Origin of the sequence: Halomonas sp. 328, from assembly GCF_015645095.1 — a bacterium.
Lineage (GTDB): Bacteria > Pseudomonadota > Gammaproteobacteria > Pseudomonadales > Halomonadaceae > Bisbaumannia.
Window position 1 is genome coordinate 1 of record NZ_JADOTW010000023.1, and the last position, 54,281, is coordinate 54,281.

Below are 54,281 nucleotides of genomic sequence, written 5' to 3' on the forward strand. Positions count from 1 at the left end.
CCCCATGCGAGAGTAGGTCATCGTCAGGCACTTATTCAGAAACCCCAGCTTCGAAAGAGGCTGGGGTTTCGTCGTTTAGGGGTCTCCCCATGGAGCGTAGCGGAGCGCCGCCCGGGCCTTCGTCAGGCACTTATTCAGAAGCCCCAGCCTATGGATGGGGCTTCGTCGTTTAGGGGTCTCCCCATGGAGCGTAGCGGAACGCCGCCCGGGCCCTCGTCAGGCACTTATTGAGAGAAAACCCCGGACACCCAGTGTTCGGGGTTTTTTCATGGGCATGGGGAGACCCGCTCTTTACCTCGTGGGGCCGCTTCGCGGTCCAGCCCCTCGCCGGCTCGGGGCGTTCGACCGCCCTCGTGGCGTTGCCACGAAGGGCCGGGCGGTCTCACCCCCATGCGAGAGTCCCGGAGCCCGGCGCCCGGAGCGCCGGCCGGATCATCGTCAGGCACTTATTCAGAAAAGCCCCGATCATCATGAGATGGTCGGGGTTTTTCGTATTTGGCTGTGAGGCAGGCCAGGGGTCTCCCCATGGATCCCGCCTGTCGGGAACAGGCGGAAACCGCGTCAGCGGGCCCGAAGGGCGAGTCTCAGGAGGAGACGAGTCGAGTCCCGGAGCGCCGGCCACCGGAGCCCGGCGCCCGGAGCGCCGGCCGGATCATCGTCAGGCACTTCTTCAGCAACCCCAGCCTTTGGCTGGGGTTTTTTTGTATTCAGTGCCTCGGTCTCGAGGTATGGGGTGGGGTGATAAGCGGAATGGGGCGGGGAGTGCGACTACAAGGGCTGCCACTTTGGTCGGCATGATTCACGGGGTCGGGCGCCTTCCGCTAGAATGAGCCTTTTGCCGCAGGGGCCTTAAGATGACCATTGGTGACCTGATTCGCCTGATGAGCGATGGGGACTTCCATTCCGGCGAGCAGCTGGGGGAGCGCCTTGGGGTGTCGCGGACCGCGGTCTGGAAGCAGTTGAAGAAGCTGGAGGCCCTGGGGATCCCCCTGGAGGCGGTCAAGGGGCTCGGCTACCGGCTAGGAGAGCCGGTGGAGCTCCTCGATGGTGGCGAGATCGTCTCGCGGCTCGGCGCCGGGAGTCGTCCCGCCCTGCGGCGTCTCTTCATCGAGGAGTCCCTGGCGTCGACCAATGCCTTCCTACGCGATCGCTTTACCCAGGGTGCCGGCCATGGAGAGGTCTGCCTGGCAGAGAGCCAGGGGGCCGGTCGTGGGCGGCGAGGGCGAAGCTGGGTCAGCCCCTGGGGACGAGGCCTGCTGCTCTCCCTGGGGTGGCGCTTCGAGAATGGTGTGGCGGCCCTCGAAGGGCTGAGCCTGGCCGTGGGGGTGGTGCTCGCCGAGGTGCTGGAGCAGGAGGGGGCGAGGGTCGCCCTGAAGTGGCCCAATGATGTGCTGCTCGATGGCGAGCAGGGGTGGCAGAAGCTGGCCGGTATCCTGCTGGAGGTGCAGGGGGACCTGGAGGGGCCCTGTGAGGTGGTGATCGGCATCGGCCTCAATGTCTTCCTGCCCGAGGCGCTGCGTGACGTCATCGACCAGCCGGCGGCGGCGGTGGCCGACCAGGTGCCGGGGGTCTCCCGCAATGCGCTGGCCGCCGGGCTGATCGGAGGGCTGCTGGAGCTGATGCAGCGCTTCGAAGGCGAGGGCTTCGGTGCCTGGCAGGCTGCCTGGAACGCGCGTCACGCCCACGCCGAGCAAGAGGTGGAGGTGATCCAGGGCAGTAGCAGCTATCGAGGGGTCGCCCTGGGGGTCGATGGCGCCGGCCACCTGGAAGTCCGCTGTGGGGATGAGCTGCGCCGGCTGGCAGGCGGTGAAATCAGCGTGCGTGGCCGCCGATGATTCTCGACCTCGATATCGGTAATACCCTATCCAAGTGGCGGCTCAAGGATGCCCTGAGCAGCGAGATTCGCTCCCGCGGAGCGCTCTGGACGCGAGAGGAGTGGCGTCCCGGGTCCGATATCCCCGATCTGGACGTGGTGCAGGCGGTGCGCATCTCCAGCGTGGCCCGCAAGGCCGTCCTGGAGGAGACGGTGGCGTTGCTGCGGCGTCGGGTGGTGTCGGTGCATGTGGCGCGCTCCACCGCCGAGGCCTTGGGGGTAACCAATGGCTATGAGGAGCCGGGGCGCCTGGGGGTGGATCGCTGGCTGGGCACCCTGGCGGGCTATCAGCTGGCCGGAGGGTGCTGTGCGGTGGATTGCGGTAGCGCCATCACCGTGGACTTCGTGTTGCCGGGTGGGCGCCATCTCGGTGGCTATATTCTCCCCGGACTGCGCCTGATGAAGGAGAGCCTCAAGCTGGGAACGCGGAACGTGGCCATCGATCCGGACAGCGAGGCGGATGAGCTGCTGGCCCCGGGCAAGAATACCGTGGAAGCGGTCAACCACGGGATCTACATGGCCGCGGTGAGCGCCGTCAATCGTATCTATGCCGAGGTGTGTGACCGGGAGGGAGTGGCGCTGCCGCTACTGCTGACCGGCGGTGATGCTCGGGTGGTCTCCCGGGGGCTGCGGGTGCCCCATGCGGTCTGGCCCGATATGGTCTACGGTGGCCTGGAGGCCTGTTTTCCGTTGACCGCGGCGGAGCGAGCGGGGCGCCTGTCCGGGGCGCCCAGGGTGCCGGCGCCGGCGGCATTGGAAAAAATTCGTGCAGGGCTTGCATTCTCTACCCTGCTTTGACACAATGCGCCGCGTTCCAGGGCAACACATCCCCCTCGCCGAGTGCTGATGGATGATGCCAAGCCACTGAAAGATAAGGCTTGACAGCGTTGCTGAGGCGGGTAAAATGCTTCGCCAGCTGGAGGGGTTCCCGAGTGGCCAAAGGGAGCAGACTGTAAATCTGCCGCGAAAGCTTCGAAGGTTCGAATCCTTCCCCCTCCACCAGATTTGATCGCCTCGTCAAGGCGGGGCGGTAGCAAGAGTGGGTAGGCGGGCATAGTTCAATGGTAGAACCTCAGCCTTCCAAGCTGATGGTGCGGGTTCGATTCCCGCTGCCCGCTCCAGGTAAGGTTTGCGCTCATGTAGCTCAGGGGTAGAGCACACCCTTGGTAAGGGTGAGGTCGACGGTTCAAATCCGTCCATGAGCTCCACTTTGAAAAGGCGAGTCGAATGGCTCGCCTTTTCTCTTTGTGTCGGGGTCTTCTCGGCATCGTGAGGATGGGGTTGCCAGGCGGTGGTTTTTCCGCTACCATGGCGCCCGCTGTGTCCTGAGCGTCCCGCAAAGGGTGGCGAAGGCGCAGGGTGTTGATACAGGCCAGTAGCTCAATTGGCAGAGCAGCGGTCTCCAAAACCGCAGGTTGGGGGTTCGATTCCCTCCTGGCCTGCCAGTCTTCCCCAGGCTGGCTTACCTCTAGACAGATTTCACGTTACGATCGCTGCACCCTGAGGAGTCACGTTTTTATGAAACATAACGCCGAGGTGCAGGAGTCGCGCCACGACGGGCTCAAGTGGGCGGCTGTCGTCGCGCTGTTGGTCGTTGCCGTCGTTGGTAATTCCTACTTTGCCGATCAGGCCCTGCTTTATCGCGTCCTTGGCGTGGTGGTGCTGGGTGCTGCCGCTGCGGCAATCGCCCTGCTGACCACCAAGGGTCGCGAGCTCGCCGAGCTGGCCAAGAACGCGAAGAAAGAGATTCAGCGCGTCGTCTGGCCGACCCGTCCCGAAACCGTACAGACCACCGCCATCGTGCTGGTGGCCGTGCTGGTGGTGGGTCTGATGCTGTGGCTGATCGATACCCTTCTTGGCTGGGCAATGTCCGGCGTTATCGGTTAGGAGTTTCCATGTCCAAGCGTTGGTATGTCGTTCACGCCTATTCCGGCTTCGAGAAGCATGTCATGCGCTCCCTCAAGGAGCGCGTGAAGCTGTATGGCATGGAGGAGGGGTTCGGCGAGATCCTCGTGCCTACCGAAGAAGTCGTCGAGATGCGTGACGGCAAGCGCCGCAAGAGCGAGCGCAAGTTCTATCCCGGCTATGTGCTGGTCGAGATGGAAATGAATGACGCGACATGGCACCTGGTCAACGAGACACCGCGGGTCATGGGCTTTATCGGCGGCACCAAAGAGAAGCCGGCGCCGATCACCCAGCGAGAAGCGGATGCCATCCTGCGCCGCGTCCAGGACGGCACCGACAAGCCGCGCCCCAAGACCATGTTCGAGCCGGGGCAATCCGTGCGCGTCATCGATGGCCCCTTCGCCGACTTCAATGGCGTGGTCGAAGAGGTCAACTACGACAAGAGTCGCCTCCAGGTCAGCGTGCTGATCTTCGGGCGCGCCACGCCTGTCGAGCTCGAGTTTTCCCAGGTCGAGAAAGAGTAACGCTCGGCCTGAAGTCGTATTGAGTCGCATCGCGAGCCGCTTGGCGGCTCTTTAACCGGGGAGCCGCAAGGCGCTACTACCCAACTGGAGTCTACACATGGCCAAGAAAGTACAGGCTTACATCAAGCTGCAGGTCGCAGCTGGTAAGGCCAACCCGAGTCCCCCCGTCGGCCCGGCCCTGGGTCAGCACGGCGTGAACATCATGGAGTTCTGTAAGGCGTTCAACGCCGCGACCCAGGAGATCGAGCCGGGTCTGCCCACTCCCGTGGTGATCACCGTTTACTCCGACCGCAGCTTCACCTTCGTCACCAAGACCCCGCCCGCCGCGGTCCTGCTGAAGAAGGCCGCTGGCATCAAGTCCGGCTCTGGCGAGCCGAACAAGAAGAAGGTCGGCACCGTGACCCGCGAGCAGCTGGAAGAGATCGCCAAGACCAAGGAGCCGGATCTGACGGCTGCCGATCTCGACGCCGCTGTGCGTACCATTGCCGGTAGCGCCCGTAGCATGGGCCTGAACGTGGAGGGTCTCTGATCATGGCTAAACTGTCCAAGCGCGCCCAGCTGATCAACGAGAAGGTCGACTCCACCAAGGTCTACTCTCTGGAAGAGGCCGTGGCCCTGCTCGCCGAGCTGTCCACCGTCAAGTTCAAGGAGTCCCTGGACGTCGCCATCAACCTGGGCGTCGATCCGCGGAAATCCGACCAGGTCGTGCGTGGCGCCACCGTCATGCCCAATGGTACCGGCAAGGACGTGCGCGTTGCCGTCTTTACCCAGGGTGCCAACGCCGATGCCGCCAAGGAAGCCGGTGCCGATATCGTCGGCATGGACGAGCTGGCCGAGCAGGTCAAGAAGGGCCAGCTCGACTTCGACGTGGTCATCGCCTCGCCGGACGCCATGCGCGTCGTCGGTCAGCTGGGCCAGATCCTCGGTCCGCGCGGCCTGATGCCGAACCCCAAGGTCGGTACCGTGACCCCGGACGTGGCCACCGCCGTCAAGAACGCCAAGGCCGGTCAGGTGCGTTTCCGTACCGACAAGAACGGTATCATCCACACCACCCTGGGCAAGGTCGACTTCGACGCGACCGCCATCAAGGGCAACCTGGAAGCGCTGGTCGCTGACCTGAAGAAGCTCAAGCCGAGCACTTCCAAGGGTGTGTATTTCAAGAAGATGACCCTGTCCACCACCATGGGCCCGGGCATCACCGTCGATCACTCCGCGCTGGTGTGATCGCCGACAGGCAAGAACTTTGCGGTCCCCGTGCGCGGATTCAAGACGCCGGGCGGGGCACCGTCAAAGACCGCAGGCGCCGTCCACTCCGGTGGGCGGCTTAATCTTCCCCCAGGGATGCCTGCGCAGATGGTGTGGCCGCCAGTCCGCTGGTGTGCACCATCGCCCAAGACCCCCTCGCCAGCAGGCGTGGGGGAGATGGTAACCCCCGGGACGCGATGCTCGCATCGCAGAGTCCCGGCACGAAGGAGTGAACACAGTGGCACTAGCTCTCGAAGGCAAGAAGGCAATTGTTGCCGAGGTCAGTGAAGCCGCCAAGGATGCTCTCTCCGTCGTCGTTGCCGATTCTCGTGGCGTTGCGGTCAGCAAGATGACCGACCTGCGCAAGCAGGCCCGCGAGAATGGCGTGCAGATCCGTGTTGTGCGCAACACCCTGGCACGTCGCGCCCTGAACGGCACTCCCTGGGAGTGCCTGAACGACAGCTTCGTGGGTCCGACCCTGCTGGCTTTCTCCACCGAGCACCCGGGCGCCGCCGCCCGTCTGTTCAAGGAGTTCGCCAAAGAGGAGAAGAACTTCGAAGTCAAGGCGCTGGCCTACGAAGGCGAGCTGATCCCGGCTGGCGACATCGACCGTCTGGCGACCCTGCCGACGTACGATGAAGCGATCGCCAAGCTGATGTCGGTGATGAAGGAAGCTTCCGCTGGCAAGCTGGTCCGTACCCTGGCTGCACTGCGCGACCAGAAGCAGGAAGCGGCCGCCTAAGGCGACCCTTCCGGCCGATACGCGACTGATACTGAACCCTCGAGTCCTCGGACCTTTTGGTACGGGATTCCCGCAAAGTCTAGGAATTTGACAATGGCACTGACCAAAGAAGACATCATCAACGCCGTCGCCGACATGTCCGTGATGGAAGTCGTCGAGCTGATCGAAGCGATGGAAGAGAAGTTCGGCGTGTCCGCCGCTGCCGCCGTCGTGGCCGGCCCGGCCGGTGGCGAAGCCGCCGCCGCCGAAGAGCAGACCGAGTTCGACCTGGTGCTGACCAGCGCCGGCGAGAAGAAGGTCAACGTGATCAAGGTCGTTCGCGAGATCACTGGCCTGGGCCTGAAGGAAGCCAAGGGTGCCGTCGACGGCGCGCCGGCGACCATCAAGGAAGCCATGTCCAAGGACGACGCCGAAGCGGCCAAGGCGAAGCTGGAAGAAGCCGGCGCCTCCGTGGAACTCAAGTAACCTCTTGATTTCCATGGCTTCGCGCGCTGCGTAAGCTTCCACGGCTGGTGGCGGGTCACCCGCTGCCGGCCTTTTTCTGTTGTCACTAGCCGGCCGCCGCTCTGCCGCCGCCGCTAGCCGAATTCCGACGGCGAGCCCTCATCCGGGGGGCTTGCCGTCAGCGCCTGACGGAGCCGCTACCGTCGGGTGGCGCCGATTCGCATCGGTCACCCATGGTGAACAAGCTGGGGAATACAGATGGCTTACTCATACACTGAGAAAAAACGCATCCGCAAGGATTTCGGCAAACTGCCCCAAGTGATGGATGTGCCCTACCTGCTGGCCATCCAGCTTGATTCCTACTACGACTTTCTCCAGCAGGACCGTTCGCCCGAAGAGCGGATGGAAGTCGGCCTGCATGCCGCCTTCAAGTCCGTCTTCCCGATCGAGAGCTTCTCCGGCAACGCCGCCCTCGAGTACGTCAGCTACCGTTTCGGCACTCCGGCCTTCGACGTCAAGGAGTGTCAGCTGCGCGGCGTCACCTACTCGGCGCCGCTGCGGGTCAAGGTTCGCCTGATCATCTACGACAAGGAGTCGGCGAACAAGGCCATCAAGGACATCAAGGAGCAGGAAGTCTACATGGGGGAGATCCCCCTGATGACCGAGAACGGTACCTTCGTCGTCAATGGTACCGAGCGGGTCATCGTCTCCCAGCTGCACCGCTCCCCGGGTGTCTTCTTCGACCATGACAAGGGCAAGAGCCACTCCTCCGGCAAGCTGCTCTACTCGGCTCGGGTGATTCCCTACCGTGGCTCCTGGCTCGACTTCGAGTTCGATCCCAAGGACAACGTCTATGTGCGTATCGACCGTCGCCGCAAGCTGCCGGCCTCGGTGCTGCTGCGCGCACTGGGCATGAGCGCCGAGGAGATCCTCGATACCTTCTTCGACACCAGCACCTTCCATATCGAGAAGTCCGGCTTCTCCGTGGAGCTGGTGCCGTCGCGCCTGCGCGGCGAGACCGCCACCTTCGATATCAAGGACGCCGATGGCAGCCTGATCGTCGAGGAAGGGCGTCGTATCACCCAGAAGCATATCCGCCAGATGGAGAAGGCCGGCCTCGAGCGCCTCGACGTGCCGATGGACTACCTCTTCGGCAAGACCCTGGCCAAGGATCAGATCGATCCCAATACCGGTGAGCTGATCTGCGAGTGCAACAGCGAGATCACCCCGGACCTGCTCGAGAAGCTGGGCCAGGCCGGCATCACCCGCCTCGAGACCCTCTACACCAACGACCTCGACTGCGGGCCCTTCGTCTCCGACACCCTCAAGCTGGACACCACCCGGACCCAGCTCGAGGCCCTGGTCGAGATCTACCGCATGATGCGTCCCGGCGAGCCGCCCACCAAGGAAGCCGCCGAGACCCTGTTCCACAACCTCTTCTTCACCGAGGACCGCTACGACCTGTCCGGCGTCGGGCGCATGAAGTTCAATCGCCGCCTGCGTCGCGACAGCGACACCGGCTCCGGCGTACTGGACCGTGACGACATCCTCGATGTGCTGAAGGAGCTGATCAATATCCGTAACGGCTTCGGTGAGGTGGACGATATCGACCACCTGGGCAACCGTCGTATCCGTTGCGTGGGCGAGATGGCCGAGAACCAGTTCCGGGTCGGCCTGGTGCGCGTCGAGCGCGCGGTCAAGGAGCGTCTCTCCATGGCCGAGAGCGAGGGCCTGATGCCCCAGGACCTGATCAACGCCAAGCCCGTCGCCGCGGCGGTCAAGGAGTTCTTCGGTTCCAGCCAGCTCTCCCAGTTCATGGACCAGAACAACCCGCTTTCCGAGGTCACCCACAAGCGCCGCGTCTCCGCGCTCGGCCCGGGCGGCCTGACCCGCGAGCGGGCCGGCTTCGAGGTGCGTGACGTACACGCCACCCACTACGGCCGCCTGTGTCCGATCGAGACCCCGGAAGGCCCGAACATCGGCCTGATCAACTCCCTGGCCACCTACAGCCACACCAACAGCTACGGTTTCCTCGAGACCCCGTACCGCAAGGTGGTGGACGCCCAGGTGACCGACGACGTGGTGCACCTCTCCGCCATCGAGGAGGGCGATTTCGTTATCGCCCAGGCCTCCGCCACCGTGAACGAGGCGGGCAAGCTTGTCGATGACCTGGTGCAGGTGCGTCACAAGGGTGAGACCACCTTCATGCGCCCCGAGCAGGTGACGCTGATGGACGTCTCGCCGCGTCAGGTGGTCTCCGTGGCCGCGGCGCTGATCCCCTTCCTGGAGCACGATGACGCCAACCGCGCCCTGATGGGGGCCAACATGCAGCGTCAGGCGGTGCCGACCCTGCGTGCCGACAAGCCGCTGGTCGGCACCGGCATGGAGCGCTTCGTGGCCCGCGACTCCGGCGTCTGCGCCGTGGCACGGCGTGGCGGGGTGATCGATTCCGTCGATGCCAAGCGCATCGTGGTGCGCATCAACGAGGACGAGATCATCGGCGGCGAGGCCGGCGTCGATATCTACAACCTCACCAAGTACGTGCGCTCCAACCAGAACACCTGCATGAACCAGCGCCCCATCGTGCGCCCCGGTGATCAGGTGGCGCGTGGCGATATCCTCGCCGACGGTCCCTCCGTGGACATGGGTGACCTGGCCCTGGGCCAGAACATGCGTATCGCCTTCATGCCCTGGAACGGCTACAACTTCGAGGACTCCATCCTGGTCTCGGAGCGGGTGGTGCAGGAAGATCGCTTCACCACCATCCATATCCAGGAGCTGACCTGCGTCTCCCGCGACACCAAGCTGGGTGCCGAGGAGATCACCTCCGATATCCCCAACGTGGGCGAGTCGGCGCTGGCCAAGCTGGACGAGGCGGGCGTGGTCTATATCGGTGCCGAGGTCGGCCCGGGCGATATCCTGGTCGGCAAGGTCACCCCCAAGGGCGAGACCCAGCTGACCCCGGAAGAGAAGCTGCTGCGCGCCATCTTCGGCGAGAAGGCCAGCGATGTGAAGGACACCTCCCTGCGTGCCCCCACCGGCATGAAGGGCACCGTCATCGACGTCCAGGTGTTCACCCGCGATGGCGTGGAGAAGGACTCCCGGGCGCTCTCCATCGAGCAGATGCAGCTCGATGAGGTGCGCAAGGACCTCCAGGAGACCTACCGCATCGCCGAGGACGCCACCTTCGAGCGTCTCAAGCGCACCCTGACTGGCCAAGCCGTCAATGGTGGGCCCAAACTGAAGAAGGGTGATGTGCTCTCCGAGGAGTATCTCGAGGAGCTGCCCCGTCAGCAGTGGTTCAAGCTGCGCCTGCAGGACGAGGCCCTCAACGAGCTGCTGGCCCAGGCCGACGAGCAGCTGGAGAACCGTCGCAAGGAGATGGACGAGCGTTTCGAGGACAAGAAGCGCAAGCTGACCCAGGGCGACGACCTGGCGCCGGGCGTGCTGAAGATCGTCAAGGTCTACCTGGCGGTCAAGCGTCGCATCCAGCCGGGTGACAAGATGGCCGGTCGCCACGGTAACAAGGGTGTCATCTCGGCGATCATGCCCATCGAGGACATGCCCTTCGACACCAACGGCGAGCCGGTGGACGTGGTCCTCAACCCGCTGGGCGTACCGTCGCGGATGAACGTCGGTCAGATCCTCGAGACCCACCTAGGCATGGCCGCCCATGGCCTGGGCATGAAGATCGACGCCCTGCTGCGCGACGCCCGCGATCAGCAGCTGGCCGAGATCCGCGACTTCCTGGGCAAGGTCTACAACTCCACCCCGGGAACTCGTGAGGAGGACATCGCCGAGCTCAGCGACGAGGAGGTGATCACCCTGGCCCAGAACCTGCGCCGTGGTGTGCCCATGGCCTCGCCGGTGTTCGATGGCGCCGAGGAGACCGAGATCAAGCACCTGCTGAAGCTGGCCGACCTGCCGGATTCCGGTCAGATGACGCTCTATGATGGCCGTACCGGCGACGCCTTCGACCGTCCGGTGACCGTCGGCTACATGTACATGCTGAAGCTCAACCACCTGGTGGACGACAAGATGCACGCCCGTTCCACCGGCTCCTACTCCCTGGTCACCCAGCAGCCGCTGGGCGGCAAGGCGCAGTTCGGTGGTCAGCGCTTCGGTGAGATGGAGGTCTGGGCCCTGGAAGCCTATGGCGCCGCCTACACCCTCCAGGAGATGCTCACGGTCAAGTCCGACGACGTGGAAGGCCGCACCAAGATGTACAAGAACATCGTGGATGGCGACCACACCATGCAGGCGGGCATGCCGGAATCCTTCAACGTGCTGGTGAAGGAGATCCGCTCCCTGGGTATCGATATCGAGCTGGAGAGCTAGGCGGCCTCGCCGCTGGTCAAGCGCTTCACAGAATGACGGTCCGCGGGGGCTTCGGCCCCCGCCCATGACAACTCCGCAACGGAGCCGACCCATGAAAGATTTGGTGAAAGTCCTCAAATCGCAGTCACAGTCCGACGAGTTCGACGCGATCAAGATCACGCTCGCGTCCCCGGACATGATCCGCTCCTGGTCCTACGGCGAGGTCAAGAAGCCGGAGACCATCAACTACCGTACCTTCAAGCCGGAGCGGGATGGCCTCTTCTGCGCCAAGATCTTCGGCCCGGTGAAGGACTACGAGTGCCTGTGCGGCAAGTACAAGCGCATGAAGCATCGCGGCATCATCTGCGAGAAGTGCGGCGTCGAGGTCACCAAGGCCGCCGTGCGCCGCGAGCGCATGGGCCATATCGAGCTGGCCAGCCCGGTCGCTCACATCTGGTTCCTCAAGTCCCTGCCGTCGCGCATCGGCATGTTCCTGGACATGACCCTGCGCGATATCGAGCGGGTGCTCTACTTCGAGAGCTTCGTGGTCATCGATCCGGGCATGACCACCCTCGAGCGCGGCCAGCTGCTCAACGACGAGCAGTACTTCGAGGCCCTCGAGGAGTTCGGTGACGACTTCGATGCCCGCATGGGCGCCGAGGCGGTCCAGGCGCTGCTGGCCGATATCGATCTGGAAGAAGAGATCAATCGCCTGCGCGAGGAGATCCCGCAGACCAACTCCGAGACCAAGATCAAGAAGCTCTCCAAGCGCCTCAAGCTGCTGGAGGCCTTCTACAAGTCGGGCAATGCCCCGGCCTGGATGGTCATGGAAGTGCTGCCGGTGCTGCCGCCGGACCTGCGTCCGCTGGTGCCCCTGGACGGCGGTCGCTTCGCCACCTCCGACCTCAACGACCTCTATCGTCGGGTGATCAACCGCAACAACCGCCTCAAGCGGCTGCTCGACCTCAATGCGCCGGACATCATCGTGCGCAACGAGAAGCGCATGCTGCAGGAGTCGGTGGACGCCCTGCTCGACAACGGTCGCCGCGGCCGTGCCATCACCGGGTCCAACAAGCGCCCGCTGAAGTCCCTGGCCGATATGATCAAGGGCAAGCAGGGTCGCTTCCGTCAGAACCTGCTGGGCAAGCGGGTCGACTACTCCGGTCGTTCGGTGATCACCGTGGGCCCGACCCTGCGCCTGCACCAGTGCGGCCTGCCGAAGAAGATGGCGCTGGAGCTGTTCAAGCCGTTCATCTACTCCAAGCTGCAGTCCCAGGGCTACGCCTCGACCATCAAGGCCGCCAAGAAGATGGTCGAGCGCGAGCTGCCCGAGGTGTGGGACATCCTCGCCGATGTCATCCGCGAACACCCGGTGCTGCTCAACCGCGCCCCGACCCTGCACCGCCTCGGCATCCAGGCCTTCGAGCCGCTGCTGATCGAGGGCAAGGCGATCCAGCTGCACCCGCTGGTGTGTGCCGCCTACAACGCCGACTTCGACGGTGACCAGATGGCGGTCCACGTGCCGCTGACCCTGGAAGCCCAGCTCGAAGCCCGTGCGCTGATGATGGCCACCAACAACGTGCTGTCGCCGGCCAACGGCGAGCCGATCATCGTGCCCTCCCAGGACGTGGTGCTGGGTCTGTACTACATGACCCGCGAGAAGATCAACGCCAAGGGCGAGGGCATGGCCTTCGCCAACCTGGCCGAGGTCGAGCGGGCCTTCGGCGCCGAGAAGGTCGCCCTGCACGCCAAGGTCAAGGTGCGCCTGACCGAGCACCTGCCCGAGGAAGAGGGCGGCGAGCTGGTCACCAAGCAGTCGATCTTCGACACCACCGTGGGCCGGGCGCTGCTGTTCCGCATCCTGCCCAAGGGCGTGCCCTTCGAGCTGGTCGACCAGCCGATGAAGAAGAAGGCGATCTCCAAGCTGCTCAACGAGGTCTACCGTCGCGCCGGCCTCAAGGACGCGGTGATCTTCGCCGACCAGCTGATGTACACCGGCTTCCGCATGGCCACCTGGTCCGGCGCCTCCATCGGCGTCAACGACTTCGTCATCCCCGAGGCCAAGAAGGCCATCGTGGATGCCGCCGAGGACGAGGTGAAGGAGATCGAGGACCAGTTCTCCTCGGGTCTCGTCACCGCCGGCGAGAAGTACAACAAGGTGATCGACATCTGGTCCAAGGCCAACGACAAGGTGGCCAAGGCGATGATGGCGGGCATCTCCAAGGAGACCGTGGTCGACCGTGACGGCAACGAGGTCGAGCAGGACTCCTTCAACAGCGTCTTCATCATGGCCGACTCCGGGGCCCGGGGTAGCGCCGCCCAGATCCGTCAGCTGGCGGGGATGCGTGGCCTGATGGCCAAGCCGGACGGCTCGATCATCGAGACGCCGATCGTCGCCAACTTCCGTGAGGGCCTGAACGTACTCCAGTACTTCATCTCCACCCACGGCGCCCGTAAGGGTCTGGCGGACACGGCCCTCAAGACCGCCAACTCCGGTTACCTGACCCGTCGCCTGGTCGACGTGGCCCAGGACCTGGTGATCACCGAGTCCGATTGCGGCACCGAAGAAGGCCTGACCCTGCACCCGATCATCGAGGGCGGCGACATCATCGTCTCCCTGGCGCAGCGGGTCCTCGGTCGCGTGGTCGCCCAGGACGTGGTCGACCCGACCAGCGACGAGGTGCTGATCCCGCGCGGCACCCTGCTCGACGAGAAGTGGTGCGAGCAGCTCGACACCATGGGCGTCGACGAGATCGTGGTGCGCAGTTCCATTACCTGCGAGACCGCCCACGGCGTCTGTTCCGCCTGTTACGGCCGCGACCTGGCGCGCGGTCACCAGGCCAACATCGGCGAGGCGGTGGGGGTCATCGCCGCCCAGTCGATCGGTGAGCCGGGTACCCAGCTGACCATGCGGACCTTCCACATCGGTGGTGCGGCCTCCCGGGCCTCCGCGGTGGACAGCGTCCAGGTCAAGCATGGCGGCAAGGTGCGCCTGCACAACATCAAGTCGGTGGAACGCGCCGATGGCAAGCTGGTGGTGGTTTCCCGCTCCAGCGCCCTGGCCGTCGCCGACGAGCATGGTCGCGAGCGCGAGTACTACAAGCTGCCCTATGGTGCCGAGCTCTCCGTCAAGGATGGCGACGCCGTCGACGCCGGCCAGACCGTGGCCAAGTGGGATCCGCACACCCACCCGATCGTCGCCGAAGCCGAGGGTCAGGCCCAGTACATCGACATGGAAGAGGGCATCACCATCCACCGTACGGTGGACGAGATGACCGGCCTCTCCTCCATCGAGGTGATCGAGTCTGCGGCGCGTCCGCAGGCCGGCCGCGACAAGCGTCCGATGATCATGCTCACCGGCCCCGGCGGCGAGCACGTCTGCCTGTCGGGCTCCAACACCCCGGTGCAGTACCTGCTGCCCGGCAATGCCATCGTCAACACCGAGAACGGTGCCACCATCGGCGTCGGTGAGGTGGTGGCGCGGATCCCGGTGGAGGCGTCCGGTAACAAGGACATCACCGGGGGTCTGCCTCGCGTGGCCGACCTCTTCGAGGCGCGCAAGCCGAAGGAGCCGTCGATCCTCGCCGAGATCAGCGGTGTGGTGACTTTCGGCAAGGAGACCAAGGGCAAGCGTCGCCTGACCATCACCCCCGAGGGTGGCGGCGATCCCTTCGAGATGCTGATTCCCAAGTGGCGTCAGATCGCGGTCTTCGAAGGCGAGACCGTCGAGAAGGGCGAGGTGATCTCCGACGGTCCCAGCAACCCCCACGATATCCTGCGCCTGCTGGGCGTGGCGGAGCTGGCCAAGTACATCACCGCCGAGGTTCAGGAGGTCTACCGCCTGCAGGGCGTGGGCATCAACGACAAGCACATCGAAGTGATCGTGCGTCAGATGCTGCGCAAGGTGGAGATCACCGATGCCGGCGATTCCAGCTTCATCACCGGTGACCAGGTGGAACTGGTGCGGGTGCTGGAAGAGAACGCTCGCCTGGCCAAGGACGACAAGTTCCCGGCCAAGTACGACCGCCTGCTGCTGGGTATCACCAAGGCCAGCCTGGCCACCGAGTCGTTCATCTCCGCGGCCTCCTTCCAGGAGACCACCCGGGTGCTGACCGAGGCGGCAGTCACCGGCAAGCGCGACTACCTGCGCGGCCTGAAAGAGAACGTGGTGGTGGGTCGACTGATCCCGGCCGGTACCGGCCTTACCCACCATGCGGAGCGCAAGCGCCGGCGTGAAGATGCCGATCGCATGCTCCATCCGTCGGCCTTCGACGTCGAGCAGGAGCTGGGCGCCCAGCTCACCGCCCTCGACGCCGACGACGACGAAATCTGAGGTCACGGGGCCGCCACCCTTCCCGGGGTGGCGGCCTTGACTGGCCTCGCCGGGAAGCAGTAGAATTCGCAGCCTTTAATAGTGGGGTGGGTGCGCCCGTGCCACTATTGAAAGGTAAGGCAACCATTGGAGTCAGCTACAGACTATGGCAACGATCAATCAGCTCGTGCGCAAGCCGCGCAAGCGCCCTGTCGCCAAGAGCGACGTGCCGGCGCTGCAGGCCTGCCCGCAGAAGCGCGGCGTCTGCACCCGCGTCTACACCACCACCCCGAAGAAGCCGAACTCGGCCCTGCGTAAGGTCTGCCGTGTGCGCCTGACCAACGGCTACGAGGTCACTTCCTACATCGGCGGTGAAGGCCACAACCTTCAGGAGCACTCCGTGGTCCTGATCCGTGGCGGCCGGGTCAAGGACTTGCCGGGTGTGCGTTATCACACCGTGCGCGGCGCCCTGGATACCTCCGGCGTGCAGAACCGTAAGCAGGGCCGTTCCAAGTACGGCGCCAAGCGTCCCAAGGCCTAAGGCCGGTCGACGTTTTCACCCGAATTGCATTGGTCTGATAAGAGTAAGGTCGAGCGTCACCGTCGGTGCCAGTCTCGGGTTTACCTGAAGGACCCCTTAACGAGGGCTTATCATGCCTAGAAGAAGAGTTGCCGCTAAGCGCGAAATCCTGCCGGATCCGAAGTTCGGAAGCGAGCGCCTGGCGAAGTTCATGAACCACCTGATGGTCAGCGGCAAGAAGTCCACAGCTGAGCGCATCGTCTACGGTGCGTTGGACACGGTTGCCGAGCGTAGTAAAGAAGAGCCGCTGGAGATCTTCGACAAGGCGCTGGAAACCATCCAGCCGATGGTCGAGGTCAAGTCGCGCCGCGTCGGTGGTGCGACCTATCAGGTGCCGGTGGAGGTGCGTCCTTCCCGTCGTCAGGCCCTGGCCATGCGTTGGCTGGTGGATGCGGCCCGTAACCGTGGTGAGAAGACCATGGTTCAGCGTCTGGCCGGTGAGATGCTGGATGCCGCCGAAGGTAAGGGTTCCGCGGTGAAGAAGCGTGAAGACGTTCACCGCATGGCAGAAGCCAACAAGGCCTTCTCCCACTACCGTTTCTAAGGCGCGCTTCCACACACGAGGCGCCCGCCCGGCGGGCGCCTCCAACCAACGGGGAATTTCACCGTGGCACGCAAGACACCACTCAATCGCTATCGCAACATCGGGATCTGTGCCCACGTCGACGCCGGCAAGACCACCACCACCGAGCGGGTGCTGTTCTACACCGGTCTCTCCCACAAGGTCGGCGAAGTTCATGATGGCGCCGCCACCATGGACTGGATGGAGCAGGAGCAGGAGCGGGGTATCACCATCACCTCCGCCGCCACCACCTGTTTCTGGCAGGGCATGAACAAGCAGTTCGATGAGCACCGCATCAACATCATCGACACCCCGGGGCACGTCGACTTCACCATCGAGGTGGAGCGTTCCCTGCGCGTGCTCGACGGTGCCGTCGTGGTGCTGTGCGGCTCCTCCGGCGTACAGCCGCAGACCGAGACCGTCTGGCGTCAGGCCAACAAGTACGAAGTGCCGCGCATGGTGTTCGTCAACAAGATGGACCGCGCCGGTGCCGACTTCTTCATGGTCGTCGACCAGCTCAAGGATCGTCTGGGCGCCACCGCCGTGCCGATCCAGATCAACTGGGGCGCCGAAGACGACTTCAAGGGCGTCATCGACCTGCTGCAGATGAAGGCCATCCTGTGGAACGAAGACGACATGGGCATGACCTATGACCTCGTCGACATTCCCGCCGACCTCCAGGCCAAGGCCGAGGAGTATCGCGAGCACATGGTCGAGGCGGCCGCCGAGGCCTCCGAAGAGCTGATGGACAAGTACCTCGAGGAGGGCGAGCTCTCCATCGAGGAGATCAAGTCCGGCCTGCGTCGTCGTACTCTGGACAACGAGATCGTCCTGGTCACCTGCGGTTCCGCGTTCAAGAACAAGGGCGTGCAGGCGGTGCTGGATGCGGTCATCGAGTACATGCCGTCGCCCACCGAGGTCAAGGCCATCGAGGGCGAGCTGGACGACAAGGACGGCACCATCGCCACCCGCGAGGCGGACGACAGCGCCCCCTTCTCGGCCCTGGCCTTCAAGATCGCCACCGATCCCTTCGTCGGCACCCTGACCTTTATCCGCGTCTACTCCGGGGTGCTGAACTCCGGCGACAGCGTGTTCAACTCGGTCAAGAGCAAGAAGGAGCGCGTCGGTCGTATCGTGCAGATGCACTCCAACTCGCGCGAAGAGATCAAGCAGGTCTACGCCGGCGATATCGCCGCCTGTATCGGCCTCAAGGACGTCACTACCGGTGACACCCTGTGCGACCTGAACGACAAGATCGTTCTCGAGCGCATGGAGTTCCCGGAGCCGGTGATCTCCGTGGCCGTGGAGCCGAAGTCCAAGGCCGACCAGGAGAAGATGGGCGTGGCCCTCGGCAAGCTGGCCCAGGAGGATCCGTCCTTCCGCGTCAAGACCGACGAAGAGACCGGCCAGACCATCATCTCCGGCATGGGCGAGCTGCACCTGGACATCCTCGTCGACCGCATGCGTCGCGAGTTCAAGGTCGAGGCCAACATCGGCAAGCCGCAGGTGGCCTACCGCGAGACCATTCGTGGCAAGGTCGAGCAGGAAGGCAAGTTCGTGCGCCAGTCCGGTGGTCGCGGTCAGTTCGGTCACGTCTGGCTGCGCATCGAGCCGCTCACCGAAGCGGACAAGGGCGACGACGAAGAGATGCACTTCAAGTTCGCCTCCGAGATCGTCGGTGGTGTGGTACCCAAGGAATACGTACCTGCCGTCGAGAAAGGGGCCTATGAGCAGCTGCAGAACGGTGTCATCGCGGGCTACCCGATGATTGACGTCAAGGTCACGCTGTTCGATGGTTCCTACCATGACGTGGACTCCAACGAGACCGCGTTCAAGGTCGCCTCCTCCATGGCGATCAAGGAAGGGGCCAAGAAGGCCAAGGCCGTGCTGCTAGAGCCGATGATGAAGGTCGAAGTCGTGACCCCCGAGGATTTCATGGGTGACGTCATGGGCGACCTGAACCGTCGTCGCGGTCTGGTGCAGGGCATGGATGACTCTTCCTCCGGCAAGATCATCCGCGCAATGGTGCCGCTGGGCGAGATGTTCGGTTATGCGACCGACCTGCGTTCTCAAACCCAGGGCCGTGCAAGCTACTCCATGGAGTTTGCGAAGTACGACGAGGCGCCCTCCAGCGTCGTAGAAGCCGTCATCAACCAGAAAAGTTAACCGTTAGCTAACGAAAGAGGTTATAGCAGTGGCTAAGGAAAAGTTTGAACGTTCCAAACCGCACGTAAACGTCGGCACCATCGGTCACGTTGACCACGGCAAGACCACCCTGACCGCGGCCCTGACCCGCGTGTCCGCCGAGGTGTTCGGTGGCGACGCCCGTGCCTTCGACTCCATCGACAACGCTCCGGAAGAGCGTGAGCGCGGTATCACCATCTCTACCGCTCACGTTGAGTACCAGTCCGAGCAGCGTCACTACGCTCACGTCGACTGCCCGGGTCACGCCGACTACGTCAAGAACATGATCACCGGTGCTGCCCAGATGGACGGCGCTATCCTGGTCTGTTCTGCTGCCGACGGCCCCATGCCGCAGACTCGCGAGCACATCCTGCTGTCTCGTCAGGTCGGCGTGCCGTACATCGTCGTGTTCCTGAACAAGGCCGACATGGTCGACGACGAAGAGCTGCTCGAGCTGGTCGAGATGGAAGTTCGTGAACTCCTCAACGAGTACGACTTCCCGGGCGACGACACCCCGATCATCATCGGCTCTGCCCTGATGGCTCTGGAAGGCAAGGACGACAACGGCATGGGTACCACCGCCGTTGCCAACCTGATCAAGGCCCTGGACGACTACATCCCGGAGCCGGAGCGTGCCATCGACCAGCCGTTCCTGATGCCGATCGAAGACGTCTTCTCCATCTCCGGCCGCGGCACCGTGGTCACCGGCCGTATCGAGCGCGGTATCGTCAAGGCTGGCGAAGAGATCGAGATCGTCGGTATCAAGGACACCACCAAGACCACCGTTACCGGTGTCGAGATGTTCCGCAAGCTGCTCGACGAAGGTCGTGCCGGTGAGAACGTCGGCGCCCTGCTGCGCGGCACCAAGCGTGACGACGTCGAGCGTGGCCAGGTTCTGGCCAAGCCGGGTTCCATCACTCCGCACACCAAGTTCGAAGCGGAAGTGTATGTGCTGTCCAAGGAGGAGGGTGGTCGTCACACGCCGTTCTTCAAGGGCTATCGTCCGCAGTTCTACTTCCGTACCACCGACGTGACCGGTACCTGTGAACTGCCGGAAGGCGTCGAGATGGTCATGCCGGGCGACAACGTCAAGATGGTTGTCACCCTGATCGCTCCGATCGCCATGGAAGACGGCCTGCGCTTCGCCATCCGCGAAGGCGGTCGTACCGTCGGCGCCGGCGTCGTGGCCAAGATCGTCGAGTAAGCTTGACCGCTCGATGATCGAAGGGGGCTCCTCCAGGAGCCCCCTTTCTGCGCATGCCGCTTCCAGTGTTTGACTCTGGTGGCGGCCATGCCTATAATGCGCATCCTTTGAATGCGTAGGTAGGCGGCAACTGCCGTCGACTTCCATTGGAGTTTAGGGCTAATGCAGAACCAGAAGATTCGCATTCGGTTGAAGGCATTCGACCATCGCCTGATCGACCAGTCCACGGCGGAGATCGTTGAAACCGCCAAGCGTACTGGTGCTCAGGTGCGCGGTCCGATCCCGCTGCCGACCAACCGTGAGCGCTACACCGTGCTGATCTCGCCGCACGTCAACAAGGACGCGCGCGACCAGTACGAGATCCGCACTCACAAGCGTGTGCTCGACATCGTCGAACCCACCGAAAAGACCGTCGACGCACTGATGAAGCTCGACCTCGCCGCCGGCGTGGACGTGCAGATCAAACTCGACTAAGACCTCACTAGTCACTGCGGCCCAGCGCCTAGCGAATTCGTTTAGGCAGCAGCCGCCACGCCGGGATGGCGTCACACAATGTGCTAGTGGAATGCTCTGGAAAGGGCAGCCATAGCGGGTGATAGCCCCGTACACTATTAGGAGACTGAACATGACTATCGGTTTGCTCGGTAAGAAGGCCGGTATGACCCGTGTCTTTACCGAAGATGGCGCTTCCGTGCCAGTAACCGTGATCGAGGTTGAGCCTAACCGCGTGACTCGCGTCAAGTCCGTCGATGTCGACGGCTACGCCGCGGTTCAGGTGACTACCGGCTCCCGCAAGGCCAAGCACCTCACCAAAGCCCAGGCGGGTCAATTCGCCAAGGCGGGTGTCGAGGCCGGCCGCACCCTGATGGAGTTCCGCCTCGCCGAAGGCGATGAGGCTCCGGAAGTGGGCGGCGAACTCACCGTATCCCTCTTCGAAGCTGGTCAGAAGATCGACGTGACCGGCACCTCCAAGGGCAAGGGCTTCCAGGGCGCCGTCAAGCGCTGGAACTTCCGCACCCAGGACAACAGCCACGGCAACTCTCTTTCCCACCGTGCACCGGGTTCCATCGGCATGTGCCAGACCCCGGGTCGCGTCTTCAAGGGCAAGAAGATGGCCGGCCAGATGGGCAATGTGCGTTCTACCGTGCAGAGCCTGGAAGTCGTCCGTGTCGACGCCGAACGTAACCTGCTGCTGGTCAAGGGCGCCGTGCCCGGTGCCACCGGTAGTGACGTCATCGTGCGCAGTGCCGTGAAAGCTGGCTGAAGGGGATAACACCGATGAATCTGAATCTTGCTGCCGGCGCCGGCACCGTCGAAGTGTCCGACGTCACCTTTGGCAAAGAATTCAACGAAGCGCTGGTTCACCAGGTGGTCACCGCCTATCTGGCCGGTGGTCGTCAGGGCACCCGCGCCCAGAAGAACCGCTCCGACGTGCGTGGCGGCGGCAAGAAGCCGTGGCGTCAGAAGGGCACCGGTCGTGCCCGTGCCGGTACCATCCGTTCTCCGCTGTGGCGTAGTGGCGGCGTGACCTTCGCGGCGCGTCCCCAGGACTACACCCAAAAGGTCAACCGCAAGATGTACCGCGCGGCCATGCGTTCCATCCTCTCCGAGCTGGTTCGTCAGGAGCGCCTGGTGGCCGTCGAGGAGTTTGTCGTCGACGCGCCCAAGACCAAGCAGCTGGTCGCCAAGCTCGGCGAGCTGGGCCTGGAAAAGGTGCTGATCGTCACCGAAGAGGTCGACGAGAACCTGTACCTGGCCGCCCGCAACATCCCCAACGTGGATGTGGTGGACGTGGCTGCCGCCGACCCGGTGAGCCTGGTCGCCTTCGATAAGGTGCTGGCTACCGTTTCCGCCCTGCGCAAATTCGAGGAGAAGCTGGCATGAACCAGGAGCGTGTATTCAAGGTTCTGCTCGGTCCGCACATGACCGAGAAAGCCGCCTTCGCTGCCGAACGCAACCAGTACGTGTTCAAGGTGGCGGATGACGCGACCAAGCCGGAAATCAAGAAGGCCGTGCAGGCCCTGTTCGGCAAGAAGGTCGACCGTGTGCAGGTCCTGAACGTCAAGGGCAAGACCAAGCGCACCGCTCATGGCGTCGGCCAGCGTAAGGGTTACCGCAAGGCGTACGTGACCCTGGCCGCGGGCGAGACGCTCGAAGACTTCTCTGGCACCGAATAAGGGCAGGAGCACGGATCATGGCAGTAGTCAAGACTAAACCCACCTCCGCCGGTCGTCGTCACCTGATCAAGGTGGTCAACGACGAGCTGCACAAGGGTCGTGGTTATGCCCCGCTGCTCGAGAAGAAGTCTCGCAGCGGTGGTCGCAACAACAACGGTCGCATCACCACCCGTCACGTGGGCGGTGGCCACCGTCAGCACTATCGTCTGATCGATTTCAAGCGCACCAAGGATGGCGTTCCCGCCGTCGTCGAGCGCCTGGAATACGATCCGAACCGCAGTGCCCATATCGCACTGCTCAAGTACCTGGACGGCGAGCGTCGCTACATCATCGCGCCCAAGGGCGTGAAGGCCGGCGATACCCTCGAGTCTGGGGTCAATGCGGCGATCAAGAAGGGCAACGCCCTGCCGCTGCGCAACGTCCCGCTGGGCTCCACGGTGCACTGTATCGAGCTGAAGCCGGGCAAGGGCGCGCAGATCGCTCGCAGCGCCGGTACCAGCGCTCAGCTGGTGGCTCGCGAAGGCAACTACGCCACCCTGCGTCTGCGCTCCGGCGAGATGCGCAAGGTGCTGGCCGAGTGCCGCGCCACCCTGGGCGAGGTGAGCAACTCCGAGCACAGCCTGCGCCAACTCGGCAAGGCCGGTGCCAAGCGCTGGCGTGGCGTGCGTCCGACGGTTCGCGGTGTCGCCATGAACCCGGTGGATCACCCCCACGGTGGTGGTGAAGGTCGCACCAGCGGTGGCCGTCACCCGGTCACTCCCTGGGGCGTGCCCACCAAGGGTCACAAGACTCGCAAGAACAAGCGCACCGACGCACTGATCGTTCGTCGCCGCAAGGCCAAGTAACAGACATTAAGGGGTAACGGCTGTGCCACGTTCACTGAAGAAAGGTCCTTTTATTGACCTTCATCTGCTGAAGAAGGTTGAGGCTGCAGTGGAGAAGAACGACCGCAAACCGATCAAGACCTGGTCGCGTCGTTCCATGATCCTGCCGAACATGGTTGGGCTCACCATTGCCGTCCATAACGGACGCCAACACGTCCCGGTTCACATCTCCGAGGAAATGGTTGGCCACAAGCTGGGCGAATTCGCTGCAACCCGCACTTATCGCGGTCATGCGGCGGACAAGAAAGCCAAACGGTAAGCCAGAGAGGATTGAGAGATGGAAGTCACTGCTAAGCTGCGTGGCGCTCGTTTATCCGCCCAGAAGGCCCGTTTGGTGGCTGACCAGGTGCGCGGTAAGCCTGTCGCCGAGGCGCTGGACCTGCTGACCTTCTCACCGAAGAAGGCCGCCAAGCTGGTCAAGAAGGTGCTGCAGTCCGCCATTGCGAATGCGGAAGAAAACAACGGCATGGACATCGACGAGCTGCGTGTCTCGACCATCTGTGTCGATGAGGGCATGACGCTCAAGCGTATCAAGCCGCGGGCCAAGGGCCGTGCGGACCGTATCTTGAAGCGCACTTGCCACATCACCGTCAAGGTAGCCGAGAAGTAGGAGTCGACCAGATGGGTCAGAAAGTCAATCCAACAGGTATTCGGCTGGGTATCGTCAAAGACCATACCTCTGTCTGGTACGCCGAGCGCGGTGCCTACGCCGATAAACTGAATAACGATCTCGAAGTGCGCCGCTTCCTGGAAGAGCGTCTCAAGAACGCTTCCGTGAGCCGCATCACCATCGAGCGTCCCGCGAACAACGCTCGTATCACCATTCACACCGCCCGTCCGGGCATCGTGATTGGCAAGAAGGGCGAAGACGTCGATCGTCTGCGCCGCGAGGTCACCGCGATGATGGGCGTGCCCGTGCACGTCAACATCGAGGAAGTTCGCAAGCCGGAACTGGACGCCATGCTGGTCGCCCAGAACATCGCCGGTCAGCTGGAGCGTCGCGTGATGTTCCGTCGCGCCATGAAGCGCGCCGTGCAGAACGCCATGCGCCTCGGCGCCGGTGGTATCAAGGTGCAGCTGTCCGGTCGCCTGGGTGGCGCCGAGATCGCTCGTACCGAGTGGTACCGCGAGGGTCGAGTTCCGCTGCATACCCTGCGTGCGGACATCGACTACGCCACCTTCGAAGCTCAGACCACCTACGGCATCATCGGTGTCAAGGTGTGGGTCTTCAAGGGTGAAATCCTCGGGGGCATCGAAGAGGTTCGCGCCAAGGCCAAACAGCCGCAGGCCGCGCCCTCCAAGAAGAAAGGTTCCAGGTAAGGGGAGAGCGAGTCGATGTTACAACCTAAGCGCATGAAATTCCGCAAGATGCAGAAGGGCCGCAACCGTGGCCTGGCGCATCGCGGTAGCAAGGTCAGCTTCGGCGAGTATGGCCTCAAGGCCACCGGCCGTGGTCGTGTGACCGCGCGTCAGATCGAAGCCGGTCGTCGTGCCATCACTCGTCACGTCAAGCGTGGTGGCAAGATCTGGATCCGTGTGTTCCCGGACAAGCCGATCTCCAAGAAGCCCCTCGAAGTCCGTATGGGTAAGGGTAAGGGCTCCGTGGAGTACTGGGTCGCCCAGATCCAGCCGGGTCGGATCCTGTACGAGATCGAAGGTGTTTCTGAAGAGCTGGCTCGTGAGGCCTTCCGCCTGGCCGCTCAGAAGTTCCCGGTCTCCACCACCTTTGTGAAACGGACGGTGATGTGATGAACGCCCAGGAAATTCGTGAAAAGTCAGTCGAAGAGCTGAACGCACAGCTCCTCGATCTCCTCCGCGAGCAGTTCAACCTGCGCATGCAGAAGGCTACCGGCCAACTGAGCCAGACTCATCTGCTCAAGCAGGTCCGTCGGGATATTGCCCGTGTGAAGACTGTGCTCAACGAGAAGGCAGGTGATTGAGATGGCCGAAGAAAAGAAAGCCCGTACGCTCACCGGCAAGGTGGTGAGCGACAAGATGGACAAGTCCATCGTCGTTATGATCGAGCGCCGCGAGCGTCATCCGATCTACGGCAAGTACATGAAGCGCTCCACCAAACTGCACGCCCATGATGAGGCGAACCAGGCCAAGGCTGGGGATACGGTTTCCATTCAGGAATGCCGTCCGCTGTCCAAGAAGAAGGCCTGGACGCTGGTTGAAGTGGTCGAGCAGGCCAAGGGCTAAGGCTCGGCAAGCGACTTCGTAACCAGTGCAGTCAGATTAGGTTTGGAGAAAACCGATGATTCAGACTCAGACAATGCTGGATGTCGCCGACAACAGCGGGGCGCGCCGGGTGCAATGCATCAAGGTGCTCGGTGGCTCACACCGCCGCTATGCCCGTGTCGGTGACATCATCAAAGTCACGGTGAAAGAAGCCATCCCGCGTGGCAAGGTCAAGAAGGGCCAGGTGCTGAAGGCGGTGGTGGTTCGCACCCGTAGTGGTGTACGCCGTTCCGACGGCTCGCTGATCCGCTTCGACGGCAATGCGGCGGTTCTGTTGAACAACACCAACGAGCAGCCGATTGGTACTCGTATCTTCGGGCCGGTGACTCGTGAGCTTCGTACCGAGAAGTTCATGAAGATCATTTCCCTGGCGCCCGAAGTGCTGTAAGGAGCGAGGCGGACATGCAAAAGATCAAACGTGACGATGAAGTGATCGTCATCGCTGGCAAGGACAAGGGCAAGCGCGGCACCGTCAAGCGGGTTCTCGAAAACCGCTTCGTGGTGTCCGGTGTGAACATGATCAAGCGTCACACCAAGCCGAATCCCATGGCTGGCAATCAGGGCGGTATCGTCGAGCGCGAGGCGCCGATTCACGCGTCCAACGTAGCCATCTTCAACCAGGAGACCGGTAAGGCAGATCGCGTCGGCTTCCAGGTTAAGGAAGACGGTTCCAAGGTACGTATCTACAAGTCGACGCAGACGCAGATCGACGCCTAACGCGAGTCGGGTAGCAAAATGGCGAACTTGAAAGAACGTTATCAGAACGAGGTGGTGGCTCAACTCAAAGAGCAGTTCAGCTACGCCAACGTGATGCAGGTGCCCCGAGTCACCAAGGTGACCCTCAACATGGGCATCGGCGATGCGACCAGCGATAAAAAGCTGATCGAAAACGCCATCGGCGACCTGGAGAAGCTCTCCGGTCAGAAGCCGGTGATTACTAAGGCGCGTAAGTCCATCGCGGGCTTCAAGGTGCGTGAAGGTTGGCCGATCGGGATCAAGGTCACGCTGCGCAGTGAGCGCATGTGGGACTTCCTGGATCGCCTGGTGAACATCGCGATCCCCCGCGTTCGTGACTTCCGTGGTCTCAACCCGAAGTCCTTCGACGGTCGTGGCAACTACTCCATGGGGGTGCGTGAGCAGATCATCTTCCCGGAGATCGAGTATGATAAAATCGATCAAGTCCGTGGCCTGGATGTGACCATCACCACCACTGCCAACACCGATGAAGAAGGCCGTGCGCTGCTCAGCGCGCTGAACTTCCCGTTCAAGAAATAAGGGTGGGATCATGGCAAAGAAAAGCATGATTGAGCGCGAACTCAAGCGTACCAAGCTCGTTGCTAAGTACGCTGAGAAGCGCGCGGCTCTCAAGGCCATCATTAATGACGTCAACGCTTCCGATGAAGAGCGCTTCGACGCCACGCTGAAGTTGCAGCAGCTGCCGCGTGACTCCAGCCCGGTGCGTCAGCGTAACCGCTGCCGCGTCACCGGCCGTCCGCACGGCTACTACAACAAGTTCGGCCTCGGCCGTAACAAGCTGCGTGAAGCCGCCATGCGTGGCGATGTCCCTGGGCTGAAGAAGTCCAGCTGGTAAGCCACGTAGAAACATCAGGAGCGCAACGTAATGAGCATGCAAGATACGCTGGCGGATATGTTCACCCGTATCCGCAATGCGCAGATGGCCACCAAGGAGACGGTCACCATGCCGTCCTCCAAGCTCAAGGTCGAGCTGGCCCGCGTATTGAAGGAAGAGGGTTATGTCTCTGACTTCGCCGTCGCCGAAGGCGCCAAGCCCGAGCTGACCGTGACCCTCAAGTACTTCGAGGGTAAGCCGGTCATCGAGCACATCCAGCGGGTGTCCAAGCCGTCCCTGCGCCAGTACAAGGGCAAGGACGCGCTGCCGAAGGTCGCCGACGGCCTGGGCGTGGCGATCGTTTCCACCTCCAAGGGCGTGATGACCGACCGTGCCGCGCGTCAGGCCGGTATCGGTGGCGAAGTCCTCTGCACCGTATTCTAGGAGTTTGGAATGTCACGCGTAGCCAAATATCCGGTTAAATTGCCCGCTGGCGTCGAGTTCAAGCTCGACGGTGACCAGCTGAGCGTCAAGGGTAGCCAGGGCACCCTCTCCATGACCGTGCACCCCGATGTGGTGATCGGTCAGGAAGAGGGCCAGGTGACCTTCGCGCCGAGCGAGTCCGCCAAGAGCTGGGCAATGGTCGGTACTACCCGCGCACTGGTCCAGAACCTGGTTACCGGTGTGTCCGAGGGCTTCACCAAGTCCCTCGAGATCAATGGCGTCGGTTACCGGGCTCAGGCCAAGGGCCAGACGCTGAACCTGACACTGGGCTTCTCCCACCCGGTCGATTACACGCTGCCTGACGGTGTCGTGGCGGAAACGCCCAAGAACACCACCATCGTGCTGAAAAGCGCGGACAAGCAGAAGCTCGGCCAGGTCGCCGCGGAAATCCGCGCCTTCCGTCCGCCCGAGCCCTACAAGGGCAAGGGTATCCGGTACGGCGACGAGCAGGTCCGCCGCAAAGAAGCCAAGAAGAAGTAAGGCAGGGTTATGAACGCGAAGAAAGAATCTCGTCTCCGTCGTGCCCGCCGCGCTCGCGCCAAGATTCGCGAGCTGGGCGTGTATCGCCTGTGCGTCAACCGTACTCCCCGCCACATCTATGCGCAGATCATCTCGCCGGATGGTGGTAAGGTGCTGGCCAGCGCTTCCACGCTGGACAAGTCCCTGCGTGAGGGTGCGACCGGTAACGCCGACGCCGCCGCCAAGGTCGGCGCGCTGATTGCCGAACGCGCGAAGGAAGCAGGCATCACCCAGGTGGCCTTCGATCGTGCTGGCTTCCAGTATCACGGTCGCGTCAAGGCTCTGGCCGACGCCGCTCGTGAAGGCGGCCTGGATTTCTAAAGGGTTTTTACGATGGCGAAGAACGAACAGCAAAACGGCGATCTGCAGGAAAAGCTCGTGCAGGTCAACCGTGTCGCCAAGGTGGTCAAGGGTGGCCGTATCTTCGGTTTCACCGCTCTGACCGTCGTGGGCGATGGCAATGGTCGTGTGGGCTTCGGTCGTGGCAAGGCGCGTGAAGTGCCGGTCGCGATCCAGAAGGCCATGGACCAGGCGCGCCGCAACATGGTCAAGGTGACCCTGGCTGGTCATACCCTGCAGTACCCGGTCAAGGCTCGTCATGGCGCCTCCAAGGTGTTCATGCAGCCGGCCTCCGAGGGTACCGGTATCATCGCCGGTGGCGCCATGCGCTCCGTGCTCGAACTGGCCGGCGTCCAGGACGTCCTGGCCAAGTGCTACGGCTCCACTAACCCGGTGAACGTGGTGCGTGCGACCGTCAAGGGTCTCGCCTCCATGCAGTCGCCGGACGACATCGCCGCCAAGCGCGGTCTGTCTGTCGAAGCGATCACGGGGTAAGACACCATGGCAGCGACACTCAAGGTTACCCAGGTCCGCAGCACCATCGGCATCCTGCCCAAGCACAAGGCCACCATGAAAGGCCTCGGGCTGCGCCGTATCGGTCACTCGGTCGAACTGGAAGACACCCCTGCCGTTCGCGGCATGATCCACAAGGTTAACTACCTTGTGCGTGTTGAGGGAGAGTAATCCATGAAACTCAATAGCCTGAGCCCGGCTCCGGGCTCCAAGCACGCCGAAAAGCGTGTTGGTCGTGGCATTGGCTCCGGTCTGGGCAAGACCGGCGGCCGCGGCCACAAGGGCCAGAAGTCTCGTAGCGGCGGCAGCGTCAAGCCCGGCTTCGAGGGTGGTCAGATGCCGCTGCAGCGGCGTCTGCCGAAGTTCGGCTTCACCTCCATGAAGTCCCTGGTCTCCGAAGAGGTCCGCCTCTTCGAACTGGCCAAGGTCGCGGGCGACGAAGTCACCCTGGAGACCCTGAAGCAGGCCAACGTGCTCAAGGACGCCACGCAATTCGCGAAGGTGATCCTCTCCGGCGAACTGAACAAGGCGGTCACCGTTCGCGGCCTCAAGGTCACCAAGGGTGCCCGTGCCGCGATCGAAGCCGCCGGTGGCAAGGTAGAGGACTAAATGGCTAAGTCAGGAAACATGCCGGCGATGGGCAGCGGTCTGAGTGAACTGTGGGCGCGTTTGCGCTTCGTGCTCCTCGCCATCGTGGTGTACCGAATCGGTGCCCACATCCCCGTGCCCGGTATCAATCCTGACCAGCTTGCTGCCTTGTTCAGGGAGCAGCAGGGCACCATCCTGGGCATGTTCAACATGTTCTCGGGTGGCGCCCTGGAGCGCATGAGCATCTTCGCCCTGGGCATCATGCCCTATATCTCGGCGTCGATTATCATGCAGCTGCTGACCGCGGTCTCGCCCCATCTTGAGCAGCTCAAGAAGGAGGGCGAGGCCGGTCGCCGCAAGATTAGCCAGTACACCCGCTATGGCACCGTGGTGCTGGCCTTCGTTCAGGCCGTCGGCATGTCCGTCGGCCTGGCGGGGCAGGGCATCGCCTATACGCCTGACTTCAGCTTCTATTTCACCGCCGTGACGACCTTCGTGGCCGGGGCGGTGTTCATGATGTGGCTGGGTGAGCAGATTACCGAGAAGGGCATCGGCAACGGCATCTCGCTGCTGATCTTCGCCGGTATCGTCGCGGGTCTGCCCGGCGCCGTGGGGCAGGCCTTCGAGCTGGCCCGCAACGAAGGCGCCTGGAATGTCCTGCCGCTGCTGGCCCTGACGGTGCTGGGTGTGGCCACCGTGGCCTTCGTGGTGTTTATCGAGCGCGGTCAGCGTCGCATCACCGTGAACTATCCGCGGCGTCAGGTCGGCAACAAGATGTACGCCGGCCAGAGCAGCTACCTCCCCCTGAAGGTGAACATGGCCGGCGTGATTCCGGCGATCTTCGCCTCCAGCATCCTGCTGTTCCCGGCGTCGCTGGGACAGTGGGTCAGTGCGGGAGAAGGGCTCGACTGGCTGCAGGCGGCTTCCCTGGCCCTGGGCCCGGGTCAACCCCTGTACATCTTGCTTTTCGCCGCGGCGGTGGTATTCTTCTGCTTCTTTTACACAGCGCTGGTCTTCAACCCCAAGGACGTCGCCGACAACCTCAAGAAGTCGGGAGCCTTCCTGCCGGGGATCCGGCCCGGCGAGCAGACCGCTCGCTATATCGATAAGGTCATGACGCGCTTGACCTTCTTCGGTGCCATCTACATCACTGCGGTTTCCCTGATGCCCCAGTTCCTGATCGTGGCGTGGAACGTGCCGTTCTTCTTCGGCGGTACCTCGCTGTTGATCGTGGTGGTGGTCATCATGGACTTCATGGCTCAGGTGCAGTCGCATCTCATGTCGCACCAGTACGAGTCGGTGATGAAGAAGTCCAACCTGAAAGGCTACGGTAGCGGCGGCATCATGCGCTAAGGCGCGCCGTACGTGAATTGGAGAGAACGATGAAAGTTCGAGCTTCCGTAAAGAAAATGTGCCGTAACTGCAAGATCATTCGTCGCAATGGCGCCGTACGTGTCATCTGCAGCGAGCCGCGGCACAAGCAGCGTCAGGGCTAAGTCCTGACGGTTGCGACTCACCGGTGCCGGCATGCCCCTTGCCCTCCCGAGGGTAAAGGGGTATGCTGTTGCGCCTTTTGTAGTAGACCCAATCGAGCAAGCCGCTCAAATTTCGGAGAAAGCTGATGGCCCGTATTGCAGGCGTCAATATCCCGGACAACAAGCATGCGGCGATCTCGCTGACCTATATCTTCGGGATTGGCCGCACTCGTGCACAGGACATCTGTGCCGCGACCGGCATCGCGCCGACTACCAAGGTACACGAGCTCTCCAGCGACGAGCTGGACGCCCTGCGTGCTGAAGTCGGCAAGTACACCGTTGAAGGCGACCTTCGTCGTGATGTGACGCTGAACATCAAGCGTCTCATGGACCTGGGTTGCTATCGTGGTCTGCGTCATCGTCGTAGTCTTCCGCTGCGTGGTCAGCGTACCAAGACTAACGCGCGTACCCGCAAGGGCCCGCGTAAGCCGATTCGCAAATAATTACGCACGTTCTGGCGTTTAGACAGGAAGAAACATCAACATGGCTAACCCGCGTAGTAACCGTAAAAAGGTGAAAAAGCAGGTGGTGGATGCGGTCGCCCACATCCATGCCTCTTTTAACAACACGATCGTGACGATCACAGACCGCCAGGGCAATGCTCTCTCCTGGGCAACTGCCGGTGGTTCGGGTTTTCGTGGTTCTCGCAAGAGCACCCCGTTCGCTGCTCAAGTAGCAAGCGAGCGTGCAGCGACCGCTGCAGCCGAGTATGGTGTAAAGAACGTCGACGTGCTGGTCAAAGGCCCCGGTCCGGGCCGTGAGTCCGCCGTGCGCGCACTGAATGCCGCCGGTTTCCGCGTGCAGAGCATCACCGACGTGACGCCCATTCCCCACAATGGCTGCCGTCCGCCGAAGAAACGCCGCGTTTAAGGAGACAGACTCATGGCTCGTTATATTGGACCGAAGTGCAAACTGTCTCGTCGTGAAGGCACCGACCTCTTTCTGAAGAGCGGTGTCACTCCCTTCGAGAAGAAATGCAAATCCGAGCAGATCCCGGGTGTGCATGGCCAGCGCCGTCAGCGTCTTTCCGACTACGGCTTGCAGCTTCGCGAGAAGCAGAAGGTACGTCGTCTCTACGGCGTCCTCGAAAAGCAGTTCCGCAGCTACTACAAGGAAGCCGCCCGCCGCAAGGGCGCGACCGGTGAGGTGCTGCTGCAGCTGCTGGAATCCCGACTGGACAACGTCGTCTACCGCATGGGCTTTGGCTCCACTCGCGCCGAAGCGCGCCAGCTGGTCAGCCACAAGGCCATCGCCGTCAACGGCCGTACCGTCAACGTGGCCTCCTATCAGGTCAAGCCCGGTGACGTGGTGTCCGTACGTGAGAAGTCCAAGAACCAGGCGCGCATTCAGACTGCGCTGTCCATCGCCGCTAACCGCGGTGATATCGCCTGGATCGACGTCGACTCCAAGAAGATGGAAGGCACTTTCAAGGCTCTGCCTGAACGCGGCGACTTGTCTGCCGACATCAACGAAAACCTGATCGTCGAGCTGTACTCGAAGTAAGCCGCACCGCCGGATGCCCCGAGGGCATCCGGCCATCGAATTCGAGTATCCGTTTGGCAGCCTGAAAGGTGTTCTTATGCAGCGTTCAGTGACAGAGTTTCTCCGTCCTCGCGATATCAAGGTCGAAGAGATCAGCGCGCATCGTGCGAAGATCGTGCTCGAGCCCTTCGAGCGCGGCTTCGGCCATACCCTGGGGAATGCGCTGCGTCGCATCCTGCTCTCGTCCATGCCCGGCTGTGCCGTGGTGGAAGCCGAGATCGCCGGTGTCGAGCATGAATACAGCGCGATCGAAGGGGTTCAGGAAGATGTGATCGAGATCCTCCTCAACCTGAAGGACGTGGCGATCAAGATGCATAGCCGCGATGAGGCGGTGCTCTCGCTGAACAAGCAGGGCCCGGCCGTCATCACCGCGGGTGATATCGCCGTCGATCACGATGTCGAGATCGTCAACCCCGAGCACGTCATCGCCCACGTCAACGAAGGCGCCGAGCTGAAGATGCAGCTCAAGATCGCCCGCGGACGCGGTTACGAGCCGGCGGATGCTCGCGAGAGTGCGGATGATGAGTCACGCGCCATCGGTCGCCTGCAGCTGGATGCGACCTTCAGCCCCGTGCGTCGTGTTTCCTATGCCGTCGAGGCCGCGCGTGTCGAACAGCGCACCGACCTCGACAAGCTGATCATCGATCTGGAAACCGATGGCACCCTGGATCCGGAAGAGGCGATCCGTCGCAGCGCCACCATCCTGCAAGAGCAGCTGAGTGCGTTCGTCGACCTGGAAGCCGACAAGGAACAGGAAGTGGAAGAGGAAGAGGATCAGATCGATCCCATCCTGCTGCGCCCCGTAGACGATCTCGAGTTGACCGTCCGCAGTGCCAACTGCCTGAAGGCCGAGAACATCTACTACATCGGTGATCTGATTCAGCGTACCGAAGTGGAGCTGCTGAAGACGCCGAATCTCGGCAAGAAGTCCCTGAATGAGATCAAGGACGTGTTGGCGGCACGCGGTCTGTCCCTGGGCATGCGCCTGGAAAACTGGCCGCCGGCCAGTCTGAAGGACGACAAGGCCTCCGCGTGAGTGTCGACTCGAGTCCCAGTTTGGTAAGGAATCACAACCATGCGTCATCGTAAGAGTGGTCGCCACCTGAATCGTACGAGCTCGCACCGCAAGGCCATGTTCAAGAACATGTGCGTTTCGCTGGTCGAGCACGAAGTGATCAAGACAACCCTGCCCAAGGCCAAGGAACTGCGTCGTCATATCGAGCCGCTGATCACCCTGGCCAAGCAGGATAGCGTTGCCAACCGTCGTCTGGCCTTCAGCCGCACCCGCTCCAAAGAAGCGGTCGGCAAGCTCTTCAACGAGCTGGGTCCGCGTTACGTCGAGCGTCCGGGTGGTTACATCCGTATTCTCAAGTGCGGCTTCCGCACCGGCGACAACGCCCCCATGGCCATCGTCGAGCTCGTCGACCGTCCGGTCGTCGAGGAGGTCGAGGAAGCCGCCGAGGAGTGATCCCCGGTGGGCCCCCGGCCCGGCAATGACAGAAAAACCGGCTCCCTTCGGGGGCCGGTTTTTTTCGTTAGTCAGGCAGTGCGCGGGTTCGGGGGCGGGGCGTCGCAGCGCGGGCTCGCGATCCCGGGAACGAAACCCTGGGGCCGCGCTTGCCGCCTGCGCGTCGCGGGACAACATAATCCCTCACGAGTCCCGCTCGCTCGCCATCCCTGGCGAGCGCCGCGCGCGGCTGCGCTAGGCCCCAGCGTTCCCGGTAATACTCGCTCTCCCTGTGCTCCGGCGCCTGCCTCCCGGCCAGCGTGGCCACTCAGACCGTGAATTTGGCGGGGTCTGTCCCTGCTCCGGTGCCTGCCTCCCGGTCGGCGTGGTCGTGGTCGGTCAGGCCGTGGCTTTCGGCTTGGCCTTCTGGGCCTTGGCGCGCTCCAGCAGCGGCTTGAGGAAGCGCCCGGTGTGGGAGACCGCCATCTCGGCGACCCGCTCCGGGGTGCCCTCGGCGATGATGCGGCCGCCGCCGGAGCCGCCCTCGGGGCCCAGGTCCACCAGCCAGTCGGCGGTCTTGATCACGTCCAGGTTGTGCTCGATCACCACGATGGTATTGCCGTGGTCGCGTAGCCGGTGGAGGACCGTCAGCAACTGGCGGATATCCTCGAAGTGCAACCCGGTGGTGGGTTCGTCGAGGATATAGAGGGTCTTGCCGGTGTCGCGCTTGGCCAGCTCCCGGGCCAGCTTGACCCGCTGGGCCTCGCCACCGGACAGGGTGGTGGCGCTCTGCCCCAGGCGAATATAGGAGAGGCCCACGTCCATCAGGGTCTGCAGGCGGCGGGCGATGGCCGGCACCGGCGAGAAGAACTCCAGGGCTTCCTCCACGGTCATGCCCAGTACCTCGTCGATGCTCTTGCCCTTGTACTGCACCTCCAGGGTCTCGCGGTTGTAGCGCTTGCCCTTGCAGACGTCGCAGGGCACATAGATGTCCGGCAGGAAGTGCATCTCCACCTTGATCATGCCCTCGCCCTGGCAGGCCTCGCAGCGCCCGCCCTTGACGTTGAAGGAGAAGCGTCCCGGCTTGTAGCCCCGGGAGCGGGCCTCCTGGGTGCCGGCGAAGAGCTCGCGGATCGGCGTGAAGATGCCGGTGTAGGTGGCCGGGTTGGAGCGCGGCGTGCGACCGATGGGGCTCTGATCGATATCGATCACCTTGTCGAGCTGGTCGAGCCCCTCGATGCCGGCGTAAGGCGCCGGGACCAGGGTGGTGGCGTGGTTGAGCTCCCGGGCGGCGATGGGCATCAGCGTCGAATTGATCAGGGTCGACTTGCCCGAGCCCGAGACCCCGGTGACGCAGATGAAGAGCCCCAGGGGCAGCTCCAGGGTGACGTCCTGGAGGTTGTTGCCGGTGGCGCCGGTGAGACGCAACACCTTCTGGGGGTTGCCGGGAATCCGCCAGGGCGGTACCTCGATGCGCCGGGTGCCGGCCAGGTACTGGCCGGTCAGGGAGTCGGGGTTGGCGGTGACCTGGTCCGGGGTGCCCTGGGCGACGATGCGCCCGCCGTGGACGCCGGCCCCGGGGCCGATGTCCAGGACATGGTCGGCGGCACGGATGGCGTCCTCGTCGTGCTCCACCACGATCACGGTGTTGCCCAGGTCGCGCAGGTGCTCCAGGGTCTTGAGCAGGCGGTCGTTGTCGCGCTGATGCAGGCCGATGGAGGGCTCGTCGAGGATGTACATGACGCCCACCAGGCCGGCGCCGATCTGGCTGGCCAGGCGGATGCGCTGGGCCTCGCCGCCGGAGAGGGTCTCGGCGCTGCGCTCCAGGGTCAGATAGTCGAGGCCCACGTTGACCAGGAACTCCAGCCGGGCGTGGATCTCGTTGACGATCTTCACGGCGATTTCACCGCGGCGCCCTTCCAGGGTCAGCTGGCGGAAGTAGTCCCAGGCCTCGCCGATGGGCAGGCGGACCATCTCCGGCAGGGTGCGCTCATCGATATAGACGTGACGGGCCTCCTTGCGCAGCCGCGAGCCGTGACAGCTGGGGCAGGGCTGGACGGCGATATAGCGGGCCAGCTCCTCGCGCACCGAATTCGACTCGGTCTCCCGGTAGCGGCGCTGCATATTGGGCAGCACCCCTTCGAAGGGGTGTTCCCGGGTCACCCGGCGGCCCCGGTCGCCGACGTACTCGAAGGCGATGGACTCGTGGCCGCTGCCGTGGAGGATGATCTCGCGTTCGTGGCGGGCCAGCTCCTGCCAGGGAGTCTCCAGCTCGAAGCGGTAGTGGTTGGCCACCGCCTGGAGCTGGTTGAAGTAGTAGACACTGCGGCGGTCCCAGCCCTTGATCACGCCCTCGGCGAGCGACAGCTCCGGGTGACTGATCAGCTTGTCCGGGTCGAAGACCTGCTGCACGCCCAGGCCGTCGCAGCTCGAGCAGGCGCCGGCCGGGTTGTTGAAGGAGAACATGCGCGGCTCGAGCTCGGCGATGGAGTAGCCGCACACCGGACAGGCGAAGCGCGCCGAGAAGGCGATATCCTCCCGCTCGCCCTCCATAAAGTGCACCATGGCCACGCCGTCGGCCAGGTTGAGGGCGGTCTCGAAGGACTCTGCCAGGCGCTGGGCCAGCCCCTCGCGGACCTTGATGCGGTCCACCACCACGCTGATATCGTGCTTCTTGTTCTTGTCCAGGGGCGCCAGGTCGTCGAGCTCCAGCACCTGGCCATCGATCATGGCGCGCACGAAGCCCTGGGCGCGCAACTCGGCGAGCAGCTGCAGGTGCTCGCCCTTGCGGCCGGCGACCACCGGGGCCAGCAGCATCAGCTTGCTGCCCTCGGGGAGGGCCAGCACCTGGTCGACCATCTGCGAGATGGTCTGGGCCTCCAGGGCCTCGCCGTGTTCCGGGCAGCGCGGCGTCCCGGCCCGAGCGAACAGCAGGCGCAGGTAGTCGTAGATCTCGGTGATGGTGCCCACGGTGGAGCGGGGGTTGTGGGAGGTGGACTTCTGCTCGATGGAGATCGCCGGGGAGAGCCCCTCGATATGGTCGACATCGGGCTTTTCCATCATCGACAGGAACTGGCGGGCATAGGTGGAGAGGGACTCCACGTAGCGGCGCTGCCCCTCGGCGTAGAGGGTGTCGAAGGCCAGCGACGACTTGCCGGAGCCGGAGAGGCCGGTCACCACGATCAGCTTGTCGCGGGGCAGGTCGACGTCGATATGCTTGAGGTTATGGGTGCGTGCGCCCCTCACCAGGATCCTGTCCATTACCACCTCGCGGTGCGTGCAAAACCTCGATTATACGGCCTGGCCCGAAGCCCCGGCAAAGCCGCCCTGCTTCGCGCTTTCCCCCGGTGGGGGCGAACCGCTAGAATATGGCCCTCCACCACGGCGGCCCTTGTCGTCGATACCGATTCCTGGAACCCGCTATTCGCATGGTCTCTCGCCTGTTACGCGCCACCGAGCGCCGTGCCATCGTCGGCCTCTCCGGCCTCTATGCCACTCGCATGCTGGGCCTGTTCATGGTACTGCCGGTGCTGGCCCTCTATGCCGGCGAGCTGGAGGGCGCCACGCCGCTGCTGATCGGCCTGGCCCTGGGCGGCTATGGCCTGACCCAGGCGATCCTGCAGATCCCCTTCGGGCTGCTCTCCGATCGCCTGGGGCGCAAGCCGGTGATCGCCTTCGGCATGCTGCTCTTCCTGGCCGGCAGTGTGGTGGCGGCCCAGGCCGAGAGCATTGCCCTGGTGATCCTGGGGCGCTGCCTGCAGGGCAGTGGCGCCGTCGCCGCGGCCATCATGGCACTGTTGGCCGACCAGACCCGGGAGGAGGTGCGCACCGCCGCCATGGCCAGCATCGGCCTCTCCATCGGCGTGGCCTTCGCCATCGCCATGGTGTTGGGACCCTGGCTGGCCGCGGCCTTCGGCCTGGCGGCGATCTTCTGGGTGACCGCCGGGCTGTCCCTGCTGGGGTTGCTGGTGCTCTGGCGCCTGGTGCCCCAGGCGCCGCAGCGCCGGCATCGCGACGTGGGCCTGGACCGTGCCCAGCTGCGTGCGGTGCTGGGGCGCCCCGACCTGTTGCGCCTGGACTTCTCGATCTTCGCTCTGCATCTGGTGCTGATGGCGCTGTTCGTGGCGATCCCGCTGCGCCTGCTCGACGCGGGCCTGGCGGTCGAGCATCATGGTTGGGTCTATCTTGGCATCATGGGGCTGGCCTTCGTCGGCATGGTGCCGCTGGTGATCATCGCCGAGAAACGCCGTCGCATGAAGACGATGTTCCTGCTGGCGGTGGCGGGCCTGGGGCTCTGCAGCCTGGGGCTGGGCCTGGTCGGCGACGGGCGCTGGGCCCTGATGGGCTGGCTGTTGGGTTTCTTCGTGGCCTTCAACCTGCTCGAGGCGACCCTGCCGTCGATGCTCAGCAAGCTGGCCCCCGCCGGCGCCAAGGGCACCGCCATGGGGGTCTACTCCACCGGCCAGTTCCTGGGGGCCTTCCTGGGCGGGGTGCTGGGCGGAGCCCTGGTGCAGTGGGGCGGCCTGGAGGCGGTCTTCTACGGCTGCGCCCTGATCGGCCTGTTATGGTTGGGCCTGATCGCCGGCATGGCGCCGCCGCCCCACCTCTCCAGCGAGGTGGTGGCGCTGGAAGACGAGCCCCATGACGCCCTGGATTCGTTGATGGAGCGCCTGGCCGAGGTGGCCGGCGTCGAGGATGTACTGGTCGTGCCGGAAGAGCGGGTCGCCTACCTCAAGGTGGATCGCCAGCGGCTCGACAGCGATGCCCTGGCCCGGGTGGCCGGCAAACGCAAATCGTAGTGGCTCGCCGCCATCGCGGCGGCGAGTCCCACTGGAACATTCGGGGGTGCCGTGACGCGCCCCACAAGCGAGGAGTCAATTATGGCCCGTGGTGTCAACAAGGTCATCCTGATCGGCAATCTGGGACAGGATCCGGAAGTGCGCTTCCTGCCCTCCGGCAACCCGGTGGCCAACCTGCGCATCGCCACCACCGACAGCTGGACCGACCGCCAGAGCGGTCAGCGCCAGGAGCGCACCGAATGGCATAGCGTGGTGCTCTTCAACAAGCTGGCGGAGATCGCCCAGCAGTACGTCAAAAAGGGCTCGCGCATCTATATCGAGGGGCGCCTGCAGACCCGCAAGTGGCAGGGCCAGGATGGTCAGGACCGCTATACCACCGAGATCGTCGGCAACGACATGCAGATGCTCGACAGCCGCAGTGGCGGCGGCCAGGGCGGTGGCGACTATCAGGGGCAGGGCAACTACGGCGGCGGCATGCCCCAGCAGGGCGGCTATGGTGGCCAGGGCGGCGGCTACGGCAATGCGCCTCAGCAGCCCGCCGCGCAGCCGGCGCCTCAACCGGCCCCCCCGCAGGGTGGCTATGGCCAGCAGCCGCCGCAACAGCCCCAGCGCGCGCCGCAGCAACCGGCTCAGCAGCCCCCGGCCCAGGGCGGTCAGGGCAACAACTATGGGGCGCCCAATCCGGGCAACTTCGATGACTTCGACGACGAGATCCCGTTCTGAGCTAGTCGCACATCGATGGGCCGCGGAGGCGCTTGAGTGAAGCTATTGATCCTGGATGCCGGACACTGCCTGAGCCTGGCGCTGGTGCGCCTGGCCAGTCGTCGCGGCGATACCGAGCTGGTGGTGGAGCCGGGGCTCGGCCTGACGGCGGAGCGTCTGGCGGAGGTGGGCCCCGATGCCCTGGTGATTCCGCCCCTGACTCAGCCCATCAGCGCCGATCCGGCGACGGTGCTGGCCCATGCCGAGGCGGTGGAGTCCTGCCTGGCGGCCTGTGCCGAGGCCGGGGTGCCCCTGGTGTGGTGCGTCTCGGATCAGCTCTACGAGGACGGCTTCGAGACCGCCATCGACGAGCATGTGATCCCGGCCCCCCGGGACGAGAGCCTGCGGCGGCTGATCACTACCGGCGATCGCATCCGGGAAGGGTATCACCGGCACCTGATCGTGCGCCTGGGGCCGCTGTTCGCCCTGGAGGGCGGCAGCGCCTGGCTCAGCGAGCTGATCGAGCGCCTGATGATCGGCGAGGAGGTGCGCGCCGCCGAGGACGTGATCTTCTGTCCCACCTCGGCGGATGCCGCGGCGATGGCCCTGCTCGGCATGCTGCAGCAGCAGCATTGTGGGGCCGAGGCCTGGGGGGCCTATCACCTGGCGGGGACCGAGCCGGTCAGCGCTTATACCTTCGCCTCCCTGGTGCGCACCCAGCTGGAGACTCGCCTGGAGGGGATCGGCGAGTCGGTGGCCCTGGGGGCCATCAAGGCACTCAATCATCACCATGATCAGCCGCTGCGGCGGGTGCTCAACTGTCGCCGGGTGCTGGAAGCCTTCGGGGTGCACCAGAAGCCCTGGCGCCTGGAAGTGGGGCGGATGCTCGACGAGTGGTGCAAGGCGCGGCGGGAGGTAGAGGCATGAACCTGGCGCGCAGCCTGATCTTCTATGTCGGCTACTTCCTGGCCATGCTGGTCTGTGGCGTGCTCTTCCTGCCCGTGGCACCGCTGCTGCCGCTGCGCGAGCGCTATCGCCTGCTCAATCTCTACAACCACTTTATCCTGGCCTGGTTTCGCCTGGCCTGCGGGGTGCGTTACGAGATCACCGGGCGGGATCGCCTGCCTCCGGGCCCCTGCGTGATCCTGGCCAACCACCAGTGCGAGTGGGAGACCATCTACCTGCAGCTCCTCAAGCCGCCGGTGTGTACGGTACTCAAGCAGGAGCTGCTGCGGATTCCCATCTTCGGCTGGGGGCTGCGCCTGCTGCATCCCATCGCCCTGGATCGCTCCAAGCCGTCTCGAGCCATGAGGCAGGTGCTCAGCCAGGGCAAGCAGCGGCTGGAAGAGGGGCTCTCGGTGCTGATCTTCCCGGAGGGCACCCGAGTCGCTCCGGGCCACCGCAAGCGCTACAACAAGAGCGGGGCGGTGATCGCCTGTCGGGCCGGAATGCCGGTGGTGCCGGTGGCGCATAACGCCGGGGAGCGCTGGCCCGGGCGCCACTGGGTCAAGAATCCGGGGACCCTGCGCCTGGAGGTGGGCGAGCCCATCGCCACCCAAGGCCGCACTCCCGAGGAGGTGCTGGTGGAGGTGGAAGCCTGGATCGAGGCGCGCCTGGCGGAGATCTCCGAGGTGCCGAGACCGAGCCCCGTGGGGGCAGCCCCTGGCGGTGCCGAATCCGCGGCCAAGGTGCAGGAGTGACTGGCCTAAGTGATATGGCTGGGGGCTGACCCCGGTTCTCAAGCAAGCATACAAGAACGGCGCCCCATGGGGCGCCGTTCTTGCTGTCGGGGCTACGAGAGGCCTTAGCCCTCGAACTTCTCCAGCACCAGGCAGGCGTTGGTGCCGCCGAAGCCGAAGCTGTTGGAGAGCACCCGCTTGACCGCCACGCTATCGCGGCGCTGGGTGACGATATCGAAGCCATCGGCCTGTTCGTCGAGGGCCTCGACGTTGGCGGAGGCGGCGATGAAATCGTGCTCCATCATCAGCAGCGAGTAGATCGCCTCCTGCACGCCGGTGGCGCCCAGGGAGTGGCCGGTCAGCGACTTGGTGGAGCTCATCGCCGGCGTGGTATCGCCGAAGACCTCGCGGATCGCCTTGAGCTCGGCCACATCGCCCACCGGCGTGGAGGTGCCGTGGGTATTGATGTAGTCGATGGGGCCATCCACGCCGGCCATGGCCTGGCGCATGCAGCGCACCGCGCCCTCGCCGGAGGGGGCGACCATGTCGTGACCATCCGAGGTCGCACCGTAGCCGACCACCTCGGCATAGATCCTGGCGCCACGCGCCTTGGCGTGCTCCAGCTCCTCGAGCACCAGCATGCCGCCGCCGCCGGCGATGACGAAGCCGTCGCGGGCCTGGTCATAGGGGCGGGAGGCCTTCTCCGGGCTCTCGTTGTACTGGGTGGAGAGGGCGCCCATGGCATCGAAGAGGCACGACAGGGTCCAGTGCTCCTCCTCGCCACCGCCGGCGAAGACCACATCCTGCTTGCCCAGCTGGATCTGTTCCACGGCGTTGCCGATGCAGTGGGCCGAGGTGGCACAGGCCGAGGAGATGGAGTAGTTGACACCCTTGATCTTGAAGGGCGTGGCCAGGCAGGCGGAGACGGTGCTGCCCATGGTGCGGGTGACCCGGTAGGGACCGACCCGGCGCAGGCCCTTCTCGCGCATCACGTCGGCGGCCTCCACCTGATTGGCGCTGGAGGCGCCGCCGGATCCGGCGATCAGGCCGGTGCGTTCGTTGGAGACCATCTCCGGGGTCAGGCCCGAGTCCTCGATGGCCTGGGCCATGGAGACGTAGGCGTAGGCGGCCGCGTCGCCCATGAAGCGGCGCAGCTTGCGGTCGATCAGGGCGTCCAGGTCGATATCCACGACGCCGGCCACCTGGCTGCGGAAGCCGCGTTCGGCGTATTCATCCTTGAAGCGAATACCGGAGCGCCCCGTCTGGAGCGCCTCGAGCACCTGATGACGGTCGTTACCGAGGCAGGACACGATGCCCAGGCCGGTGACTACCACTCGTCGCATGGGAGCCTCCTGGTCAGAAATTCGCGGTGGAGGTAAACAGGCCGACGCGCAGGTCATTGGCCTGATAGATGTCGCGGCCGTCGACGGACACGGTGCCGTCGGCGATGCCGAGGATCAAGCGCCGGGTGATGATGCGCTTGATGTTGATCCGGTAGGTGACCTTTTGGGCATCCGGCAGGATCTGGCCGGTGAACTTCACCTCGCCACAACCCAGGGCGCGGCCGCGGCCCGGGTGGCCCAGCCAGCCCAGGTAGAAGCCGACCAGCTGCCACATGGCGTCCAGGCCCAGGCAGCCGGGCATCACCGGGTCGCCGGGGAAGTGGCAGTCGAAGAACCACAGATCCGGATGGATATCGAGCTCGGCGATCAGCTCGCCTTTGCCGTGCTCACCGCCCTCCTCGTGGATATGGGTGATACGGTCGAGCATCAGCATATTGGGTGCCGGCAGCTGGGCATTGCCCGGGCCGAAGAGTTCACCTTGGCTGCATGCCAGCAGCTCATCGCGGCTGAAGGAGTGTTGCTTGATCACAGAGTCGTTCCGAGAGTCGCAGTTTTTATAGGCCGCATGCATCACGGCAATTGGCATTCTACTTTCCGGCGGCGGTGATTGCACGTTGAGGCGCAAGCAGATTAAAGCTTGCTCATCAACCGCCGATAGTTTCTTTTATAGCGATGGCCAAGGCCATCACACTTTCTCAATCGCCGGGTCGATCCTATGTGGCCTAGTTTTTCTCTCGACCGCCCCCTGATCTGGGGTGGCCTGATCGCCATGGCGGCCATCGGCTGGTTGCCCAACCTCTGGCTGCGCCTGGCCGCCATGGTCATCATGCTGCTGGGCCTGGTGGACCTGTGGCGGCAGGTCGGCAAGGAGGGGCAGCGCCGCCAGCTGCTGGAGAGCGCCCTGCAGCTCTCCGCCGACGGCGTGGTGATCTGCGACGCCAATAACCGCATCGTCGCCATCAACCCCGCCTTTACCCGCATCACCGGCTATAGCGCCGAGGAGGTGTTGGGCAAGCCCATGTCGATGCTCGCCTCCGAGCGCCAGGACAAGGCTTTCGACGAGCGCTTCCGCCAGGCCCTCCAGGGCCAGGGGCGCTGGGAGGGCGAGGTGTGGAGTCGTCGCAAGCATGGCGACCAGTATCCGGAGTGGCTGCGGGTCCAGGTGCAGACCGACGCCAAGGGGCGCCTCTCCCACTACGTTTCCCTGTTCACCGACATCTCCCGCCACAAGGCGCGGGAGCAGGACCTGCAGCGTATCGGCTTCGAGGACCCGCTGACCGGGCTGCCCAATCGCCGCCGCCTGAACGACCTGATGGGCTCGCGGCTGCGCTCCCTGCGGGCCGGCGAGACGCTGGACATGGCGCTGATCGATATCGACGCCTTCAAGTCGGTCAATGATGCCCTGGGGGTCGACAAGGGCGACCGCCTGCTGGCCAGCTTCGCCCAGCGCCTGGCGCGCCAGGTGGCCGGCGGCGTGGTGGGGCGAATCGGCGGCGACGAGTTCCTGGTGATGCGCACCACCACCTACGACGATCACGACCGCTGGGTGGCGGAGCTGCGCGATCACCTGGGCATGCCCTTCGAACTGGAGGGGCAGACCCTGCGCTTGGGCATGACCATCGGCAGTTGCCGGGCCCCGGAGGATGGTCGCGACGCCGGGGTGCTCTTCCAGCGCCTGGAGTCGGCGCTCTATACCGCCAAGCGCCACGGGCGCAATCAGCATCAGCGCTTCCGGCCGGCCCTGGACGTGGCGGGGGATCACCAGCTGGCGCTGGTCAATGCCCTGCGCAATGCCCTCGCCACCAGCACCCAGCTGGAGTTGCACTACCAGTCCCAGCACCGCATCGACAACGGCGAGCTGGTGGGCTTCGAGGCGCTGCTGCGCTGGCGCCACCCGGAACTGGGCATGGTCTCGCCGGCGGACTTCATTCCTCTGGCGGAGCGCCATGGCCTGATGGTCTCCCTGGGACGCTGGGTCATCGAGCAGGCGGTAGGCCAGCTCGCCGGCTGGCGGCGAGCCGGCATGCCGGCGGTGCCGGTATGGGTCAATATCTCGGCCCTGCAGCTGATCCAGGGCGACCTGGAAGCACAGCTGGCCGCCTGCCTGACCGAGTTCAAGGTGCCGCCCCGGCTGCTGGGGCTGGAGCTCACCGAGTCGGTGCTGCTGGACGAACGGGCGGGAGACATCTACCCACGCCTGGCGGCCCTCCAGGAGCGGGGCCACCAGATCGCCATCGACGATTTTGGCACCGGCTACTCCTCCCTGAGTTATCTCAAGAAGCTGCCGGTGGACAAGCTCAAGCTGGATCGCGCCTTCGTGCGCTCCCTGCCGGAGGATCAGGCCGATGCCGCCATCGTCGCCGCGGTGCTGGCCATGGCCGAGGGGCTGGGGTTGGACGTGGTCGCCGAGGGGGTGGAGGAGCGGCCCCAGCTGGAGTTCCTGGCCAGCCATGGCTGTCCCCTGGTCCAGGGCTTCATGTTCTCGCGGCCGATGGCGGCCTCGGACGTGGAGGCGACCTGGCTGGCGCCCCCTAGCGCTCCTCCCCAGCCCGCATCCCTCAAGCAGGCCATCGAGGCCCGCTGACTTAGGCGGGCCGCCCGGCCCGCCCCATCAGGGGGCGCCCAGCAGCGGTGTCGGCCGCGCCCCCGGCTTGGCCAGCAGCAGATGGCAGGTGCCGATGCTGCGCTCCAGGAAGCCCCCTTCGCAGTAGCAGAAGTAGTAGCGCCACATGCGAATGAACCGCTCGTCATAGCCCAGGGCCCGCACCCGCTTGAGGTTGGCCTCGAAACGCTGGCGCCACTCTCTCAGGGTGCGTGCATAGTGGGGGCCGATTTCGTCCAGGCTCAGCACATTGAGGGAGCTGGCCCGTCGCATGGCGTCGAGGATGGCGCCATGGGAGGGCAGGAAGCCCCCGGGGAAGATATAGCGCTTGATGAAGTCCATCTCGTGCTTGGCGGCCTCGAAGCGCTGATCGCGGATGGTGATCGCCTGAAGGATGGCCAGGCCGTCGTCGCTGAGCAGGCGGTCCAGGGTGGCGAGGTAGGTTTCCAGGTATTGGTGGCCCACCGCCTCGATCATCTCCACCGACACCAGGCGGTCGAAGCGTCCCTCCAGTTGACGATAGTCCTGCTTGAGCAGGGTGATGCGCTCCTCCAGCCCCTCCTCGACGATGCGCCTGGCGGTGTGTGCGTACTGCTCCTCGGAGATGGTGGTGGTGGTGACCCGACAGCCCCGGGTCTTGGCGGCATGGATGGCCAGGCCGCCCCAGCCGGTGCCGATCTCCAGCAGGTGATGCTCGGGGCGCACGTCGAGGTGCTCCAGCAGCAGGTCGAGCTTGTGGGTCGAGGCCTCCTCCAGGCTCGCTTCGGGATGGGGAAAGACGGCGCTGGAGTACATCCAGTGCTGTCGATCCAGGAAAGTGGCGAAGAGGTCGTTGCCCAGATCGTAGTGGGCGGCGATATTGCGCCGAGCCCCCTTGAGGCTATTGCGCTGCAGGCCGTGGAGGGCGCCGAGCAGCCAGCGCCCCAGCCGTGCGCTGCCGGTCTCGAGCTCGCCATTGACTCGCTCCAGGTTGCTGGCGAAGAGGCGCACCAGGCTGACCAGGTCGTCGCACTCCCAGTCACCGTCCATATAGGCCTCCGCCGCCCCCACGGTGCCGCCCAGGGCCAGGCGCCGCCAGGCCCGTGGCTCGCGGATCACCAGGGTGGCCTGGAGGGGGCCGCCGCGCCCCAGGGGGTGGCGGCGGTCTCCCTCTACCAGGGTCAACTGACCGCCTTCCAGGCGGTCCAGCTGCTTCAGCAGGCGGGTCTTGAGCCAGTGGCCCAGGCGGTCATCGCGGCTCGGTGAGGGGCGCTCTTCGGCGGTTCGCCATGTATTCACTGGGAGGTCTCCTTGCGCTGAGGGTGGTCATGCACCGGAACGCCCTTGAGCCAGAGGCGCAGCGCTTCCAGGTGAATGCCGGCGAGGGTCTTGAGGTTCATCAGCGGCTGACGGGCCAGGGTGGCCAGCAGGGCGCCGCGGGTGGCGGGGCGAGCACTGAGGGTCAGGGTGGCGTCGAAGTGACACTCCCCCGCCTGGTGGTTCTCCATATGCATCAGCAAGCGCTCGCCGGGCGTATTGAAGCGCCATTGGTAGCGCATCCCCATGGGCAGGAAGGGCGACACATGCAGGGCCTTGGCGAAGTCGGCGCGGTGCTGATGGCGTTGCGGCGATACCCGGCAGGCATAGGTGGTGCGCTCGCCCCAGGGCGTGTTGGTCACCTCGCCGAGCAGGGCGCGGAGCTCCCCCGCGGCGTCATAGGCGTAGTAGAGCGTGATGGGATTGAAGCCGCTGCCCAGGGTGCGCAACTGGGTGAGCACGCAGATGCGGCCATCGGGGGCCTCGCCCAGCTGCTGGCGCAGGGCCCGGCGCACCGCTTCATCCAGGGGCAGATCGGGGGGCGCCAGGTAGTCCTCGCGGCGAAACCGCGCCAGGGCCGGGCCGCGGGCGCTGAAGCCGGGGACCTCATCGAATAGCTCGGGGAGTTCGGCCAGGTCCAGCCAGGCCATCCATAGCCGGTAGGTGAAGGCGTGGTGGCGGGGCAGGAAGCGGCGATGGCGCAGCTCGCCCCGGTAGATTCGCGACCGCAGCCGTTCGCTGGGAATCATGCCAGGGCCTCCTGCGGATCGTGGCGGGGGCTGTCCTCTTCCCGGCAGCCCAGCGCCTCGGCGACCCGCAGGGCGCTCCAGACGCCATCCTCATGGAAACCATTGCGCCAGTAGGCGCCACAGAAGTGGGTGTGGCGCTCGGGCCCCGAGATCTCGGCGTGGCGTGCCTTGGCCGCCTCACCGGCCAGGGTGAACTGGGGATGGGCATAGCGGTAGCGGCCGAGGATCCTGGCCGGGTCGATGCTGATGGTGTCGTTGAGGGTCACGCAGAAGGTGTGCGGCGCCTCCAGGCGCTGGAGGATATTCATGTCGTAGGTGACCGAGACCCGTGCCGCCTCGCTGCGTCCATCCAGGCGGTAGTTCCAGCTGGCCCAGGCGCGCCGCCGCCGCGGCAGCAGGCGGGTGTCGGTGTGCAGCACCACTTCGTTGTCCTGGTAGGGCAGCGCGGAGAGTACCCCACGTTCCGCCGGGCTGGGGTCCTCGAGCAGCGCCAGGGCCTGATCGGCATGGCAGGCCAGCACCACCTGATCGAAATGCTCGAGCCCCGCCGCCGAACGCACCTGGACGCCGTTGGCCTGGCGCCGAATGCCCTGCACCGGGGTGGCCAGGCGGATGCGCTCGGCATAGGGGGCGGTGAGTGCCGGGATATAGCTGCGTGAGCCCCCCACCAGGGTGTACCACTGGGGGCGATCATGGATCGACAGCAGGCCGTGATTGCGGAAGAAGCGCAGGAAGAAGGCCAGCGGAAAGTCGCGCATGTCCCCCAGGCTGGCGGACCAGATAGCGGCCCCCATGGGCAGCAGGTAGCGACGCTGGAAGTCGCGCCCATAGCCGTTGGCCGTCAGGTAGTCGCCCAGGGTCAGGTCGGGGGCCAGGTCGCCCCGCTCCAGGTCGCGCACCGCCTGGCGGTTGAAGCGCAGGATCTGCGCCAGCAGCCGATAGAAGCGTGGCCGCAGCAGGTTGCCGCGCTGGGCGAAGAGCGAGCCCAGGGTATGGCCGTTGTACTCGAAGTCGGCGCCGATCTCGTGCACCGAGAAGCTCATCTCGGTGGGCTGGGTGGCCACGTCCAGCCGTGATAACAGGCGCTGGAAATGGGGGTAGGTCCAGTCATTGAAGACGATGAAACCGGTGTCGATGGCGTAGTCTCGCCCGTCGAGGCTGACGTCCATGGTGGCGGTATGACCACCGAGGCGCCGGTCGGCCTCGAAGAGGGTGACGCGATGGCGGCTGGAGAGGTACCAGGCGGCGGCCATGCCGGCGATGCCGCTGCCGACCACGGCGATATGCTGGGGCGCCTCGGGGGCGAATCGAGTGGTCATGGTCGACGCTCCGGTAATGAGTCCGATGAGTGAGCCGGAGAGCGGCTCAGGCGTTTGCCCATGGCTCGGGGTATCTCAGGGGCGAAGCGAGTGGTCATGGGCGACGCTCCGGTGATGAGTCCGATGAGTGAGCCGGAGAGCGGCTCAGGCGTTTGCCCATGGCTCGGGGTATCTCAGGGGCGAAGCGAGTAGTCATGGGCGACGCTCCGGTGATGAGCCCGATGAGTGAGACGGAGAGCGGCTCAGGCGTTTGCCGAGGCGGTATCTCAGGCCGACGGGCAGGCTGCCCAGCAGCTTGAGCCAGAGGGTGAAGCGGCGCGGGAAGTGGATGTCCAGGCGGTGCGCCTCCAGGCCCGTGACGATGCGTCGCGCGGCGGCCTCGGGCTCGACACGGCATGGCATGGGAAAGTCGTTGCGGTCGGTGAGGGGAGTGCGCACGAAGCCGGGATGAATCAGGCTGACGTCGATGCCCTCGGCGGCCAGGTCGAGGCGCAGGGACTCCAGGAAGTGGCTGAGCGCCGCCTTGGAGGCCCCGTAGGCCTCGGCCCGCGGCAGGGGCAGGTAGGCGGCGGCGCTGGAGGTGGCGGCCAGCAGGGGAGCGCCGCCCTCGTCACGGGCCCGGCGCAGTAGCGGCAGGGCCGCCTCCACGCAGTAGACGGCACCGAAGAGGTTGGGCGCGAAGACCCGTTCCACCAGGGCGCCGTCGAAGGCCTGGGGATCCAGGTATTCGCAGGTGCCGGCATTGAGGATGGCCCAGTCTAGGCCACCGAAGGCCGACTCGAGGTGGCGGCCGGCGGCGTGAACCGCTTCCCGGTCCGCGACATCCAGGGGCAGGCAGAGTGCCTGGGGGTAGGGGGCGGCCAGTTCGGCCAGGGCCTCGGCATGACGGGCGCTCAGCGCGACCCGGTGGCCGGCCTCGAGCCACTGGCGAGCCAGGGCCAGGCCGATTCCCGAGGTGGCTCCGGTCAACCAGATGCGGCGTGTCGTCTTGGATCTGCTCATGGCTCCCCGTCCTGCGTCGGATCAGCGTCACTCGCTGATACGCAACCGGGCAGCGAGTGGATTCAGTCGGCGAGTCGGCGTTTCACCCAACGCACCCCGGGGCCCAGCAGCGGGAGATGCTCGTAGAGCATGGCGCCGGCATCGAAGTAGTCGCGATGTCGGCAGACCCGCGCCGGGTCGGTGGTGCTGAAGGTCAGGTGCGAACACCCCTCGACCCGAATGGGGCGTCCACCGGCCAGGCGCGGATGCTTCAGGGTCATGAGCCAGGTCACGAAGGCGCTGTTGCCCTGGCGCTGGCGCTCATGAAAGTCGAAGCGGCAGTCGATGACCTTGTCGTAGAGGCTGGCAAAGTAGGCTTCCAGCGCCTCGCGCCCCTCGACCTGATGCACCGGGTCGGTGAAGACCACGTCTTCAGTGTAAACCCTGTAGAGGTTTTTTGTATAGCTTTTGTCTAGCTTGTTGAAGAAGGCACAGAACGCCTCCAGGCTGGGGTCAGGGCTCATCGGGCCTCCGGGGATCGACGGTAGGTCAGCGCTGCAGGGCGGAGAAGGCATCCAGGGCGCGCTGTCGGGCGGCCTTGTGATCGACGATGGGGGCGGGGTAGCCCTGGGTGCGGCGTGTCGCCTCGGAAGGGTCGTGGCGCTGCTTGGGGGTGGCCTTGGACAGCTCCGGTACAAGGTCGGCGATAAACTGGCCGTCCGGGTCGAAGCGCTTCGACTGGGTGGTGGGGTTGAAGATACGGAAGTAGGGCGCGGCATCGGTGCCGGTGGAGGCGGCCCACTGCCAGCCGCCGTTGTTGGCGCAGAAGTCGCCATCCACCAGGTGGCGCATGAAGAAGGCCTCGCCGCGGCGCCAGTCGATCAGCAGGTGCTTGCTGAGGAACATGGCGGTGATCATGCGCAGTCGATTGTGCATCCAGCCGTGGGTGACCAACTGGCGCATGGCGGCATCGACGATGGGGTAGCCGGTGCGTCCCTCGCACCAGGCCTGGAAGGCTGGCTCGTCGTCCCGCCAGGCCAGCGCCTCGGTATGCGGCTGGAAGGCACGGTGGCGGCAGACCGCCGGGAAGGCCGCGACGATATGCCGATAGAACTCCCGCCATACCAGCTCGTTGACCCAGGTCGCCAGGCCCGCGTCTCCCTCCGCCAGTTGGCCATGGTTCTCCGCCAATACCGCCTGCAGGCACTGGCGATGGGAGAGCATGCCGAGGGCCAGGTAGGGCGAGAGCTCGCTGGTGCCGGCTACCGCGGGGAAGTCACGCTGGGTCTTGTAGTGGCGCCCGCGATAGCGCAGGAAGCGGCTGAGCCGCTCCTCGGCGGCCCGCCTGCCGGCGGGCCAGCGGCTGCCCACCACCGGCTCGTCTGGCATGGCGGGGAGCGGTGGCAGGGGCTCGCCCTCGATGGCCAGCGGCGCCTGCACCCGGGGCCGGGGCGAGAGCGCCAGTCGTTCGGCGTCCAGGTGGCGGTGCCAGGCGCGGCTGAAGGGGGTGAAGACCTTGTAGGGCTCCCCTTGGCCGGTCAGCAGCTCACCGGGGGCGAAGGCCACGCCGTCATGGTGGCCGGTCACCTCCACGCCGCGGGCCTCCAGGGTCCGGGTGACGGCGCGGTCGCGGCCGGCCTCGTCCAGCGGATAGTCGTGGTTGAAGTGCAGCTGTCTGGCACCGAGCGTCGCGGCGATGTCACTCAGCGCGTCGGGGGCGGCGGTGAAATCGCCGATGTCCCGTTGCAGCAGGGGGATGTTGAGGCCGCCCAGGTCATCGGCCAGGGCGCTGACCCCGCGGCGCAGGAAGTCCAGGCGGTTGGCGCCGTGGCCATGGGCGCGCCACTGCCCGGGGCAGTGCAGGAAGATGCCCACCACGGGGCCCTGGCGGGCCGCCGCGGCCAGGGCGCGGTGATCGTCGATGCGCAGGTCGTTGCGAAACCAGACCAGGACGGGCGCGGCGGACATTCAACCTCCTTGTTTTCAGGCATCGCATAGTTAGAGTTGCTCGCCCAGCGCCTGTATGGCGGCCTGGGGTGTCTCGCCCAACAGGACGACCCGGGTGGCCTCCAGCTCGGCGGCGCGAATGCGCGCCACCGGACCGCAGAGCCCCAGGGGCACCGAGAGCTGCTCCGCCAGGCGCGGCAACTGGCGGCGCACCAGGTCGGCGCGCTCCGCCTGGCCGCTGCACAGCACCAGGGCCACCGCCTTGAGGCGTTCGGTGGCGAGGGGCCACTCGCCGATGGGCAGGGGGCCGTCGAGCAGGTGCACCCGGTAGCCGGCATCGCTGGCGGCCAGGGCGGCGAGCAGGTCCCACAGCGGTCCCTTGGCCTCCGGCAGGTGGCTGATCACCAGCCAGGGGCCGTTATTGCCGCGGTTGGCATGGTAGAGGCGGGTGCCGACCCGAGTGCGCAGGAAGGATTCCAGGGTGCGCCGCTGCAGGCAGGCCCCCAGCTGCTCCTCCCAGCCCTCCTCCAGGCTCGCCACCACCGGTGTCAGCAGCTCTTCCAGGCAGGTGGCCATGGGGTAGAGGGCCAGGGCCTGCTGGTAGAGCGCCTCCAGGCGCTCCAGGTCGAGGCTCTCCACGGCGGCGGCCATCTGTTGGCGCTGTTCGGGCCAGTCGCCGGCGCCGGGGGCCGGCGCCTCGACCCGCTCGGGCTGGTCGAGTAGCTCGGTGACCTGGCTGACCGGCACGCCACGATTGAGCCACTGCAGGATGCGCTCGATACGCTCGATATCCTCGCGGGTGTAGAGGCGGTGTCCCTTGGGGGTGCGCTGAGGGCGGATCAGCCCGTAACGGCGTTCCCAGGCGCGCAGGGTCACGGCATTGACGCCGGTGAGGCGGGAGACCTCGCGGATCGGGTAGAGCGGGGTGTCGCTGGGGTGAGTGGCCTGTAGCGTCATGACGACCTCGCACGCTCGTGAATAATGGTGGTCAGGGCCTCGGTGAAGGCGGGGTGCTCGCCCACCGGCGCCAGCAGCGAGAGTCGTAGCTCGGGATGCTGTGTCTCCAGCGCCGCTACCTGGCCCGGCACGTCCTCGCGCAGGTGTCGACCGGCGGCGAAGAACAGCGGCAGGATATCGATGCGGGTCATGCCGGCCTCGGCCAGCTCGGCCACACTGGCCTCCAGGGAGGGCTCACAGAGCTCCATATAGGCGAGGCGCAGTGGCGTGGTCAGGCGCTGGCCGAGGGTCTCGGCCAGGGCGGCGAAGGGGGCTTGCCAGCGCGGGTCGCGGGAACCGTGGGCAAGCAGGATCAGGGCGTGGGACATCGGGTGCCTCCAATCAGCGAAGGGGGAGCCGTAATTCGGCCAGGGCCCGGCCCAGATGGTGGCCGGAGCGCCAGGCATCTTCCACCCGGCCTCCCGCCCAGCCATCGCCACACAGGGCCAGGCCATCCTGGCGCAGGCGGAAGCCAGGGCCTTCGGCGGCGCGCGCGGGGCGGGCGTAGCGCCAGCGGTGGGCGTCGAGCAGGCGCGGGGTCTCGGGCCGGGCCGAGGCGGGGAGTATAGCCGCCAGGGCATCGAAGAGGGCGGTGGCGGCCGCCTCGGGAGACGCGTCCAGGTGGGCGCGGCTCCAGGCCGGGGTGGCATGGAGGGTCAGGCTCTCGCCCTGGGGCTCGCGGCCCGGCTTGGTCGGGTTGCGGGCGACGAAGGCCAGCGGTCCCCGCTCGACCCGCAGCGCCTGCCAGGCCACCGGCAGCGGTGAATCGAGCAGGGCATAGGCGGCCCAGCAGGCATGCTGTTCGATCTCGCCGCAGGCCCGGGCCAGCTCGGCATCGTGGCCCGCCACCAGGACCTGGGCCTGGGGAGGCGGGGCGCTGATCGCCACCGCGACGAAGGGGCCGAAGCGCTCGCCGCCATCGCTCTCCAGCCACCAGGACTGGCCGTCGTGGTGCAGGGCCTGGATGCGGGTCTGGGCGTGGATCCTCAGCCCCTCGGCCAGGTGACGACTCAGGGCGCTCATGCGTGGTGCCGCACAGTAGCGCGGCATGCCGTCCGCCCCCGGGGCAGCGTCCTGCCCCTCTTGCGTCCACAGCGCCTCGGGCCAGGGGGCCACCAGCCCCGAGGCCTGCCAGTCATGCACTGCCTGACGAAAGTCGGCGTGACGGGCGGTGAAGTACTGGGCACCGATATCGACGACGGCCTCGGGCAGGCGACGGCTGCTCAGGCGTCCGCCAGGGCCTCGGGCCTTCTCGAACAGGGTGACGTCGAACTTTCTCTCCCTCAGGGCCCTGGCGCAGGCGAGGCCGGCGAGACCGGCACCGATAATGGCGATGGAGGACATGGCGCGTTTCCGGCGGCAGTGAATGGGTGGCAGCGTGGCCATATCGGCTAGACTAACAAAACCGTACAATCATTGTATAACTTGTTTCGGCTCAGGGAGTAGTGGCATGCGCATTCTGATCACCGGGGGTAGCGGTTTCGTCGGCCGCCTGTTGTGTCGGCGTCTGGTCGAGGCGGGGCACGACCTATGGGTGGTGTCGCGGGACCCCCAGGCGGCACGCCGGGTGCTGCCGGCCGAGGTACAGGTGATAGCGCGGGTGGCCGAGGCCGAGCCGGCCCGCCCCGAAGCGCTGATCAACCTGGCCGGGGAGTCCATCGCCGGCAAGCGCTGGAGCGAGGCACAGAAGGCCCGCCTCGTCGATTCCCGTCTGACGATCACCCGGGACCTGGTGGCGCTCTGCCAACGGCTGGCGGAGCAGCAGGCCGCCCCCCGGGTGCTGGTCTCCGGCTCGGCCATGGGCTTCTACGGCGACCAGGGCGATACCCGGGTCGACGAGCAGACGTCGCCCCACGACGAGTTCGCCCACCGGCTGTGTCGCCAGTGGGAGGCAGCGGCCCGGGAGGCGGAGCCTCTGGGGGTGCGGGTGGCCCTGCTGCGCACCGGCCTGGTGCTGGACCGCGACGGGGGCAGCCTGGCCAAGATGCTGCCGCCCTTCAAGTTGGGGCTGGGGGGGCGCTTCGGTGACGGCCGGCAGTTCATGCCGTGGATTCATCGCCTCGACCTGGTGCGGGCCATCGAGTTCCTGCTGACTCGGGAAGACTTGAACGGCCCCT

At 65.0% G+C, this 54,281-nt stretch carries 60 protein-coding genes and 4 tRNA genes (1 of these 64 running past the window's edge); 52 read left to right on the plus strand and 12 right to left on the minus strand.

Annotated features, from left to right (window positions below):
- Positions 1–854: 854 nt before the first annotated feature.
- The 46 genes from IHD13_RS12540 (at position 855) to rplQ (ending at position 33,772) form a co-directional block, all read left to right on the plus strand.
- A complete protein-coding gene (locus IHD13_RS12540) occupies positions 855–1,835 on the plus strand; it encodes a biotin--[acetyl-CoA-carboxylase] ligase (RefSeq protein WP_195861396.1) in 981 nt (326 codons plus the stop codon).
- Positions 1,832–2,671: a type III pantothenate kinase gene (locus IHD13_RS12545; protein ID WP_195861397.1), complete on the plus strand. Its 840-nt coding sequence runs from the start codon at positions 1,832–1,834 to the stop codon at positions 2,669–2,671. Before IHD13_RS12540 ends, IHD13_RS12545 begins: the two co-directional genes overlap by 4 nt.
- Positions 2,672–2,791: 120 nt before the next feature.
- Positions 2,792–2,875: transfer RNA gene (locus tag IHD13_RS12550), tRNA-Tyr, on the plus strand.
- Positions 2,876–2,920: 45 nt separating this feature from the next.
- Positions 2,921–2,994: transfer RNA gene (locus tag IHD13_RS12555), tRNA-Gly, on the plus strand.
- A 12-nt stretch (positions 2,995–3,006) separates the two neighbouring features.
- Positions 3,007–3,081, plus strand: a tRNA-Thr gene (locus IHD13_RS12560).
- 161 nt (positions 3,082–3,242) lie between these two features.
- A tRNA-Trp gene (locus tag IHD13_RS12565) sits at positions 3,243–3,318 on the plus strand.
- 73 nt (positions 3,319–3,391) lie between these two features.
- Complete coding sequence (gene secE / locus IHD13_RS12570) at positions 3,392–3,760, plus strand: preprotein translocase subunit SecE (RefSeq protein ID WP_195861398.1); 369 nt, start codon at positions 3,392–3,394, stop codon at positions 3,758–3,760.
- A gap of 8 nt (positions 3,761–3,768) precedes the next feature.
- Entirely contained in the window at positions 3,769–4,302 is a 534-nt protein-coding gene (nusG, locus tag IHD13_RS12575; RefSeq protein WP_195861399.1) for a transcription termination/antitermination protein NusG, read from the plus strand.
- Between the two features lie 97 nt (positions 4,303–4,399).
- Positions 4,400–4,831, plus strand: a complete 432-nt coding sequence (gene rplK, locus IHD13_RS12580; RefSeq protein WP_016419070.1) for a 50S ribosomal protein L11 — start codon at positions 4,400–4,402, stop codon at positions 4,829–4,831.
- A 2-nt stretch (positions 4,832–4,833) separates the two neighbouring features.
- Positions 4,834–5,526, plus strand: a complete 693-nt coding sequence (gene rplA, locus IHD13_RS12585) for a 50S ribosomal protein L1 (RefSeq protein WP_195861400.1) — start codon at positions 4,834–4,836, stop codon at positions 5,524–5,526.
- A 259-nt stretch (positions 5,527–5,785) separates the two neighbouring features.
- The gene (gene rplJ / locus IHD13_RS12590; protein WP_195861401.1) at positions 5,786–6,289 is read left to right on the plus strand and encodes a 50S ribosomal protein L10; all 504 of its coding nucleotides are present in this window, start codon (positions 5,786–5,788) and stop codon (positions 6,287–6,289) included.
- Positions 6,290–6,382: 93 nt separating this feature from the next.
- Positions 6,383–6,754, plus strand: a complete 372-nt coding sequence (gene rplL, locus IHD13_RS12595) for a 50S ribosomal protein L7/L12 (protein ID WP_195861402.1) — start codon at positions 6,383–6,385, stop codon at positions 6,752–6,754.
- 237 nt (positions 6,755–6,991) lie between these two features.
- On the plus strand, positions 6,992–11,071 hold the full coding sequence (gene rpoB, locus IHD13_RS12600; RefSeq protein WP_195861403.1) for a DNA-directed RNA polymerase subunit beta: 4,080 nt from the start codon (positions 6,992–6,994) through the stop codon (positions 11,069–11,071).
- A 91-nt stretch (positions 11,072–11,162) separates the two neighbouring features.
- Entirely contained in the window at positions 11,163–15,383 is a 4,221-nt protein-coding gene (gene rpoC / locus IHD13_RS12605; RefSeq protein ID WP_195861404.1) for a DNA-directed RNA polymerase subunit beta', read from the plus strand.
- A gap of 145 nt (positions 15,384–15,528) precedes the next feature.
- Positions 15,529–15,903, plus strand: coding sequence for a 30S ribosomal protein S12 (gene rpsL, locus IHD13_RS12610; protein ID WP_146803738.1), 375 nt, complete (start codon positions 15,529–15,531; stop codon positions 15,901–15,903).
- Between the two features lie 112 nt (positions 15,904–16,015).
- Positions 16,016–16,486, plus strand: a complete 471-nt coding sequence (rpsG, locus tag IHD13_RS12615; RefSeq protein ID WP_195861405.1) for a 30S ribosomal protein S7 — start codon at positions 16,016–16,018, stop codon at positions 16,484–16,486.
- 63 nt (positions 16,487–16,549) lie between these two features.
- Positions 16,550–18,670 (plus strand): elongation factor G, encoded by a 2,121-nt coding sequence (gene fusA, locus IHD13_RS12620; protein WP_195861406.1) that lies wholly within the window; start codon positions 16,550–16,552, stop codon positions 18,668–18,670.
- Between the two features lie 28 nt (positions 18,671–18,698).
- Entirely contained in the window at positions 18,699–19,892 is a 1,194-nt protein-coding gene (gene tuf / locus IHD13_RS12625; protein WP_195861407.1) for an elongation factor Tu, read from the plus strand.
- 162 nt (positions 19,893–20,054) lie between these two features.
- Positions 20,055–20,366 (plus strand): 30S ribosomal protein S10, encoded by a 312-nt coding sequence (gene rpsJ, locus IHD13_RS12630; RefSeq protein WP_134846622.1) that lies wholly within the window; start codon positions 20,055–20,057, stop codon positions 20,364–20,366.
- 151 nt (positions 20,367–20,517) lie between these two features.
- On the plus strand, positions 20,518–21,156 hold the full coding sequence (rplC, locus tag IHD13_RS12635) for a 50S ribosomal protein L3 (protein ID WP_195861408.1): 639 nt from the start codon (positions 20,518–20,520) through the stop codon (positions 21,154–21,156).
- A 14-nt stretch (positions 21,157–21,170) separates the two neighbouring features.
- A complete protein-coding gene (gene rplD, locus IHD13_RS12640) occupies positions 21,171–21,776 on the plus strand; it encodes a 50S ribosomal protein L4 (protein WP_195861409.1) in 606 nt (201 codons plus the stop codon).
- A complete protein-coding gene (gene rplW, locus IHD13_RS12645) occupies positions 21,773–22,069 on the plus strand; it encodes a 50S ribosomal protein L23 (RefSeq protein ID WP_146803732.1) in 297 nt (98 codons plus the stop codon). Before rplD ends, rplW begins: the two co-directional genes overlap by 4 nt.
- Before the next feature lie 17 nt (positions 22,070–22,086).
- Positions 22,087–22,914 (plus strand): 50S ribosomal protein L2, encoded by an 828-nt coding sequence (rplB, locus tag IHD13_RS12650; RefSeq protein WP_195861410.1) that lies wholly within the window; start codon positions 22,087–22,089, stop codon positions 22,912–22,914.
- 22 nt (positions 22,915–22,936) lie between these two features.
- Entirely contained in the window at positions 22,937–23,212 is a 276-nt protein-coding gene (gene rpsS, locus IHD13_RS12655; protein WP_195861411.1) for a 30S ribosomal protein S19, read from the plus strand.
- Positions 23,213–23,230: 18 nt separating this feature from the next.
- The gene (rplV, locus tag IHD13_RS12660) at positions 23,231–23,563 is read left to right on the plus strand and encodes a 50S ribosomal protein L22 (RefSeq protein ID WP_010626471.1); all 333 of its coding nucleotides are present in this window, start codon (positions 23,231–23,233) and stop codon (positions 23,561–23,563) included.
- An 11-nt stretch (positions 23,564–23,574) separates the two neighbouring features.
- Positions 23,575–24,273 (plus strand): 30S ribosomal protein S3, encoded by a 699-nt coding sequence (rpsC, locus tag IHD13_RS12665; RefSeq protein ID WP_195861412.1) that lies wholly within the window; start codon positions 23,575–23,577, stop codon positions 24,271–24,273.
- 15 nt (positions 24,274–24,288) lie between these two features.
- Positions 24,289–24,702, plus strand: a complete 414-nt coding sequence (gene rplP / locus IHD13_RS12670; protein ID WP_146803728.1) for a 50S ribosomal protein L16 — start codon at positions 24,289–24,291, stop codon at positions 24,700–24,702.
- A complete protein-coding gene (rpmC, locus tag IHD13_RS12675; protein WP_146803727.1) occupies positions 24,702–24,893 on the plus strand; it encodes a 50S ribosomal protein L29 in 192 nt (63 codons plus the stop codon). The genes rplP and rpmC overlap by 1 nt, the downstream gene beginning before the upstream one ends.
- Position 24,894: 1 nt before the next feature.
- The gene (gene rpsQ / locus IHD13_RS12680; RefSeq protein WP_195861455.1) at positions 24,895–25,155 is read left to right on the plus strand and encodes a 30S ribosomal protein S17; all 261 of its coding nucleotides are present in this window, start codon (positions 24,895–24,897) and stop codon (positions 25,153–25,155) included.
- A 55-nt stretch (positions 25,156–25,210) separates the two neighbouring features.
- Positions 25,211–25,582, plus strand: a complete 372-nt coding sequence (rplN, locus tag IHD13_RS12685) for a 50S ribosomal protein L14 (protein WP_010626476.1) — start codon at positions 25,211–25,213, stop codon at positions 25,580–25,582.
- Between the two features lie 14 nt (positions 25,583–25,596).
- Positions 25,597–25,911, plus strand: a complete 315-nt coding sequence (gene rplX / locus IHD13_RS12690) for a 50S ribosomal protein L24 (RefSeq protein ID WP_146803725.1) — start codon at positions 25,597–25,599, stop codon at positions 25,909–25,911.
- Positions 25,912–25,929: 18 nt separating this feature from the next.
- Positions 25,930–26,469, plus strand: coding sequence for a 50S ribosomal protein L5 (gene rplE / locus IHD13_RS12695; RefSeq protein WP_195861413.1), 540 nt, complete (start codon positions 25,930–25,932; stop codon positions 26,467–26,469).
- Positions 26,470–26,479: 10 nt separating this feature from the next.
- On the plus strand, positions 26,480–26,785 hold the full coding sequence (gene rpsN / locus IHD13_RS12700) for a 30S ribosomal protein S14 (RefSeq protein WP_146803723.1): 306 nt from the start codon (positions 26,480–26,482) through the stop codon (positions 26,783–26,785).
- Between the two features lie 30 nt (positions 26,786–26,815).
- Positions 26,816–27,208: a 30S ribosomal protein S8 gene (rpsH, locus tag IHD13_RS12705; protein ID WP_195861414.1), complete on the plus strand. Its 393-nt coding sequence runs from the start codon at positions 26,816–26,818 to the stop codon at positions 27,206–27,208.
- A gap of 9 nt (positions 27,209–27,217) precedes the next feature.
- Entirely contained in the window at positions 27,218–27,748 is a 531-nt protein-coding gene (rplF, locus tag IHD13_RS12710) for a 50S ribosomal protein L6 (RefSeq protein ID WP_195861415.1), read from the plus strand.
- A gap of 9 nt (positions 27,749–27,757) precedes the next feature.
- A complete protein-coding gene (gene rplR / locus IHD13_RS12715) occupies positions 27,758–28,108 on the plus strand; it encodes a 50S ribosomal protein L18 (protein WP_146803720.1) in 351 nt (116 codons plus the stop codon).
- Between the two features lie 12 nt (positions 28,109–28,120).
- Positions 28,121–28,621 (plus strand): 30S ribosomal protein S5, encoded by a 501-nt coding sequence (gene rpsE, locus IHD13_RS12720; protein ID WP_195861416.1) that lies wholly within the window; start codon positions 28,121–28,123, stop codon positions 28,619–28,621.
- A gap of 6 nt (positions 28,622–28,627) precedes the next feature.
- A complete protein-coding gene (rpmD, locus tag IHD13_RS12725; protein WP_146803718.1) occupies positions 28,628–28,810 on the plus strand; it encodes a 50S ribosomal protein L30 in 183 nt (60 codons plus the stop codon).
- 3 nt (positions 28,811–28,813) lie between these two features.
- Positions 28,814–29,248, plus strand: a complete 435-nt coding sequence (gene rplO / locus IHD13_RS12730) for a 50S ribosomal protein L15 (RefSeq protein WP_195861417.1) — start codon at positions 28,814–28,816, stop codon at positions 29,246–29,248.
- Entirely contained in the window at positions 29,249–30,580 is a 1,332-nt protein-coding gene (gene secY, locus IHD13_RS12735) for a preprotein translocase subunit SecY (RefSeq protein ID WP_195861418.1), read from the plus strand.
- Between the two features lie 29 nt (positions 30,581–30,609).
- Entirely contained in the window at positions 30,610–30,723 is a 114-nt protein-coding gene (gene rpmJ / locus IHD13_RS12740; protein ID WP_008959154.1) for a 50S ribosomal protein L36, read from the plus strand.
- Between the two features lie 125 nt (positions 30,724–30,848).
- The gene (gene rpsM, locus IHD13_RS12745; RefSeq protein WP_195861419.1) at positions 30,849–31,205 is read left to right on the plus strand and encodes a 30S ribosomal protein S13; all 357 of its coding nucleotides are present in this window, start codon (positions 30,849–30,851) and stop codon (positions 31,203–31,205) included.
- A gap of 40 nt (positions 31,206–31,245) precedes the next feature.
- A complete protein-coding gene (rpsK, locus tag IHD13_RS12750) occupies positions 31,246–31,632 on the plus strand; it encodes a 30S ribosomal protein S11 (RefSeq protein WP_146803714.1) in 387 nt (128 codons plus the stop codon).
- A 12-nt stretch (positions 31,633–31,644) separates the two neighbouring features.
- Positions 31,645–32,265 carry a 30S ribosomal protein S4 gene (rpsD, locus tag IHD13_RS12755; RefSeq protein WP_195861420.1) on the plus strand — a complete coding sequence of 207 codons (621 nt, stop codon included), beginning with the start codon at positions 31,645–31,647 and terminating at the stop codon, positions 32,263–32,265.
- A gap of 76 nt (positions 32,266–32,341) precedes the next feature.
- Positions 32,342–33,340, plus strand: a complete 999-nt coding sequence (locus IHD13_RS12760; protein ID WP_195861421.1) for a DNA-directed RNA polymerase subunit alpha — start codon at positions 32,342–32,344, stop codon at positions 33,338–33,340.
- Positions 33,341–33,379: 39 nt separating this feature from the next.
- Positions 33,380–33,772, plus strand: coding sequence for a 50S ribosomal protein L17 (gene rplQ / locus IHD13_RS12765; protein ID WP_195861422.1), 393 nt, complete (start codon positions 33,380–33,382; stop codon positions 33,770–33,772).
- A 378-nt stretch (positions 33,773–34,150) separates the two neighbouring features.
- Here rplQ and uvrA read toward each other — a convergent pair whose 3' ends face one another.
- Positions 34,151–37,012, minus strand: a complete 2,862-nt coding sequence (gene uvrA, locus IHD13_RS12770) for an excinuclease ABC subunit UvrA (RefSeq protein ID WP_195861423.1) — start codon at positions 37,010–37,012, stop codon at positions 34,151–34,153.
- Between the two features lie 161 nt (positions 37,013–37,173).
- On the opposite strand from uvrA, the gene IHD13_RS12775 reads away from it, so the two are divergent.
- The 4 genes from IHD13_RS12775 to IHD13_RS12790 all read left to right on the plus strand — a co-directional run bounded on the left by IHD13_RS12775 (position 37,174) and on the right by IHD13_RS12790 (position 40,952).
- Positions 37,174–38,550: an MFS transporter gene (locus IHD13_RS12775; RefSeq protein WP_195861456.1), complete on the plus strand. Its 1,377-nt coding sequence runs from the start codon at positions 37,174–37,176 to the stop codon at positions 38,548–38,550.
- A gap of 81 nt (positions 38,551–38,631) precedes the next feature.
- Positions 38,632–39,273, plus strand: a complete 642-nt coding sequence (gene ssb, locus IHD13_RS12780; protein ID WP_230086286.1) for a single-stranded DNA-binding protein — start codon at positions 38,632–38,634, stop codon at positions 39,271–39,273.
- 36 nt (positions 39,274–39,309) lie between these two features.
- Positions 39,310–40,179 (plus strand): sugar nucleotide-binding protein, encoded by an 870-nt coding sequence (locus tag IHD13_RS12785; protein WP_195861424.1) that lies wholly within the window; start codon positions 39,310–39,312, stop codon positions 40,177–40,179.
- Entirely contained in the window at positions 40,176–40,952 is a 777-nt protein-coding gene (locus IHD13_RS12790; RefSeq protein WP_195861425.1) for a lysophospholipid acyltransferase family protein, read from the plus strand. Before IHD13_RS12785 ends, IHD13_RS12790 begins: the two co-directional genes overlap by 4 nt.
- Before the next feature lie 104 nt (positions 40,953–41,056).
- On the opposite strand, the gene fabB is transcribed toward IHD13_RS12790, so the two are convergent.
- Positions 41,057–42,274 carry a beta-ketoacyl-ACP synthase I gene (fabB, locus tag IHD13_RS12795; RefSeq protein WP_195861426.1) on the minus strand — a complete coding sequence of 406 codons (1,218 nt, stop codon included), beginning with the start codon at positions 42,272–42,274 and terminating at the stop codon, positions 41,057–41,059.
- A gap of 13 nt (positions 42,275–42,287) precedes the next feature.
- Positions 42,288–42,803, minus strand: coding sequence for a 3-hydroxyacyl-[acyl-carrier-protein] dehydratase FabA (fabA, locus tag IHD13_RS12800; protein ID WP_146804400.1), 516 nt, complete (start codon positions 42,801–42,803; stop codon positions 42,288–42,290).
- Between the two features lie 186 nt (positions 42,804–42,989).
- Between fabA and IHD13_RS12805 the strand changes: the two genes are divergently transcribed.
- Positions 42,990–44,858: a putative bifunctional diguanylate cyclase/phosphodiesterase gene (locus tag IHD13_RS12805; RefSeq protein WP_195861427.1), complete on the plus strand. Its 1,869-nt coding sequence runs from the start codon at positions 42,990–42,992 to the stop codon at positions 44,856–44,858.
- A gap of 27 nt (positions 44,859–44,885) precedes the next feature.
- On the opposite strand, the gene IHD13_RS12810 is transcribed toward IHD13_RS12805, so the two are convergent.
- The 9 genes from IHD13_RS12810 to IHD13_RS12850 all read right to left on the minus strand — a co-directional run bounded on the left by IHD13_RS12810 (position 44,886) and on the right by IHD13_RS12850 (position 53,508).
- On the minus strand, positions 44,886–46,154 hold the full coding sequence (locus IHD13_RS12810; protein WP_195861428.1) for a class I SAM-dependent methyltransferase: 1,269 nt from the start codon (positions 46,152–46,154) through the stop codon (positions 44,886–44,888).
- The gene (locus IHD13_RS12815) at positions 46,151–46,921 is read right to left on the minus strand and encodes a DUF1365 domain-containing protein (RefSeq protein ID WP_195861429.1); all 771 of its coding nucleotides are present in this window, start codon (positions 46,919–46,921) and stop codon (positions 46,151–46,153) included. Before IHD13_RS12815 ends, IHD13_RS12810 begins: the two co-directional genes overlap by 4 nt.
- Positions 46,918–48,240 carry an NAD(P)/FAD-dependent oxidoreductase gene (locus tag IHD13_RS12820; RefSeq protein ID WP_195861430.1) on the minus strand — a complete coding sequence of 441 codons (1,323 nt, stop codon included), beginning with the start codon at positions 48,238–48,240 and terminating at the stop codon, positions 46,918–46,920. The genes IHD13_RS12815 and IHD13_RS12820 overlap by 4 nt, the downstream gene beginning before the upstream one ends.
- A 192-nt stretch (positions 48,241–48,432) precedes the next feature.
- Positions 48,433–49,242 carry an SDR family NAD(P)-dependent oxidoreductase gene (locus IHD13_RS12825; protein WP_195861431.1) on the minus strand — a complete coding sequence of 270 codons (810 nt, stop codon included), beginning with the start codon at positions 49,240–49,242 and terminating at the stop codon, positions 48,433–48,435.
- 62 nt (positions 49,243–49,304) lie between these two features.
- Complete coding sequence (locus tag IHD13_RS12830; protein WP_195861432.1) at positions 49,305–49,745, minus strand: nuclear transport factor 2 family protein; 441 nt, start codon at positions 49,743–49,745, stop codon at positions 49,305–49,307.
- A 25-nt stretch (positions 49,746–49,770) separates the two neighbouring features.
- Positions 49,771–51,189 (minus strand): deoxyribodipyrimidine photo-lyase, encoded by a 1,419-nt coding sequence (gene phrB / locus IHD13_RS12835; RefSeq protein WP_195861433.1) that lies wholly within the window; start codon positions 51,187–51,189, stop codon positions 49,771–49,773.
- Positions 51,190–51,219: 30 nt separating this feature from the next.
- Positions 51,220–52,125 carry a MerR family transcriptional regulator gene (locus IHD13_RS12840; protein WP_195861434.1) on the minus strand — a complete coding sequence of 302 codons (906 nt, stop codon included), beginning with the start codon at positions 52,123–52,125 and terminating at the stop codon, positions 51,220–51,222.
- Positions 52,122–52,493 carry a sirohydrochlorin chelatase gene (locus IHD13_RS12845; RefSeq protein WP_195861435.1) on the minus strand — a complete coding sequence of 124 codons (372 nt, stop codon included), beginning with the start codon at positions 52,491–52,493 and terminating at the stop codon, positions 52,122–52,124. Before IHD13_RS12845 ends, IHD13_RS12840 begins: the two co-directional genes overlap by 4 nt.
- Positions 52,494–52,506: 13 nt before the next feature.
- Positions 52,507–53,508 carry an NAD(P)/FAD-dependent oxidoreductase gene (locus IHD13_RS12850; RefSeq protein ID WP_195861436.1) on the minus strand — a complete coding sequence of 334 codons (1,002 nt, stop codon included), beginning with the start codon at positions 53,506–53,508 and terminating at the stop codon, positions 52,507–52,509.
- Positions 53,509–53,614: 106 nt separating this feature from the next.
- Between IHD13_RS12850 and IHD13_RS12855 the strand changes: the two genes are divergently transcribed.
- Positions 53,615–54,281, plus strand: partial view of a TIGR01777 family oxidoreductase gene (locus IHD13_RS12855; RefSeq protein ID WP_195861437.1) — the 5' portion only. The gene runs 236 nt beyond the window's last position; only the first 667 of its 903 coding nucleotides appear in the window; the start codon lies at positions 53,615–53,617; the stop codon falls past the right edge of the window.

Excerpts from the sequence above, each read along its gene's own strand:
- rpmD (WP_146803718.1), top strand. The coding sequence starts at position 28,628 with ATGGCAGCGACACTCAAGGTTACCCAGGTCCGCAGCACCATCGGCATC.
- nusG (WP_195861399.1), top strand. The coding sequence starts at position 3,769 with ATGTCCAAGCGTTGGTATGTCGTTCACGCCTATTCCGGCTTCGAGAAG.
- rpoB (WP_195861403.1), top strand. The coding sequence starts at position 6,992 with ATGGCTTACTCATACACTGAGAAAAAACGCATCCGCAAGGATTTCGGC.
- IHD13_RS12540 (WP_195861396.1), top strand. The coding sequence starts at position 855 with ATGACCATTGGTGACCTGATTCGCCTGATGAGCGATGGGGACTTCCAT.
- rpsN (WP_146803723.1), top strand. The coding sequence starts at position 26,480 with ATGGCAAAGAAAAGCATGATTGAGCGCGAACTCAAGCGTACCAAGCTC.
- rpsK (WP_146803714.1), top strand. The coding sequence starts at position 31,246 with ATGGCTAACCCGCGTAGTAACCGTAAAAAGGTGAAAAAGCAGGTGGTG.
- ssb (WP_230086286.1), top strand. The coding sequence starts at position 38,632 with ATGGCCCGTGGTGTCAACAAGGTCATCCTGATCGGCAATCTGGGACAG.
- rpsC (WP_195861412.1), top strand. The coding sequence starts at position 23,575 with ATGGGTCAGAAAGTCAATCCAACAGGTATTCGGCTGGGTATCGTCAAA.
- rplA (WP_195861400.1), top strand. The coding sequence starts at position 4,834 with ATGGCTAAACTGTCCAAGCGCGCCCAGCTGATCAACGAGAAGGTCGAC.
- secY (WP_195861418.1), top strand. The coding sequence starts at position 29,249 with ATGGCTAAGTCAGGAAACATGCCGGCGATGGGCAGCGGTCTGAGTGAA.
- IHD13_RS12840 (WP_195861434.1), bottom strand. The coding sequence starts at position 52,125 with ATGACGCTACAGGCCACTCACCCCAGCGACACCCCGCTCTACCCGATC.
- rpsD (WP_195861420.1), top strand. The coding sequence starts at position 31,645 with ATGGCTCGTTATATTGGACCGAAGTGCAAACTGTCTCGTCGTGAAGGC.
- rplD (WP_195861409.1), top strand. The coding sequence starts at position 21,171 with ATGAATCTGAATCTTGCTGCCGGCGCCGGCACCGTCGAAGTGTCCGAC.
- rpoC (WP_195861404.1), top strand. The coding sequence starts at position 11,163 with ATGAAAGATTTGGTGAAAGTCCTCAAATCGCAGTCACAGTCCGACGAG.
- rpsJ (WP_134846622.1), top strand. The coding sequence starts at position 20,055 with ATGCAGAACCAGAAGATTCGCATTCGGTTGAAGGCATTCGACCATCGC.
- IHD13_RS12825 (WP_195861431.1), bottom strand. The coding sequence starts at position 49,242 with ATGAGCAGATCCAAGACGACACGCCGCATCTGGTTGACCGGAGCCACC.
- IHD13_RS12820 (WP_195861430.1), bottom strand. The coding sequence starts at position 48,240 with ATGACCACTCGATTCGCCCCCGAGGCGCCCCAGCATATCGCCGTGGTC.
- rplF (WP_195861415.1), top strand. The coding sequence starts at position 27,218 with ATGTCACGCGTAGCCAAATATCCGGTTAAATTGCCCGCTGGCGTCGAG.
- uvrA (WP_195861423.1), bottom strand. The coding sequence starts at position 37,012 with ATGGACAGGATCCTGGTGAGGGGCGCACGCACCCATAACCTCAAGCAT.
- rplB (WP_195861410.1), top strand. The coding sequence starts at position 22,087 with ATGGCAGTAGTCAAGACTAAACCCACCTCCGCCGGTCGTCGTCACCTG.
- rplC (WP_195861408.1), top strand. The coding sequence starts at position 20,518 with ATGACTATCGGTTTGCTCGGTAAGAAGGCCGGTATGACCCGTGTCTTT.
- IHD13_RS12830 (WP_195861432.1), bottom strand. The coding sequence starts at position 49,745 with ATGAGCCCTGACCCCAGCCTGGAGGCGTTCTGTGCCTTCTTCAACAAG.
- rplN (WP_010626476.1), top strand. The coding sequence starts at position 25,211 with ATGATTCAGACTCAGACAATGCTGGATGTCGCCGACAACAGCGGGGCG.
- IHD13_RS12845 (WP_195861435.1), bottom strand. The coding sequence starts at position 52,493 with ATGTCCCACGCCCTGATCCTGCTTGCCCACGGTTCCCGCGACCCGCGC.
- rpsH (WP_195861414.1), top strand. The coding sequence starts at position 26,816 with ATGAGCATGCAAGATACGCTGGCGGATATGTTCACCCGTATCCGCAAT.
- rplL (WP_195861402.1), top strand. The coding sequence starts at position 6,383 with ATGGCACTGACCAAAGAAGACATCATCAACGCCGTCGCCGACATGTCC.
- rplO (WP_195861417.1), top strand. The coding sequence starts at position 28,814 with ATGAAACTCAATAGCCTGAGCCCGGCTCCGGGCTCCAAGCACGCCGAA.
- rplP (WP_146803728.1), top strand. The coding sequence starts at position 24,289 with ATGTTACAACCTAAGCGCATGAAATTCCGCAAGATGCAGAAGGGCCGC.
- rplR (WP_146803720.1), top strand. The coding sequence starts at position 27,758 with ATGAACGCGAAGAAAGAATCTCGTCTCCGTCGTGCCCGCCGCGCTCGC.
- rplE (WP_195861413.1), top strand. The coding sequence starts at position 25,930 with ATGGCGAACTTGAAAGAACGTTATCAGAACGAGGTGGTGGCTCAACTC.
- rpmC (WP_146803727.1), top strand. The coding sequence starts at position 24,702 with ATGAACGCCCAGGAAATTCGTGAAAAGTCAGTCGAAGAGCTGAACGCA.
- IHD13_RS12545 (WP_195861397.1), top strand. The coding sequence starts at position 1,832 with ATGATTCTCGACCTCGATATCGGTAATACCCTATCCAAGTGGCGGCTC.
- rpsG (WP_195861405.1), top strand. The coding sequence starts at position 16,016 with ATGCCTAGAAGAAGAGTTGCCGCTAAGCGCGAAATCCTGCCGGATCCG.
- IHD13_RS12815 (WP_195861429.1), bottom strand. The coding sequence starts at position 46,921 with ATGATTCCCAGCGAACGGCTGCGGTCGCGAATCTACCGGGGCGAGCTG.
- IHD13_RS12805 (WP_195861427.1), top strand. The coding sequence starts at position 42,990 with ATGTGGCCTAGTTTTTCTCTCGACCGCCCCCTGATCTGGGGTGGCCTG.
- fabB (WP_195861426.1), bottom strand. The coding sequence starts at position 42,274 with ATGCGACGAGTGGTAGTCACCGGCCTGGGCATCGTGTCCTGCCTCGGT.
- rplW (WP_146803732.1), top strand. The coding sequence starts at position 21,773 with ATGAACCAGGAGCGTGTATTCAAGGTTCTGCTCGGTCCGCACATGACC.
- rpsQ (WP_195861455.1), top strand. The coding sequence starts at position 24,895 with ATGGCCGAAGAAAAGAAAGCCCGTACGCTCACCGGCAAGGTGGTGAGC.
- rpsE (WP_195861416.1), top strand. The coding sequence starts at position 28,121 with ATGGCGAAGAACGAACAGCAAAACGGCGATCTGCAGGAAAAGCTCGTG.
- rplX (WP_146803725.1), top strand. The coding sequence starts at position 25,597 with ATGCAAAAGATCAAACGTGACGATGAAGTGATCGTCATCGCTGGCAAG.
- rpmJ (WP_008959154.1), top strand. The coding sequence starts at position 30,610 with ATGAAAGTTCGAGCTTCCGTAAAGAAAATGTGCCGTAACTGCAAGATC.
- IHD13_RS12850 (WP_195861436.1), bottom strand. The coding sequence starts at position 53,508 with ATGTCCTCCATCGCCATTATCGGTGCCGGTCTCGCCGGCCTCGCCTGC.
- rplK (WP_016419070.1), top strand. The coding sequence starts at position 4,400 with ATGGCCAAGAAAGTACAGGCTTACATCAAGCTGCAGGTCGCAGCTGGT.
- rplQ (WP_195861422.1), top strand. The coding sequence starts at position 33,380 with ATGCGTCATCGTAAGAGTGGTCGCCACCTGAATCGTACGAGCTCGCAC.
- rpsM (WP_195861419.1), top strand. The coding sequence starts at position 30,849 with ATGGCCCGTATTGCAGGCGTCAATATCCCGGACAACAAGCATGCGGCG.
- rpsL (WP_146803738.1), top strand. The coding sequence starts at position 15,529 with ATGGCAACGATCAATCAGCTCGTGCGCAAGCCGCGCAAGCGCCCTGTC.
- IHD13_RS12790 (WP_195861425.1), top strand. The coding sequence starts at position 40,176 with ATGAACCTGGCGCGCAGCCTGATCTTCTATGTCGGCTACTTCCTGGCC.
- phrB (WP_195861433.1), bottom strand. The coding sequence starts at position 51,189 with ATGTCCGCCGCGCCCGTCCTGGTCTGGTTTCGCAACGACCTGCGCATC.
- secE (WP_195861398.1), top strand. The coding sequence starts at position 3,392 with ATGAAACATAACGCCGAGGTGCAGGAGTCGCGCCACGACGGGCTCAAG.
- rplV (WP_010626471.1), top strand. The coding sequence starts at position 23,231 with ATGGAAGTCACTGCTAAGCTGCGTGGCGCTCGTTTATCCGCCCAGAAG.
- IHD13_RS12760 (WP_195861421.1), top strand. The coding sequence starts at position 32,342 with ATGCAGCGTTCAGTGACAGAGTTTCTCCGTCCTCGCGATATCAAGGTC.